Annotated in this window: 56 protein-coding genes and 4 tRNA genes (1 of these 60 running past the window's edge); 12 read left to right on the top strand and 48 right to left on the bottom strand. The window is 63.7% G+C overall.

The features are described from left to right. Positions 1-242: 242 nt before the first annotated feature. The 26 genes from ACUY2Y_RS09055 to ACUY2Y_RS09180 form a co-directional block, all read right to left on the bottom strand. Positions 243-1,238, bottom strand: a complete 996-nt coding sequence (locus tag ACUY2Y_RS09055; protein ID WP_448325879.1) for a hypothetical protein — start codon at positions 1,236-1,238, stop codon at positions 243-245. A gap of 50 nt (positions 1,239-1,288) precedes the next feature. Further along, the gene (locus ACUY2Y_RS09060) at positions 1,289-1,792 is read right to left on the bottom strand and encodes a hypothetical protein (protein ID WP_448325881.1); all 504 of its coding nucleotides are present in this window, start codon (positions 1,790-1,792) and stop codon (positions 1,289-1,291) included. 11 nt (positions 1,793-1,803) lie between these two features. Then, entirely contained in the window at positions 1,804-2,205 is a 402-nt protein-coding gene (locus ACUY2Y_RS09065; RefSeq protein ID WP_448325883.1) for a hypothetical protein, read from the bottom strand. A gap of 2 nt (positions 2,206-2,207) precedes the next feature. Then, positions 2,208-2,804 carry a hypothetical protein gene (locus tag ACUY2Y_RS09070; RefSeq protein WP_448325885.1) on the bottom strand — a complete coding sequence of 199 codons (597 nt, stop codon included), beginning with the start codon at positions 2,802-2,804 and terminating at the stop codon, positions 2,208-2,210. A gap of 324 nt (positions 2,805-3,128) precedes the next feature. After that, positions 3,129-4,268: a hypothetical protein gene (locus ACUY2Y_RS09075; RefSeq protein WP_448325886.1), complete on the bottom strand. Its 1,140-nt coding sequence runs from the start codon at positions 4,266-4,268 to the stop codon at positions 3,129-3,131. 145 nt (positions 4,269-4,413) lie between these two features. Continuing rightward, the gene (locus tag ACUY2Y_RS09080) at positions 4,414-4,707 is read right to left on the bottom strand and encodes a hypothetical protein (protein WP_448325888.1); all 294 of its coding nucleotides are present in this window, start codon (positions 4,705-4,707) and stop codon (positions 4,414-4,416) included. Positions 4,708-4,999: 292 nt separating this feature from the next. Next, positions 5,000-5,389: a 50S ribosomal protein L7/L12 gene (gene rplL / locus ACUY2Y_RS09085; RefSeq protein WP_210572970.1), complete on the bottom strand. Its 390-nt coding sequence runs from the start codon at positions 5,387-5,389 to the stop codon at positions 5,000-5,002. A 70-nt stretch (positions 5,390-5,459) separates the two neighbouring features. Further along, positions 5,460-5,981 carry a 50S ribosomal protein L10 gene (rplJ, locus tag ACUY2Y_RS09090; RefSeq protein ID WP_448325890.1) on the bottom strand — a complete coding sequence of 174 codons (522 nt, stop codon included), beginning with the start codon at positions 5,979-5,981 and terminating at the stop codon, positions 5,460-5,462. A 239-nt stretch (positions 5,982-6,220) separates the two neighbouring features. After that, on the bottom strand, positions 6,221-8,791 hold the full coding sequence (locus ACUY2Y_RS09095; protein ID WP_448325892.1) for a choice-of-anchor M domain-containing protein: 2,571 nt from the start codon (positions 8,789-8,791) through the stop codon (positions 6,221-6,223). Next, complete coding sequence (locus tag ACUY2Y_RS09100) at positions 8,775-9,677, bottom strand: anchored repeat-type ABC transporter permease subunit (protein WP_210572964.1); 903 nt, start codon at positions 9,675-9,677, stop codon at positions 8,775-8,777. The genes ACUY2Y_RS09095 and ACUY2Y_RS09100 overlap by 17 nt, the downstream gene beginning before the upstream one ends. Further along, a complete protein-coding gene (locus ACUY2Y_RS09105) occupies positions 9,670-10,485 on the bottom strand; it encodes an anchored repeat-type ABC transporter ATP-binding subunit (protein WP_448325895.1) in 816 nt (271 codons plus the stop codon). The genes ACUY2Y_RS09100 and ACUY2Y_RS09105 overlap by 8 nt, the downstream gene beginning before the upstream one ends. Next, complete coding sequence (locus ACUY2Y_RS09110) at positions 10,485-11,492, bottom strand: choice-of-anchor M domain-containing protein (RefSeq protein ID WP_448325897.1); 1,008 nt, start codon at positions 11,490-11,492, stop codon at positions 10,485-10,487. The genes ACUY2Y_RS09105 and ACUY2Y_RS09110 overlap by 1 nt, the downstream gene beginning before the upstream one ends. Continuing rightward, a complete protein-coding gene (locus ACUY2Y_RS09115) occupies positions 11,489-13,117 on the bottom strand; it encodes an anchored repeat ABC transporter, substrate-binding protein (RefSeq protein ID WP_448325899.1) in 1,629 nt (542 codons plus the stop codon). The genes ACUY2Y_RS09110 and ACUY2Y_RS09115 overlap by 4 nt, the downstream gene beginning before the upstream one ends. Beyond that, the gene (locus ACUY2Y_RS09120; protein WP_448325901.1) at positions 13,114-14,826 is read right to left on the bottom strand and encodes a TIGR03773 family transporter-associated surface protein; all 1,713 of its coding nucleotides are present in this window, start codon (positions 14,824-14,826) and stop codon (positions 13,114-13,116) included. The genes ACUY2Y_RS09115 and ACUY2Y_RS09120 overlap by 4 nt, the downstream gene beginning before the upstream one ends. Positions 14,827-15,251: 425 nt before the next feature. Beyond that, positions 15,252-15,473 (bottom strand): hypothetical protein, encoded by a 222-nt coding sequence (locus tag ACUY2Y_RS09125; protein ID WP_259900348.1) that lies wholly within the window; start codon positions 15,471-15,473, stop codon positions 15,252-15,254. Beyond that, the gene (locus tag ACUY2Y_RS09130) at positions 15,466-15,642 is read right to left on the bottom strand and encodes a colicin E3/pyocin S6 family cytotoxin (protein WP_296148797.1); all 177 of its coding nucleotides are present in this window, start codon (positions 15,640-15,642) and stop codon (positions 15,466-15,468) included. The genes ACUY2Y_RS09125 and ACUY2Y_RS09130 overlap by 8 nt, the downstream gene beginning before the upstream one ends. 32 nt (positions 15,643-15,674) lie before the next feature. Next, positions 15,675-16,385 (bottom strand): 50S ribosomal protein L1, encoded by a 711-nt coding sequence (gene rplA, locus ACUY2Y_RS09135; protein ID WP_448325904.1) that lies wholly within the window; start codon positions 16,383-16,385, stop codon positions 15,675-15,677. Between the two features lie 121 nt (positions 16,386-16,506). Continuing rightward, the gene (gene rplK / locus ACUY2Y_RS09140; RefSeq protein ID WP_210572950.1) at positions 16,507-16,935 is read right to left on the bottom strand and encodes a 50S ribosomal protein L11; all 429 of its coding nucleotides are present in this window, start codon (positions 16,933-16,935) and stop codon (positions 16,507-16,509) included. Between the two features lie 241 nt (positions 16,936-17,176). Beyond that, positions 17,177-18,148: a transcription termination/antitermination protein NusG gene (gene nusG / locus ACUY2Y_RS09145; protein ID WP_448325906.1), complete on the bottom strand. Its 972-nt coding sequence runs from the start codon at positions 18,146-18,148 to the stop codon at positions 17,177-17,179. A 164-nt stretch (positions 18,149-18,312) separates the two neighbouring features. Then, positions 18,313-18,636, bottom strand: coding sequence for a preprotein translocase subunit SecE (secE, locus tag ACUY2Y_RS09150; RefSeq protein WP_296148373.1), 324 nt, complete (start codon positions 18,634-18,636; stop codon positions 18,313-18,315). A gap of 23 nt (positions 18,637-18,659) precedes the next feature. Beyond that, positions 18,660-18,735: transfer RNA gene (locus ACUY2Y_RS09155), tRNA-Trp, on the bottom strand. 136 nt (positions 18,736-18,871) lie between these two features. Continuing rightward, positions 18,872-18,943, bottom strand: a tRNA-Met gene (locus ACUY2Y_RS09160). 66 nt (positions 18,944-19,009) lie between these two features. Continuing rightward, positions 19,010-19,082 (bottom strand) — tRNA-Thr (locus tag ACUY2Y_RS09165). 194 nt (positions 19,083-19,276) lie between these two features. After that, positions 19,277-20,881 (bottom strand): lamin tail domain-containing protein, encoded by a 1,605-nt coding sequence (locus tag ACUY2Y_RS09170; RefSeq protein WP_448325909.1) that lies wholly within the window; start codon positions 20,879-20,881, stop codon positions 19,277-19,279. A gap of 148 nt (positions 20,882-21,029) precedes the next feature. Beyond that, a tRNA-Tyr gene (locus tag ACUY2Y_RS09175) sits at positions 21,030-21,114 on the bottom strand. A 64-nt stretch (positions 21,115-21,178) separates the two neighbouring features. After that, the gene (locus ACUY2Y_RS09180; protein WP_448325911.1) at positions 21,179-22,195 is read right to left on the bottom strand and encodes a polyprenyl synthetase family protein; all 1,017 of its coding nucleotides are present in this window, start codon (positions 22,193-22,195) and stop codon (positions 21,179-21,181) included. Positions 22,196-22,275: 80 nt separating this feature from the next. Here ACUY2Y_RS09180 and ACUY2Y_RS09185 point away from each other — a divergent pair, with 80 nt between their 5' ends. Next, positions 22,276-23,517 carry a geranylgeranyl reductase family protein gene (locus ACUY2Y_RS09185; RefSeq protein ID WP_448325913.1) on the top strand — a complete coding sequence of 414 codons (1,242 nt, stop codon included), beginning with the start codon at positions 22,276-22,278 and terminating at the stop codon, positions 23,515-23,517. Here the strand turns inward: ACUY2Y_RS09185 and ACUY2Y_RS09190 are convergent. The 7 genes from ACUY2Y_RS09190 to ACUY2Y_RS09220 all read right to left on the bottom strand — a co-directional run bounded on the left by ACUY2Y_RS09190 (position 23,514) and on the right by ACUY2Y_RS09220 (position 30,943). Next, positions 23,514-24,200 (bottom strand): demethylmenaquinone methyltransferase, encoded by a 687-nt coding sequence (locus ACUY2Y_RS09190; protein WP_259900353.1) that lies wholly within the window; start codon positions 24,198-24,200, stop codon positions 23,514-23,516. The genes ACUY2Y_RS09185 and ACUY2Y_RS09190 overlap by 4 nt on opposite strands. A gap of 74 nt (positions 24,201-24,274) precedes the next feature. Further along, positions 24,275-25,423 (bottom strand): glycosyltransferase family 4 protein, encoded by a 1,149-nt coding sequence (locus ACUY2Y_RS09195; RefSeq protein WP_448325915.1) that lies wholly within the window; start codon positions 25,421-25,423, stop codon positions 24,275-24,277. Positions 25,424-25,450: 27 nt separating this feature from the next. Then, the gene (locus tag ACUY2Y_RS09200) at positions 25,451-25,921 is read right to left on the bottom strand and encodes a DUF3592 domain-containing protein (protein ID WP_296148358.1); all 471 of its coding nucleotides are present in this window, start codon (positions 25,919-25,921) and stop codon (positions 25,451-25,453) included. Between the two features lie 2 nt (positions 25,922-25,923). After that, on the bottom strand, positions 25,924-27,582 hold the full coding sequence (gene menD, locus ACUY2Y_RS09205; RefSeq protein WP_448325917.1) for a 2-succinyl-5-enolpyruvyl-6-hydroxy-3-cyclohexene-1-carboxylic-acid synthase: 1,659 nt from the start codon (positions 27,580-27,582) through the stop codon (positions 25,924-25,926). Then, positions 27,575-28,231, bottom strand: coding sequence for a hypothetical protein (locus tag ACUY2Y_RS09210; RefSeq protein ID WP_296148352.1), 657 nt, complete (start codon positions 28,229-28,231; stop codon positions 27,575-27,577). Before ACUY2Y_RS09210 ends, menD begins: the two co-directional genes overlap by 8 nt. A 36-nt stretch (positions 28,232-28,267) precedes the next feature. After that, on the bottom strand, positions 28,268-29,863 hold the full coding sequence (locus tag ACUY2Y_RS09215) for an SLC13 family permease (protein WP_448325920.1): 1,596 nt from the start codon (positions 29,861-29,863) through the stop codon (positions 28,268-28,270). Between the two features lie 120 nt (positions 29,864-29,983). Continuing rightward, on the bottom strand, positions 29,984-30,943 hold the full coding sequence (locus tag ACUY2Y_RS09220; RefSeq protein ID WP_448325922.1) for an o-succinylbenzoate synthase: 960 nt from the start codon (positions 30,941-30,943) through the stop codon (positions 29,984-29,986). A 16-nt stretch (positions 30,944-30,959) separates the two neighbouring features. On the opposite strand from ACUY2Y_RS09220, the gene ACUY2Y_RS09225 reads away from it, so the two are divergent. Then, complete coding sequence (locus ACUY2Y_RS09225; RefSeq protein WP_448325924.1) at positions 30,960-31,913, top strand: 1,4-dihydroxy-2-naphthoyl-CoA synthase; 954 nt, start codon at positions 30,960-30,962, stop codon at positions 31,911-31,913. 31 nt (positions 31,914-31,944) lie between these two features. On the opposite strand, the gene ACUY2Y_RS09230 is transcribed toward ACUY2Y_RS09225, so the two are convergent. The 4 genes from ACUY2Y_RS09230 to ACUY2Y_RS09245 are packed head-to-tail and all read right to left on the bottom strand — an operon-like array spanning position 31,945 to position 35,960. Further along, positions 31,945-33,387 (bottom strand): hypothetical protein, encoded by a 1,443-nt coding sequence (locus ACUY2Y_RS09230; protein ID WP_448325926.1) that lies wholly within the window; start codon positions 33,385-33,387, stop codon positions 31,945-31,947. Between the two features lie 5 nt (positions 33,388-33,392). Continuing rightward, complete coding sequence (locus ACUY2Y_RS09235; RefSeq protein ID WP_448325928.1) at positions 33,393-34,109, bottom strand: ATP-binding cassette domain-containing protein; 717 nt, start codon at positions 34,107-34,109, stop codon at positions 33,393-33,395. Between the two features lie 56 nt (positions 34,110-34,165). Next, on the bottom strand, positions 34,166-34,816 hold the full coding sequence (locus ACUY2Y_RS09240; RefSeq protein ID WP_448325930.1) for a response regulator: 651 nt from the start codon (positions 34,814-34,816) through the stop codon (positions 34,166-34,168). A gap of 1 nt (position 34,817) precedes the next feature. Beyond that, positions 34,818-35,960, bottom strand: a complete 1,143-nt coding sequence (locus tag ACUY2Y_RS09245) for a sensor histidine kinase (protein WP_448325932.1) — start codon at positions 35,958-35,960, stop codon at positions 34,818-34,820. Between the two features lie 490 nt (positions 35,961-36,450). Here ACUY2Y_RS09245 and menE point away from each other — a divergent pair, with 490 nt between their 5' ends. After that, complete coding sequence (gene menE / locus ACUY2Y_RS09250) at positions 36,451-37,587, top strand: o-succinylbenzoate--CoA ligase (RefSeq protein WP_448325934.1); 1,137 nt, start codon at positions 36,451-36,453, stop codon at positions 37,585-37,587. Between the two features lie 152 nt (positions 37,588-37,739). On the opposite strand, the gene ACUY2Y_RS09255 is transcribed toward menE, so the two are convergent. Next, entirely contained in the window at positions 37,740-38,618 is an 879-nt protein-coding gene (locus ACUY2Y_RS09255) for a glycosyltransferase (protein WP_448325936.1), read from the bottom strand. Between the two features lie 58 nt (positions 38,619-38,676). Here ACUY2Y_RS09255 and ACUY2Y_RS09260 point away from each other — a divergent pair, with 58 nt between their 5' ends. Both ACUY2Y_RS09260 and ACUY2Y_RS09265 read left to right on the top strand, forming a co-directional pair. Then, a complete protein-coding gene (locus tag ACUY2Y_RS09260; RefSeq protein WP_448325938.1) occupies positions 38,677-39,735 on the top strand; it encodes a 1,4-dihydroxy-2-naphthoate polyprenyltransferase in 1,059 nt (352 codons plus the stop codon). 42 nt (positions 39,736-39,777) lie between these two features. Continuing rightward, on the top strand, positions 39,778-40,719 hold the full coding sequence (locus ACUY2Y_RS09265) for an AEC family transporter (protein ID WP_448325940.1): 942 nt from the start codon (positions 39,778-39,780) through the stop codon (positions 40,717-40,719). A 37-nt stretch (positions 40,720-40,756) separates the two neighbouring features. Here ACUY2Y_RS09265 and ACUY2Y_RS09270 read toward each other — a convergent pair whose 3' ends face one another. Then, positions 40,757-41,095, bottom strand: coding sequence for a DUF4229 domain-containing protein (locus ACUY2Y_RS09270; protein ID WP_448325942.1), 339 nt, complete (start codon positions 41,093-41,095; stop codon positions 40,757-40,759). 55 nt (positions 41,096-41,150) lie between these two features. Here ACUY2Y_RS09270 and ACUY2Y_RS09275 point away from each other — a divergent pair, with 55 nt between their 5' ends. Continuing rightward, complete coding sequence (locus ACUY2Y_RS09275; RefSeq protein ID WP_448325944.1) at positions 41,151-41,462, top strand: hypothetical protein; 312 nt, start codon at positions 41,151-41,153, stop codon at positions 41,460-41,462. Here ACUY2Y_RS09275 and ACUY2Y_RS09280 read toward each other — a convergent pair whose 3' ends face one another. The 7 genes from ACUY2Y_RS09280 to hemL all read right to left on the bottom strand — a co-directional run bounded on the left by ACUY2Y_RS09280 (position 41,463) and on the right by hemL (position 48,073). Beyond that, positions 41,463-41,726, bottom strand: coding sequence for a helix-turn-helix domain-containing protein (locus tag ACUY2Y_RS09280; protein WP_210572891.1), 264 nt, complete (start codon positions 41,724-41,726; stop codon positions 41,463-41,465). It abuts the gene before it with no gap. Between the two features lie 101 nt (positions 41,727-41,827). Continuing rightward, complete coding sequence (ccsB, locus tag ACUY2Y_RS09285; protein WP_448325946.1) at positions 41,828-42,850, bottom strand: c-type cytochrome biogenesis protein CcsB; 1,023 nt, start codon at positions 42,848-42,850, stop codon at positions 41,828-41,830. Positions 42,851-42,941: 91 nt separating this feature from the next. Next, entirely contained in the window at positions 42,942-44,675 is a 1,734-nt protein-coding gene (locus ACUY2Y_RS09290; protein WP_448325948.1) for a cytochrome c biogenesis protein ResB, read from the bottom strand. A 33-nt stretch (positions 44,676-44,708) separates the two neighbouring features. Then, on the bottom strand, positions 44,709-45,491 hold the full coding sequence (locus tag ACUY2Y_RS09295) for a cytochrome c biogenesis CcdA family protein (protein WP_210572885.1): 783 nt from the start codon (positions 45,489-45,491) through the stop codon (positions 44,709-44,711). Further along, the gene (locus tag ACUY2Y_RS09300) at positions 45,492-46,103 is read right to left on the bottom strand and encodes a TlpA disulfide reductase family protein (RefSeq protein ID WP_448325950.1); all 612 of its coding nucleotides are present in this window, start codon (positions 46,101-46,103) and stop codon (positions 45,492-45,494) included. Beyond that, positions 46,103-46,705 carry a histidine phosphatase family protein gene (locus tag ACUY2Y_RS09305; protein ID WP_448325952.1) on the bottom strand — a complete coding sequence of 201 codons (603 nt, stop codon included), beginning with the start codon at positions 46,703-46,705 and terminating at the stop codon, positions 46,103-46,105. The genes ACUY2Y_RS09300 and ACUY2Y_RS09305 overlap by 1 nt, the downstream gene beginning before the upstream one ends. Positions 46,706-46,732: 27 nt before the next feature. Continuing rightward, positions 46,733-48,073 carry a glutamate-1-semialdehyde 2,1-aminomutase gene (hemL, locus tag ACUY2Y_RS09310; protein WP_448325954.1) on the bottom strand — a complete coding sequence of 447 codons (1,341 nt, stop codon included), beginning with the start codon at positions 48,071-48,073 and terminating at the stop codon, positions 46,733-46,735. Between the two features lie 118 nt (positions 48,074-48,191). On the opposite strand from hemL, the gene ACUY2Y_RS09315 reads away from it, so the two are divergent. The 6 genes from ACUY2Y_RS09315 to ACUY2Y_RS09340 are packed head-to-tail and all read left to right on the top strand — an operon-like array spanning position 48,192 to position 54,299. Next, positions 48,192-49,097 carry an aldose epimerase family protein gene (locus ACUY2Y_RS09315; protein WP_448325956.1) on the top strand — a complete coding sequence of 302 codons (906 nt, stop codon included), beginning with the start codon at positions 48,192-48,194 and terminating at the stop codon, positions 49,095-49,097. Positions 49,098-49,115: 18 nt separating this feature from the next. Continuing rightward, complete coding sequence (locus tag ACUY2Y_RS09320) at positions 49,116-50,759, top strand: sodium:solute symporter family protein (protein ID WP_448325958.1); 1,644 nt, start codon at positions 49,116-49,118, stop codon at positions 50,757-50,759. Between the two features lie 46 nt (positions 50,760-50,805). Beyond that, positions 50,806-51,120 carry a hypothetical protein gene (locus ACUY2Y_RS09325; protein ID WP_448325960.1) on the top strand — a complete coding sequence of 105 codons (315 nt, stop codon included), beginning with the start codon at positions 50,806-50,808 and terminating at the stop codon, positions 51,118-51,120. Next, on the top strand, positions 51,121-52,230 hold the full coding sequence (gene galT, locus ACUY2Y_RS09330; RefSeq protein WP_448325962.1) for a galactose-1-phosphate uridylyltransferase: 1,110 nt from the start codon (positions 51,121-51,123) through the stop codon (positions 52,228-52,230). Continuing rightward, a complete protein-coding gene (galK, locus tag ACUY2Y_RS09335) occupies positions 52,227-53,459 on the top strand; it encodes a galactokinase (RefSeq protein WP_448325964.1) in 1,233 nt (410 codons plus the stop codon). The genes galT and galK overlap by 4 nt, the downstream gene beginning before the upstream one ends. 33 nt (positions 53,460-53,492) lie before the next feature. Then, positions 53,493-54,299: a trimeric intracellular cation channel family protein gene (locus ACUY2Y_RS09340; protein WP_448325966.1), complete on the top strand. Its 807-nt coding sequence runs from the start codon at positions 53,493-53,495 to the stop codon at positions 54,297-54,299. Between the two features lie 11 nt (positions 54,300-54,310). On the opposite strand, the gene ACUY2Y_RS09345 is transcribed toward ACUY2Y_RS09340, so the two are convergent. After that, the gene (locus ACUY2Y_RS09345) at positions 54,311-55,102 is read right to left on the bottom strand and encodes a DedA family protein (protein WP_448325968.1); all 792 of its coding nucleotides are present in this window, start codon (positions 55,100-55,102) and stop codon (positions 54,311-54,313) included. Between the two features lie 35 nt (positions 55,103-55,137). Then, positions 55,138-56,297: the 3' portion of a protoporphyrinogen oxidase gene (locus ACUY2Y_RS09350; RefSeq protein WP_448325970.1), read on the bottom strand. Its footprint extends 238 nt past the window's final position; only the last 1,160 of its 1,398 coding nucleotides appear in the window; its start codon lies off the right edge, out of view; its stop codon occupies positions 55,138-55,140.

Raw genomic sequence — 56,297 nt, forward strand, 5'->3', positions numbered from 1 at the left:
GCTATATTGAAGGAGCGAAAGCCACCGGATGGAAACAAGCCATCAACCAACTAGCCGTGGCTTACCCTGACCGATTCGCGGACTACTTGTAAACCAAGCCCCCGCACACAAACAATCGGACACTCTCCGCACGACCTCAGCGTTTGCGGCTTTGATTTGGTTTTCCGGGTCTAACTTCACAAACACCGTCAATAGACACCCATGCCTTGTGTTTTCAGAGCACCAAACCGGCAGGATCCAGACTAATCGTCAAATTCGATGCCGACTGCCTCCGCTTTCTCAACCAACCCCGCCATTTCTGCCGGCGCCTCGGCAATCTCACCGAAAACAGTCTGAACCTTCTCGACGTGTTTGGGATCCCCGTAAAAACCGATCCCCTCCCCCTCCGGATCAAACTGCACACTGCCATCAATCTGGGCCGTCGACTTGAAGTACCCCGCCAACCCCTCAAGGAAGTACCCATTAGCCTCATGCCCCGTAGCAGCCACAGCCTTATCCAAATCAGAACCAACCACAACCTGGATATAGACCGAATGCTGGCCCTCCAACTCCCCAGCAGAAGCATCCAACTCAACACGACGCATCTTCAACCCCGACGCAGACTCAGATTCCTGAGCATCATGATCAATATTCTCATCCGGCGGACTCAACTCCGTCGGGATATCCACACCCAGGTGGTAGCAACGATACTGCTCAAGCCACAAATCCAAAAACCCAATCGAAAAAAGATCCCACGGGATCAGCTGGTAGGTACGCTCCTCATCAGTTGCAGCCCTAGTAGCCGATCCAGTTACCCATCTACGGATACGCCAGTTGGCCGTGTCAACGCTGTCAACATCAAGCGGGATCTCGTCTTTAAGTTCCGTCGGAACAAACCCAGGCAACCCCGGACGATACTCGTCCCCACCAACCGCGACTTTCGCAGGGTCAAAATCCCCCGGCACAGACTCGACCTTGCCCTCCCGGATAAACGGCCCGCCTTTACGGACCGCACTCTTAAGCAAAGGAAACGGCGGAACAATCCACTCCGACGACTGACCGACATCAGCCCCAAGCCCCAAAACAGCCAAATTCTCTGCAGTACGCGGAACCGCTACCAAACAAGCACCACCACTACGGTGCTTAGCCTCATACACGTGGACCTCCAGATCACCACCACGCGTCGGCATACGAAGCCGCGTATTATCCGACGGCCGAATAGCCTTCATCGACTCATCAAACAACATGAAATACGTCATCAAACCAACCCTCACTAGTCGACGAACGTGACTGAGCCCAGCCCCCCTAGCTATTCGGGCAACCACGGATCCACAGGATTGGTATTGGCCTTCCGCATCTTGTACGACAACGCTTTGACCATCTTCCGATCAGCCTCCGTCGTGGCCGTCCGGGCAATCGCATCCCAATGACGCTGATGACCCTTGGTAGCGAAAAGATACTGGAACAACCCCTTGATCTCCTCGCGCTCATACGGAGCCTCAACCGTCCGATGGTCACGGTCATAAAGCTCCAACATCCGGTCCAACAACTCCGGATCATGCCCCGTCAGCCGCTCCAGACAGCTGAACATGTGGAACCGCACAGCAAACCTCGGCTCCGCAAGATAACACTGAAAAAGAGTCTCGAAATACTGCCCGTGCCTCGCCCACAGATGCTCATCGACCACCCGGGCAAGCCCAGCAACAGCATCGACATCCTCACACCCCTGCTCAAGCTGCTCAGCAAGACGCGTGACAAACACGTCTAACTCATCGTCGCTGACAACGTCATAACGCGTAGGCAAATCAGACATCAAATACCCCTCTAGCTGAGATACACCGCGACAGCATCCCCACGCCGCGCCGCATCCATGTAGAAATCCGACAAAGCCTCAACCTCATCAGGATGAGTGAAATCATCCAGCGAAAGCTCGTCGAGCACCGCCGCTAAACTCGCCACCTGATCAGGAGTGTTGATCCGCATCCCATCAGTCACGTCCTCGCCGTCCCAATCCGCAGCACCGAAAACAATGCGGCTCGCCGTCGACTCATCCGTGAACTCTGCAAGCTCCTCAGCTACCTCACCAAAGAAAGTGTCGATGTCCACCACTGGACGACTCGCCGTCTCAAGCGCATCGACGATCGCGTCTCGGCGATCCCCAGCCGAGCCACCATCCAGGTCAGCAAATTCATCCTGGCTAAAAGAAATGTAGAACGGAATGACCACTATTACTTATCCTCCACTCTCGTCGGCGGGCCACTAACCACCCGCTGGGCATCATCCAACTCCGGCATCCACGCAACCACACCACGTCGATCCAACTTCGCCTGCGACTTCGACGTCAACATCGTGAGAAACTCAACATCCTTCTGAGTATCCACGCTTTGTGCAATCAGATCCCAATGCCGCTGCTTGCCCTTCTTAACCACCATGGTCTGGAAATATTCCTTGAGCGTCTCACCCGTCGACCCAATACTGCGATGATCAGTCATATACATCTCCAACATCCGGTCAAGCAGCTCACCCCGATTACCTGCCAAACGCTCTAACGAGAAAAACACCTGGCCCCGGAAATGATTCGTCGGCACCTCGTAATAACACTCCTCAAAAGCATCAAACAGATACCGATGCCGCGCTTTAAGAAACTCGTTGACCGCACGCACCATGTTGGTCGCCTGAGTAGGGGTGCACATTTTGCGACGGATAGCATCCCTCAACCCGTAGACATACTCCTCGAGCAAATCATCAGGCATCTCCCCATGCCGCGACGGCACCGGAGTATGCAACCCCATTGCCTCAGCCAACTCTGTCGCCAGATCACTCATCACTACTCCTTTGCAAGCCACCTCACCCCAGTCCTACAGCAATTGCTCTACTACAGGTTCTGCCAGTCAGCCTCACCAGCGACATCACCACCGGTTGCAAGCCAATGCTTCACTAACCGCGCGACCTCATCAACACTGGGAGTGAAGGTGAAAAACTGCTGCTTGTGTGCATCCCGACATTCCTCAGCTCAATCTCCATCCTCTTTTCATCGCAGGGCTGCCCCGACGCACTGAAACAATCCGAAGGAAACTGAGTCATGTCCTCCATCGTCTACGAAAATCCCGGGTAGCGCTTGATTGCCAGTGATTCCTAACCGACTCAGGTCATGCGAGGAACGCCTCCACCAGTTGGACCGCATCTTCGTAACCGCAGGAAAACTGCGCAGGCGGAGCGCTCTTGTTCAATGTCGCGCGGCGGTCTACCACGTAGGAACGGGTGAAGAAATCGTATTCGACAGTCAGTGCGTCGCCGCTCGCATCATCAAGAAGAAAAACAGCAGTATCAGAATCAGCGCCGGCAATGATGCTTTCGCGACGGATCAACCCCAACGCCCGAACGGCCGTCGTCGGCGATGCCCACGCAAGCCGATAAGTGATCTCAGATGTGAAACGCGGGTCCTCATCGCCAGCCAGATAGAACTCACCCGTCGTCAGATTGCAGACACCCAGACCATCACGCGCCGCAGCCTCAAGCAGTTCCTCCGGAACCGAATGGCTCCACGCAACCTCCACAGTCATGAGGCGGGAATTACGGACGCGCGGGGTAGACAAGCCGTCGATAAGCGCGCAAACCTCCGCATAATCTACGAGTCGCGGATCTGGAGCGCTATCCGCGCTCGACGCCTCGACAATGCTGAAAATCGTGTCGGTGCCGGCACAACCAGACGGAATGAAGACCGCAACAGTGCATGCGGGCACCGCTGACCCACGCTCCGAATGGAACCTAGCGGAGTCCTTCTCAACCTCCGCCGCAAGACTGTCCTCCCCCAACGAACGCAACGACGCGGCCAAATTCCGCGCATCTGTCTCACTGTGGTCGCTTCCGCAGCGCTCACCGGCAGAAATACACTGCGCAATCCACGGTGCAGACACACCATTGGTGAAGCCCGCTACGTCAGCTTGCAACTGTGCAAAACGCTCAGTGTCCGGCGCGCCGTCACGCTGCAGCCGGATAGCCGTAGTCAATGCATTCGAAGCCTTGCCAATCAACGCCGCGTTGAACAGCGACTGCGGCGCGCCCCGGTAGATCACCCCGTCATTGGATGCCGTGCGCAACGCCGGGTCGAGCACACTGACGTGCGCCACCACCGACTCACCTCCAGGATCGCCAAGAGAATGCGACGGCTCGAGCACCAACAGCGATGCCAGCGACGGCCCCTTGAGCAAGAACGATGTCTCGTTCTCACGCTCCCAGCCACTTGCCACTAGGAAGCAGGCCAGAGGCTCACAATCCGGCGTCTTCATCACTGCCTGTTACTGCTTCGCGCCCTGGGCGCCCATCGCCCAGACAACAGCCGTGGGTTTCCCGTACGTTGCAGTGACCTGCATTTCCCCGTTGTCAGTGATCAGGTGAAGGACCGTTACGTCATCGTCGATCTGCTCCCACCCCTCAACCGCAAAAACCCTCACTCTCAAGTTGGAGAGCCACCCGGTCCAACGGCTGGGCAAGCGGAACCCCGCACAACGTGGAATCCTCACTGACCCCAATCGACAATGCCGTGACAATATCGCCCGCGAACTCGCCGGAGACATTCGCCAACTCCCCGAACTCCTCGACGACACCGCCCCTGAAAGTCTTGCCCCACACCGCATCAGTCAGAAAGAAGTTCGAGACCTTCCCCTCGTAGTAGTCCTGCGTATGCCCCAACTCGAACCCCTCAGGCGGGCGCACAGTGAAATCCATCGCGTACCTCGGCATTGCTCAATTTCCAGATGGCCTTGTCTGCCAAATGCTAACCGCGACTCTGGTTTCGCCGCCACGAATCGGGACGCGAACGCACGCAGTGCCTGTCACTGCTTCGGCGGAAACGCAGCGTCCAGTAACTCCACGTCCGTCAAAGGATGCCGGAAGGGCGGAAGCATTTCCACGGAATGGCACCGGCTCTTCACGCGGGGTGGCGGCTTCCGGAGACGCGAAACACCCCCTCCGGTCGCGCGTGCGACCGGAGGGGGTGTCGTCGATAAGCGAAAAGTGCTTACTTGAGGGTGACGGTTGCGCCAGCCTCTTCGAGCTTGGCCTTAGCAGCCTCAGCGTCGTCCTTGTTAGCGCCCTCGAGGATGGCCTTCGGTGCGCCCTCAACCATCTCCTTAGCGTCCTTCAGGCCCAGGCCGGAGACGATCTCGCGGACAGCCTTAATGACGCCGATCTTCTTGTCGCCAGCAGCCTCGAGAACGACGTCGAACTCGTCCTTCTCCTCAGCAGCCGGAGCATCGCCAGCAGCGCCCGGAGCAGCTGCAACAGCAGCGACCGGAGCGGCAGCGGTCACGTCGAAGACCTCCTCGAATTCCTTCAGGAACTCGGAAAGTTCAATAAGGGTCATTTCCTTGAACTGCTCAATGAGCTCATCCTTGGAGAGCTTAGCCATGGTGGCTTCCTTTCTGTTGTGGCCTTATGCGGCCAGATGTTTGGTGTGCGTACTAGTGGTGGAAGTCGCCTTAAGCGGCTTCCTGCTTGTCCTGCAGTGCGGCAACGAGTCGTGCCGTCTTGGATGCCGGAGCCTGGAACAGGCCAGCAGCCTTCGCCAGAGAACCCTGGAATGCGCCGGCGAGCTTGGAAAGAGTGGTCTCGCGGTTGTCCATCTCTGCGACAGCATCCACCTGGGAGGCGTCGAGAGGGTTACCGTCCATGTAGCCGCCCTTGATAACGAACATCTCGTTATCCTTGGCGAACTTCTTCATGACCTTCGCAGCGTCGACCGTTGCATCGCCCTTGATGAAAGCGACAGCGGTCGGGCCGGTCAGAAGATCATCGAGACCCTCGATGCCGTGCTCGTTGGCAGCGATCTTAACGAGGGTGTTCTTGGCGACGTGCAGTTCAACGTCAAAACCGAGCTCACCGCGCAGCTCCTGCAGCTGACCCACGGTCAGGCCGCGGTACTCGGTGAGGAAGACAGAGCTAGCGCCCTCGAATTTCTCCTTCAAGGCAGCAAGCTCAGCCGTGTTCTTCGGGTTTGCCATGACACACGCCTCCTTCCCATTACTTCATGTCTTGTCCGCCCGGAGCAATGAAAATTGCCCCGTGCAGAAGCACGAGGCACAAGCGCTTAAAGCGCGAAGGAATGCCACGTTTCTCCTGCGTGGGCCGATCCCTGGGGGGATTCCTTCGACTCTTCCGGAGTGTCTCCGGTTAAGTGACCGACGGTCTTCGGTGAAACTTGAGCTCGGGATTTCTCCCGTTCAAACTTCGGTTGGTTACTTTAACGTGGCCCCTTGGATTTCTCCAAATCCTTGATCATGCGCCGAGCTGCGTCGAAGAGAACGATGCCGCCGATGAGCGCCATCACGCCGATTCCCAGGGCCAAACCGGACCAGAATCCGCCCGCGGTGAGCGAGGCGAGCGCCCCCGCCCCATCGACATTCGTCGGCTGCTCCTCCGGGGCACCCTCGCCGTCTTCGTCCATGTACTCAAGGTTGTCCCCGTCGATCGACGAGCGGATCGGCGACGATTCCTCGCCCGCCGGTTCAGCGTTATCCGTCGCGCCGTCTTCGCTCTCCGCGTTTTCTGCGCTGTCCTCGCTGCCTTCACTGCTTTCGTTGTCAGCGCTGGAGGTGCCTGCGCTCGCCGCCGCCGGCTGCGCGACGGTATTGCCCTGGGCAGAGCTACTGGTTCCTCCACCGCTTCCTCCGCTGGTTCCTCCCCCGCTGGCCGCGGTGAGGTCCGTCGATGCAGGCGTACCGCCGTCGGCATTGGTCATCGCGGGTGCGGGCACTCGGTTCAGCTCTGTCCTGCCGTCGATGCTGTTGCGCGTGTTGTCGCCGGCGGTGTTGTTGGCTGTGCCACCGGATTTCTTGGCCGGTTTTTTGCTGGTGCTTGTGTCGCGGGATACTTTCTTGGCTCTGTCTCCTTTGGCTTTGTCAGATTTAGCTTTGTCGGCTTTGTTTTTCTCGTTCTGCTCTTCGATGGCGCGCAAGCTCGCGTCGAGCTTCTTGCCGAATTTCTTCACTTCGTTTTCGACCATCCCGATGTCCTTGGTCGTCCACGGGTTCTTGCCGTTACTGCCGCCGGTGGAGTCGTCGGGATCGTCAGGGGTGGTGCCGGAGCCGTCAGAACCGCCGGGTTCTGCTGATCCGTCACACGCATCGGCGTCGCCGAGGTCGGAGTATCCGGCCTCCTTGGCCTTGCGTGCGTCGGCGATAGTCTCGTCGCCGACGAGGAAGGGCACGTCGATGGTCTCGTCGATGTCAGCGCCGTCCGCGGTCTTGCCCGTCACCCGGTACTGGACTGTGTAGTAGCCCGGCGCGTCAAAGCCGTAAGCCAAGTGGTCGTGGGCGTTCATCGGGTACGTCAGTTTCCGATCGCGGTTGCCGGAATCCAACTCGATCTTCAGGCCCGTCAAGGACTCGTGCCAGGCCAGCATGCGGCCGGGGCCAGTGAAGTCGTTGATGGACACCTCCACCGTGCTGCCCGCTTTCAAGACGCCCGGCGCGAGGTGCTCGGTAGAAAAGCCCGGCCACGGCAGGCCTTTTTTCTGCGACTGCGGCAGTGCCCACAGTGTTTCAGGCTTGCCGGGCAGCGCGTCGCGGATTGCCCCCTTCGGGTTCGCCTTCGCGGCGTCCGGAACTTCGAGGGCGAAGGATCCGCTAGGGCGCGACACTGTGTTGCTCGGCGTCGATCCGTCGCGAAGCGTGAATGACAACGGCTCCTCCCCGCCACCGGCGAGCGCGATGTCGAGGTGCCCCTCGGAGATGAAGGTGTCCGGCTTACCGGCGAGCGCCCGGGACGCATGGCATTTCTCGTCGCCCTCCGGCGAGGTGCCAGGGTTTCCGGGCGCAGGATCCTCGCCGCCTGCCGGGGGCTGCTCGGGTGCTGGCGGTGTGGTGCCTTCGCCGGCGGGCTTGGTGATGGGGCGGAGCTCCTTCGTGGTGTCCTTCGGTAAGCCGACTTCCTCATCGGAACCGACGAGCCAGTACTGGGTGACGGGCTCAGTCAGCTCTTGAGTCCCGTCTTCGAGTTCGGCGCGACCCTGCCAGGTGATGGCGTAGATGCCAGGCTTGGTGAACGTCCAGTTGAAGTGGCCGTGCGCGCCCACCTCATAGTCGATGGTGTGCTTGCTGTCGTCGGCACTGTTGAACACGTGCTCGACATCGCCTTCGCCGCCGGAACCGCCGAAGAAGATATTCATCTCCCCCGGGCCCGAGAATTCCTTGAGGTCGAAGTGCATCGTGTCGTCCGTGAAATTGTTCGGCACCTTGCCGTCGATCTCGTGGTTCGGGTCGAACGCACCCAGTCCTGACCAGATCGGGCGCCAATTATCGGTGAAGTCCACCGCCTGCGGGGCAGACCAGATCAGCGAGCCCGGCTCACCGAGGAAAGACAAATCCTTCGAATCCGGAACTGCGATGCGGCTCAGTTCCTTGCCGTCGGGGTCCGCATCAGGGGCGAGGCGGAAGCAGAGGTCGTCCATGGGCACGACGGCCTGGCCGTCGACAGCCATCACCGCGAGGTTCTGGTCCGCGTCGCGGGTGCCGTACAAGCCGTCGACGTGGGAGTGGTACGCCAACTTCCTGCCGGCGCAGGGGTGCTCGACCTCTTTGCCGTCCTGCGTGGTCATCGTCGTATCCGCTGGCAGATCCACGCCGAAACCGGCATCGCCCGGGACGTGACTGTCGCTCGCAGCGGCAGGCTTATCAGGTTTTCCTGCATCGTCGGCGTTATCAGCCGCAGACGCCGCGGGGGCCGCAAGTGCACCGCTGCCCACTGCGAGGAATCCGGCAGCAGCCACGGCGACCGCGCGACGGAGAGAAGAGGTATCAACGAGAAACTGCATCGACGTTCGTCCTTTCTTTCGGTGCGCGGTTGCGAATCCGTTCGGTGACAAGGCCTTGCTGCGGCGCGAACAGCCAGCTGAGAACGAAGATCACGGTCAGGCACAGCACGACGGTGGCGCCAGTCGGGGTGTCATACGCCCACGACAGCCACACGCCGAGCACGGAGCCGGTGATCCCGGCGCCGGCGGCGAGCGCCATCATCACGCCGAGCTTGTCGGTGTACATCCGGGCGATCGCAGCCGGGGTGACCAGTAGGGCGACGACGAGAATATTGCCGATCGTGCGCACCGAGATCACCACCGCCGTGGTCACGGCGAGGTACAGCAGCAGGTCCAGCGCAAGCACGGGCAGGTTCATGGAGCGGGCGGTCTCCCGGTCGAGGCTCACCGCAGTCAGCCACGGCCGCAGCCCGATGATCAGCGCCACCACGAGTGTTCCGGCAGCCAAGGAGACCCACATATCGCTCGTGGACACACCAGTCAGCGAGCCGAACAAGAAGGAGGTCAACGAGGCAGTGTAGCCCTCCACCCGAGAGATGATCACCAAGCCGAGCGCGAAAGCAGCGGCGAAGAAAATGCCGATCACGGTGTCTTCTTTCACCCTTTCGCGCTGTGAGAACACCGCGATCAAGACCGCAACCACCATGCCCGCGACAGCACCGCCGAGCAGCACTGAGGCCTGCAGAGCGAATGCCACCGCGAGGCCCGGGAACACGGCGTGCGCGACGGCATCGCCAATGAACGCCATGCCGCGCAGGACCACGTAGCATCCCACCACCGCGCACACCACCGAGGCGATCACCGCCACGATGAGGGCGCGCGGCAAGAAGCTCAGCTGCGGATTGGCTAGGTCCATCAGGAACTGCCAGAAACTGATCTCAGGCATGAGCGCCTCCCTGCGCAGCGTGGCGGCTGGGGGTCTCTTCCGCATCGAAATCGAGCCCGATTCCGGCGAGCCAACGCGAATCCTTATCCACGCCGAATGCTTCCGACCACGGCTCCGGGTCCGCCAGGCACGAAGGGCTACCGTCAGCGACGATGCCGCGGTTGAACAGCACGAGACGGTCGCAGGAGTACACAGCTTCGGCGATATTGTGCGTGGACATCACCACAGCGACTCCCCCGTCCACCAGTTCGCGGAACAGCGCAAGGAGCTGCTCGGTGGTGGGAATGTCGAGGCCGGTGAACGGTTCGTCGAGAAGCAAAAGCTTCGGCTCGCGGCTGAGTGCGCGGGCGACGAGCACGCGCTGGCGCTGCCCGCCGGAGAGTTTGCCCACGGGACGGTCGCGCAAATCCCACAGCCCGACTTGCTCGATAGCTTTCGCAGCCGCGATGTGGTCCGTGCGGCCAGCGGGACGCCACCACGGGCGGAGGCTCAGCCGCCCGCCAAGCACCATCGAATAGACGTCGATGGGGAAATCCCAGGCCACAGAGTGCCGTTGCGGGACATAGCCCACCGCACGGCGGGCTGCTTTGCCGGTGCGCTCCGCGATCTCGACGGCCCCGGTGCGGGCCGGGATCAGCCCGAGAAGGGCACGCAGCAGCGTCGTTTTTCCCGCACCGTTCGGGCCGAGCAGACCAACGAATTCGCCGGCGTGCACCGTCAGGTCAACGCCTTCGAACACCGTCAGCGTGCCGTAGTCGACGCTCACGCCGTGCGCCGTCACGACCGGATCTTGCAGGCAGTGCCGCATTAGGCATCCCTGCCGATCGATGCCGCCGCTTCATCCCGCTCCGCGCGCGCACGGCGCAGCCAGACAAAGCTCAACGCGCCCACGACGAGTGCCGCAACAGCGAGCCCGCCGAGCACCCACAGCACGGGAGAGATTGCGCCGTCTTGCTTATCGACGTCGCCCTGCTCCCCCTTGTCACCGCTGTTCTCCGCGTCGCTGCCGCCTTCGCCTTCTGCGGTGCGCCAGGGACCTGCGAATTCCGCTGCGGCTGCCTCCTGCACATCGGTGCCCTCACCAACTGCGAAGCGCACGACCTGCTCGGAGACGTGTTCTTTTCCGTCTTTGTCTTTGACCACCGCGCGGGCACCGACGAGGTGGACGCCCGGCTTGGTGAACACCCAGTTGGCGTGCGTGTGCGTGTTCAGCTCCACCCACATCGGCTGATTGCCCTTCAGGCGCGAATTCCACAGCTGCTGCGGCTCGCTGAATCCGCCAGACTGCAGGAACAGGGAGAAATCGCCTTCGCCTTCATGCCCACCGAATTCCAGGCTGACGCCGCGGTCGGTGGTGTCCACCACTTTCGGCGACTGAGTATTCCACCCCAGCCACGGCACACCGGGGACTTCATTTTGCGGGACCACCCACACCTCGTCTCCGGCCTTCGCGCCTGTGAAGTCGAAATCTTCGCCCTCCGGCAGCGTCTGCTTCGCCTCATCGGAGACCTCGAAAACCACGTCCTCAAGATGGCGCCACACCGGCGGCACCTGCGAATCATCGCGCACCATGAAGGTCATTTCCCCGTCCACGTACAGCGGGCCAAGGTCCGCGTGCCCGGCGGAGATCACCGCCTTCTCCCCCAGTGGCGCGATCTTTTCATCGTCCTGCACTGTCTGCTGCAGAGCTGGGTCATCGGCGGGGGCTTGGGAGAGGGCCAAGGGGGCGTCGATAAGCGATGCTCCGAAAAGTCCTGCTGCGAGGACGGACGCTGCGATACGAGTGCGGGTGCGGGTGTGGGTGCGAAAATTCATGAGTTGTTCCTTTCATTTGCGAGGCACGTGGAAAGCGATTGCGCATTGCTGCGCATGAAGTCGATATAGGTTTGCGCCGGGCCCTTCCTTGGCGGGTCGAGCGCGTCGCCGCGGATGGTGCACACCTGGATCCCCAAACGACCGGCGACCTCGGACAGCTCCGCCGGGCGGCTCTGCGCGACAGGCTCGAGGAAGACCGCCGGGACGTTGAGGTTCTCCAACGTGCGGGTCAACGCGATGACATCGCGCGGACTAGGTTCCACCGACGGGTTCGGGCTGACATACCCGGCGAGGGTGAGCCCATAGGCGTCCGCGAGGTACCCGTACCCGTCGTGCGTGGTGACCAAATTGCGGTTGCTCTGCGGGATCGTGCCGTAAGTGCGCTTCATCTCCGCGTGCAGATCATCCAGCTCGGCGAGGTAGTTCTCGGCGTTGGTGCTGTACTGCGCGCTGTGCTGCGGATCCGCGGCACCCAGCTCGTCGCGCACCACCTTGACCACCGCTTTCACGGCTTCGACGTCGTGCCAGAAATGCGGGTCGTATTCACCGTGGACATGCTTGCCCAGCACTGCCTGCGGGAGCAGGTACGTCTCGTCGCCGGGGTTGCCGAGGAAGCGGTACTCGCGCCCGGCGGGCACCTCCTGGAGCGTCGCGCTCGGCACCGCGATGACCGTGCGAGCCGGGTCGTATTCGTGGCGTGTGGACTGCGTGACACCCCGTTGGTCCTTCTTCGGCGCATCGCCGAGCAGCGCCAGCCGTCCAGTGCGTTCCGCACCGAACTCCGCGGTGATGTCCACGTGACCGTGCTCTAGCACCTCCGCGCCCGGCACCGCCGTGTGCGGATCCACGCCGACGGCAATGGTGAAGGTCTGCTCCTGCAGCGGCGTCGCCGGCTCCCCCACCGCATCACGTGCATCAGCGCCGATGGTGAGCTTGTAAATGCCCGGTTTACTGAACGCCCAACTGACATGCGTATGCGCATCCACCGGAAGGGTCGTGGCATCATCCGCGTCTGCGCCGTCCGCGGAATTGAATAGCAACTCCGGGGTCCCGAACGTGCCCACGATATAGGCGGCCGCGTCGCCTGGGCCTTCGAGCTTCTTCAGTGCAATATCAGCCACCGCGGTTTTCGGCACCGCTGGTGGGTTCTGCTCCGGCGCCCCGGCTGAATCCTGCTCTGGAGCCGCGACGCGCAAGCCGAGCCACGGCGCGTCCAAGCCGGCGTCCTCCACGAGCATGCGCGGCTGGAAGCCGTGACGCTGCGCCTGCTCAGCGACAGGAACGACACGCGCATTTTCCGGCACGGTGCTCTCGACGGTGCGCTGTAACTGCTGCGGCTCGAGCAACAGCCCGTTGGTGAACACCGCATCGGCGTACGCGATATCGCGCACGGCCCGCAGCCCCAACTCGTAGCTGTGCGCGTCTGCCCCCGCCGGGATCAGCCCCGTCACATCGGCGGCATCGCCGGCGACGTGGGAGACGATGTCCGCCAGGATCGAGGTCGTGGCCACGACCTTCGCCTTACCGTCGGCGTCCTCCGCCGCGGTCGACGGACCACTACACCCGGCGAGTGCCGCCACCAGTCCCAGCGCGGCTAGACCGCGCGCTGCGGCGTGTCTGCTCATCCAATCAACTTCCGGGAGATCCGGATCATGCCCGCACCGAAGACCAGCACACCGATGCCCAGAATGGCGAACGGCACAGTCATGATCGACATCCCGGTGTCCGCGAGACTGCCACCGGCAGTGCCTGACGCGGCAGCGCTACCCGAGCTTCCTCCAGCACCACCCGCGGCGCCACCGCCACCGGAAGAGCAGCTGCCCTTGGCGTCATAAATCGCGCCGAAGTCGAAGTGGCCGCTATCCGCATTGCCCTTTCCGCCGACGACGAATGTCAACGTGGCAGAACCGCTCACTGTCTCGCCGCTCTTCGTTTTCGCCGACTGCTTCACCGTCACCTTGTACGTGCCCTCTTTGCCGAAAACCCACGACGGGTGCACGTGCGTGTTGCCCGGGATAGTGTGGCTGCCTTGTGCCTTGCCGTTGCTGGCGCTGAACCATTGCTCGCCCACGACCTGGCCGAGCCCGCCCTGGGTGAATACCGTCATCGGTCCCGGACCCTCGAAGTCAGTGACCTCCCAGGTCACCTCGCCGGTGGTGTTTTGGATCAGCGACTCGTGCTGGGTATTCGCCCCCAGCCACGGCACACCAGCCTGCTGCACCGAGCCGATCATCCAGACATCCCCCGCCGGGACCGGTCCGATCTCCTGCGGCAACTGCGCCTTCGCCGCATCACCCAGGCCGAAAGTCAGCCCCGCCGGGTCTTTCCACGATGCCGGCGAGGTGCGGTCGTCTTTCACCCGCGGGACCAGAGCAGCGGTGCACTTCTCGCCGCCTTCTCCGTTGCTTCCACCGTTAGCGGCCTGCGCTGGCTGGGCGGCGGCTGCGTTGCTGTTGCCGCTGCCGCCAGCTGTGGTGCCCTTGTCCGTTTTCGATTTCGTGGTGGAAGAATCGGTCTTTCCGGTGCTTTTCGTCGTCGTCTTCTTCGTCGAAGAATCAGAACCACCGTCGCTCAATCCTGCGGCCGAGCGGTCCCTGCCGGTTGTGCCGGTATCGGAGTCGGAATCGTCTGCGGATCCATCGCCCTCGCTGACCTGCCAGGTGTAGGTCGCCTCGTTCGACTCCGCGCCGTCCGCGACAGCCTTCACCGTCATCGTGTACGTGCCCGGCTCGGTGAACAGCCAGTTGGTGTGGACGTGCGACGGTTCACTCTGCTCGATGACGCTGCCAGAACCCAGCGTCAATTCACCGTCAGCGAGAACGGACGCGACGTCCCCGAACCCCTTCTCTTGGAACAGGTACACCTCGCCCGGACCGTCGACCTCTTCAAACGTGATATCAACCGCATCGAATCCACCCGACTTCACATCGGTCGAGTCCCAACCCGGCCACAGTTTGTCGGATTCCTGCGTCTGCGGCAGCAGATAGCCACTCTCGCCGATCTCGGCGACATCAGCAGTCGCATCGGTCCGCGTGTTCTCCCCGACCTCGAGCAGCACATCCGCCGGATCGTGGGTCACGTGCTGGCCGGTGACATCCTCGCGGAGATCGAGCTTCAGGTCCCCGCCGTCAGCGGAGACGTGAAAGACGTCCACGTGCCCGCTATCCAGGGTCAGTTCCGCCGCGCGGGCGTATCCCGTGCCAGCTGCGAGCGCCAGAACTGCGCTCACCAGGATGGTGACAGCCTTGAACACGGCCACGCCTGCACGCTCCAGCACACCTTCGCTTTCGCCGTCGCGGGGAATTCGCCCCGCCGCTGTTTCAACGCGCGACACTCCGTGGCACCTCTCTTCATTTTTGCGCTAGATGATCGCGCGCTAGATTACGGCAAATAGGAATTATTTTCATCTAGTGTAGATACAATCACCCACATTTGGCGGTAACCGTTTTCAATAAGGCGCATGGTGCGGAGTTCTGACCGGAAAGTGAATCAGACCCTTGAACCCCTCACCGCCTAGAATTAAAACAGTCCAACTTTCGGGGGCTAGTTCATTCAGCATGACAGACAGTCATACCGGCGCTGCTCATCCTTGACAACAGACGAACTTTCTTCGTCTCAGTCTTCCCGTCAGCCTTCGACTTTCTGGTGGAGGCCGTGCCAGCCGGGCAGCTTACCGAGCGGACACGCTTTTCCGCTTAACGCAAAAGTGCTCGGCGTAACTGCAGGAGACATCGAGAAGTCACGAAACCTTGTTTCTTCTTACACGGTCTGCCGCTGCGACCGGCGGCGGTCGAGGATCTCCTGCAGGGCGGACCCGTCCCTCGCCCATCGGGCGTATTCCTCTGACGTGAAACCGAGGAAGGCATCGAGTGAAAGGTTCTCGCTTCCCGGTGCATCGTCGTGCCATGCATCAACCCAGTCGTCGACATCGTCCGGGCGCGCATCCCCGTCGAGGCACGCGTCCACATACGTCCTAAACATCGATCCTCCTCCCTTTCACCGCCGGGCCAATTAGTTCGCCTGAGATCACATCGAACACTCCGACGTGCTTTCCTTGCAGGTTATAGCCCTCAATGTGCCCATGCAATAGGCCCTGGCCGGGTATCAGGCACCAACGCAAAAGACCCCGCCGAAGCGGGGTCAGATGCACGAAGCGGCGAGGAGGCTAGTGCCTCACGCTATTTACGCCTCGGTGTAGTTCTTCTGCACGTTGGTGTCCACCGGGATGCCGGGGCCCTGGGTTGCAGAGACGGTGATCTTCTTCAGGTAGATGCCCTTGGCGGATGCCGGCTTGAGACGCAGCACCTCGTCCAGGAGAGCACCGTAGTTCTCGGCGAGCTGCTCCGGGGTGAAGGATGCCTTGCCGATCAGAGCGTGGAGGTTGGAAGCCTTGTCCACGCGGAAGGCGATCTTGCCGCCCTTGGACTCGGAGACAGCCTTGGTCACATCCGGGGTGACGGTGCCGGTCTTCGGGTTCGGCATCAGGCCACGCGGGCCGAGGACGCGAGCAACGCGGCCGACCTTAGCCATCTGGTCCGGGGTGGCGATAGCGACATCGAAGTCGATGTTGCCGGCGTTGATCTGCTCAATCAGCTCGTCGGAACCGACGATGTCGGCGCCAGCTTCCTGAGCCTTGGTGGCGTTCTCGCCCTCAGCGAAGACAGCGACGCGGACGGTCTTACCGGTGCCGTTCGGCAGGTTGACAGTGCCGCGGACCAGCTGGTCAGCCTTGCGCGGGTCGACGGACAGACGCATCGCGACGTCGATGGTTGCGTCGTACTTCTCGGATGCGGTTTCCTTAGCGAGCTTGACTGCCTCGAGCGGGGAGTACACGCTCTCGCGGTCAACCTTCGCCAGCTTCTCGTTGTAAGCCTTGGAGTGCTTCTTGGCCATGTTGATTTCCTTACTTGTCAGTCAATGACATGTCAGTAGTTGGAAGTGTGGTGCGGGTCAGACCAGACCCTCCCACTGGCTAGGTCCCGGGGCGGGACTAAGCCGAGGACATGAAGAAGGTTTACTTCTTCACGTCGATGCCCATGGAACGGGCGGTACCAGCGATGATCGCGGCGCCAGCCTCGATGTCGCGGGCGTTGAGGTCCTTCTTCTTGGTCTCAGCGATTTCCTTGCACTGCTCCCAGGTCACAGAACCGACCTTGTCAGTGTGCGGAACGCCGGAGCCCTTCTTCAGACCAGCAGCCTTGAGCAGCAGCTTCGCGGCCGGCGGGGACTTCAGGATGAAGTCGAAGGAGCGGTCCTCGTAGACCGTGATCTCCACCGGGACGATGTTGCCACGCATGGACTCGGTCGCAGCATTGTAAGCCTTGGTGAACTCGACGATGTTGACGCCGTGCGCACCGAGAGCCGGACCGACCGGCGGTGCCGGGTTAGCCATACCAGCCTCGATCTGCAGTTTGATCAGGCCAGTGACCTTCTTCTTAGCCATCGGATTACCTCTTTCCTAGGTACAGACTCCAGCCACGATGAATAACTGGGCCTTCCGGATGCCACCTCGACGCTTTTCGCTTATCGACGCAGCCACCGGGGACGAACGTGTTCACGCACCTGCTTGTGTGCAGGCACGACCGATAAGTGTATGCCACCACGCTCCCCTGGCCCAAATCGCGAAAAACCGGCCACGGGGGCCGGTTTTTCACAGGGTAAGCAGTGCTCAGAGTCGCGGCACGCTACATGATGCGCTCGATCTGGTCGGCGGTGAGCTCGACCGGGGTCTCGCGGCCGAAGATGGACACGAGCGCCTGAATCTTGCCGGTCTCCGGGTCGATCTCGTTGATCGTTGCGGAGACGCTGGCCAGCGCGCCGGAGAGAATGGTGACTGCCTCGCCGACCTCGAAGTCGTGCGCGACCTTCGGCTTCTCTTCCTGCTCCGGCATAGCGATGACGGTCTCGCCCTCGGCATTCGCCTCGGTCTTGGAAGCATCCTCGTCGACCTTCGGCTCCTTCGGCATGAGGAATTTAGCCACGTCGCGGTGCTTGACCGGGGTGGCGTTGCCCTCGTTGCCGACGAAGGAGGTCACGCCCGGGGTCTCGCGGACCACGGACCAAGCCGCGTCGTTGATGTCCATGCGGACGAGCACGTAGCCCGGAAGCAGCTTGCGCTTGACCAGCTTCTTCTTGCCGTCTTTCAGCTCGATGGCCTGCTCGATCGGGACGACCACGTCGTAGATGGAGTCCTCCACCTCAAGGGTCTGGATACGCATGTCCAGGTTGGTCTTCACCTTGTTCTCGTAGCCCGAGTAGGACTGGATGATGTACCACTGGCCCGGCAGCTTCTTCAGCTCACGGGTGTACTTGCGCAGGCGCGCCTTGTACTCAGCGTCAGCGGATTCCTCCGACTCACCGGACAGTGCTGCCTCCGGGTCGACGGCAGCCTCGGCGTCGGCGCCAGCTTCAGCGTCGGCGCCAGCTTCAGCGTCGGCTTCCTGGACCGGCTGCTCCGGGACATCGCCCTCGGCGACCATCTCCTGGCTCTGCTGCTCGGTGGTGTCCTCGGCGTTGCCGGCAGAGTCCGCGGACTCTGGTGCAGCCGTCTCGTCCGCCTCGGTCACTTCCGGGTCGGTGGATTCCTGCACGGCACCGCCCTCGGCGACCATTTCGGCCTCGTTGGCTTCCACGCTGTACTCGTTGTCGTCGGCCATTTCCGCTCCTTGCAGTTGGCACGCGCCGCGCGGTGACGTGGGCGCGATGGCTATGGTTTCAAGTCCTCAATTGGTGCCCAGCTTACTCAGCTAGGCGAAAAACTTATCCCGCCTTACCCAGTGTGCTGGGAGGCGGGACGTTTTCTCTACTGCGGAAGTATAGCTTAAGGGACGAGAACCTGTTCAACTACCCAGGCAGCGCCCTGGTCGACGCCCCAGACGAGGGCGGTCAAAACGATCAGGAAGCCGAAGACAATGAGGGTGTAATTGAGCATCTGCTGCCCGGTCGGCCAGACGACCTTGCGCATTTCGCTGACGACTTCACCCGGGAATGCGGCAGCGCCGTTGCCGGTCTTGTCCTGGTCCTCGGGAGCGGCCTTTTCAACGCGCTTCTCCTCGTAGGACTCAGAGGTGACAGAGCTCGCGCCGCTGCGCTGGCGCTTGCCGGTCGGCTTTGCGGTGTTCCGTCCAGGCTGATTATCAGTCACAGCTCTCCTCGAGTTGGTCTATATGGCAGGGGCGACAGGACTCGAACCTGCAACCTACGGTTTTGGAGACCGTTGCGCTACCAATTGCGCCACGCCCCTAGGTGCACTGTTTTCCGTTTCCGGCGACTCGATCACTCGGGCCACCCTCGGCTGACAGTACGCCAACCCTACCACGGCACCTGCACGGCCCCGGAGTGGGTGAGCACATCTCCCCGACCGAGACCGAGGTGATGAGTAGCGATGGAGAGAATTGAACTCTCGACACAGCGATTATGAGTCGCTTGCTCTACCACTGAGCTACACCGCCATGTGTCCGCTAGCTAGCGCACATGAAAAGAGTAAACCAATCATGTCCGTTGCCAGCAAACAACAGAGCCCCCTAGCAGAATCGAACTGCTGACCTTCTCCTTACCATGGAGACGCTCTGCCGACTGAGCTAAGGGGGCTTAAGCCTCTTAAGCGTTACCCGCTCGTTTGAAGCCTTTGAAAGATTAACCCGACGCATAATGAACATACAAATCGTCAGGTTAGAGCCTGTTTTTGGACGCTTTTATAGAGCTTTATGCGCGCCGCTGCAGCCCCACCTGCCCACACGTTCGCGCCGCGTCGGCAGTGCTGAGCGTGGGCAGGTGGTCAGGGCTTAGAACGGCAGCTTGAACTCTGCGCCGAGGTTGTCCTTTGCCCACTGAGCGATCGGACCAGCAGAGGCGATACCAGCGATGAAGGCCAGCAGGACGCCGAAGATTGCGCCGATGACGGTGCCGGCGCTGGAGCCGTCCTTAGCACCGTTGCTGGACTGGGCACTGCCCTGATCGCCAGCGCCGTTGGCATCGTCGGAGCCGTCGGTGCAGTCGACGGTCCTGACATCCTGCGCGCCGCGCATGGAGATGCCCTTACCGCCGTCGTCGGCCCACAGGAAGCGCGTGGTGGCCTCTGCCTTACCGCCGACGCACTCACCGGTGGAGGTGTAGGAGCCGAAGCCCTCGTTCGCCAGGTTGGCGAAGTGCGCCGGGCGAGCCTGGATCTCAGAAGCCGGGGCAAATTCAGAGCCATTGTGGGCAAGCAGGATGGACTGGCCGTCACACACTTCGTCGCAAAGCACGCGGAGCTGCTTGTCCTGCTGGCGGTAGTCGAGCGCCATGACGCCGGCGAACGGCGACTGGTATTCCTGCTTGAGCTCGTGCGTACCGTCTTCCTTCAGGTCGAGGAAGTAGACCTTGCCATTAGCCTCGACGCCGACTGCGAAGAGCTTCTGCTCCGGGATGTAGGAGATGGCTTCGAGGCCGGCGTTCGCCTCGATCTCGCCGACGATGTCCTTCAGGTTCCACTCCTTGGTGGCGGTGAGCTCCTCTGCGCCTTCCTTGACCTCGAAACGGAGGACGGACGGGCGGGAGACCTTCTTGTCGGCGTTATTGCGCTCGGTGGCCACGTAGATCGCGCCGTCCGGGCCGACGGTGACACCCTCGGCGTCCACAACTCCGTCCTTGTCGTCGGCGTACTTCAGCGTCCAGGTGCCGGCGAGCGTGTACTTCTTAGCGGCCTCGTCGTAGTCGAGGGCGTAGAGCTTGCCGGAGCCGTTGTTGACCACCCAGGCGCGGCCCTTGTCGTCAAAATCCACACCGGACATGTCGTCGCCAGTGAAATCGCCGCCGAGGTCGACGTCGTAGACGTTGTCGTACGGCCACGGCTCCTTTGCCTCCGGTGCAGCGGGCTCCTCGTCACCCGGCTGCTCGCCAGCGCCGGCCTCGTTCTTCGCACCGCGGGTCGACGCGCCGGTGGTAGCGAACTCGCCGGTCTTGTCCGGAACACGGCCCCAGGACGGCGCCGCGTGGCCTTCCCACGTGGTCTCTACAACGAGATTGCCCTCGGCATCGTAGACGCGGACAGAATCGCCCTTGCCCAGGCCGAAGCCCTCCGAACCGTCCGGAGTGTTGGTTGCGCCGTCCGTGTAGAAGGCGAAGTAGCCGCCGGACTCGACCTTGGTGCCCTCCGGGAACACGATCGGGGTGTGGTCGTCCTTGTTGTCCAGGACCTTCCAGCCGGAGATGTCCAGGTCCTGGTTGTTGTCCAGGTTAGCCAGCTCGACCCAGTCACCGACCGGGTCATCGTTGGAAACGACCTCGTTGATGACCAGGGAGGACTTATCAGCCGTCTCTGCGGCAGAAGCCGGGATAGCGGCAGCGGAGAGAACCAGGGATGCGGCAGCCGGCACAGCGAGTGCGGCGCGGAAGCGGGAACGAGACACGGAATGATCCTTCACATGTTGGGGACAGATGTACCCGTCCGAAATTATCCCCGCACATTGAACATCCACTGGCCTGAAAGTGACGTCCGCGTAACTGGAAAATGAAGAAGCGCGCACCGCGTGAATTCTCCGCAGTGCGCGCTGTATGTGGTGCCAGGTAGAAGATTCGAACTTCTGAAGGCAATGCCGGCGGATTTACAGTCCGCTCCCTTTGGCCGCTCGGGCAACCTGGCGTGCTTGGACTACTCTACAGCAGCGGGTCACGGAAACAACAAATCGGCAGTTGAGAACCGTTTTTCAGCCAACACGGTCGACGGTGTACCGGGCGATCTGGCGCATTGCCTCATTCGCCGGAATGCCGGGAAGATCACTCAGGCGGGTATCCACGATGGAGAGGTACCGGTGCACGTCGTCAAGCGCGCGCTTGCGGCCGTCCGTCTGTCCGATGAGCGTCAGCGCGCGCTCCACGTCGGCATCCTTAGTGAGCGGACCCGTGAGAAGGCCGCGGAGCTCTTCGCCCGCTTCCCCCTCATCCTTGAGGGCGTAGAGGACCGGGAGGGTGAACACACCCTCGCGCAGATCCGTACCCGGCGTCTTTCCCGACTGTTCGGAATCGGAGAAGATGTCGATGATGTCATCGACGATCTGGAAGACCATGCCGATCGCCTCGCCGACCTCCTTGATCGTGCGCACCGTTGCCTCGTCCGCGCCCGAGTGCGTGGCACCCAGGTACGCGGCGGATGCGATGAGCACGCCGGTCTTTTCTCGGATGACCTCGAGGTAATGCTCAACCGGATCGCCGCCACGGGCGCCGACGGTCTCGCGCATCTGGCCGGTGACCAAATCGCTGAACGTCTCCGCGAAATGGCGGACAGTGGCGGTGTCGATCTCACTCATCAACCGCGATGCCTCGGCAAGCAGGAAATCGCCAGAGAGAATCGCGACCGTGTTGGTCCAGCGCGAATTCGCCGACTCGACACCGCGGCGCTTGACGGCCTCGTCCATCACATCGTCGTGGTACAGCGTGGCCAGGTGGACCAGCTCCACGATCGCGGCACCACGAATCACATTTTCCGCCTGCGGGTTCGGCCCGAACTCGCTGGCCAGCACGGCCATCAACGGGCGGAAGCGCTTCCCGCCGGCTTTGGCCAGGTGGGTGACCTGCTCACTCAAGAAATCCTCTCCTGCAGAGAGGCGCTCGAACATGAGCTCTTCCACCTTGTTCAACCCTGCGGTGACGCGCTGCGCCAAGGCCTCATCGCCGAGGTCGAGCTGGGTGTCGACGGCGGGCGACGTGGGAGTGCCGTTGGTCATCTATCGTCCTTGCGGGGTCGTGCGGTTGTGCGTCCCCTTAACCGTAGTCCACACATAACTCGTCTGGCACAATATGTTCGGTGAAATCGTTTGAGTGCGTCGTCGTCGGCGCGGGACCCGCTGGTTCCGCCGCCGCAATCGCCGCTCGTCGCGCGGGCCTGTCGGTCGCTGTCGTCGACGCCGCGCCGCACGGCCGCGACAAGACATGCGGCGACGGGCTGACTCCCCGCGCGGTGCACGCACTGCAGGAACTCGGACTCGATTCCGCCCTGCCCGACTACCGCAATCATGGCCTCAAGCTGCACGGTTACGGCGGATCCGTGACCGCCCCCTGGCCCGACGGCGCGTACGGCACGGAAGGTTCCGCCTCGCCGCGCTCGCTTTTCGACGCCGCCTTGGCCGACCTCGCCGCCTCCTCCGGCGCCGAGATGTTCTACGACTGCCCCGCCACCGGCGCTGAATTCGGCGCAGACGGGTCGATCACCGGGGTGGTCACCCCGCAGGGCACGCTGGGCGCGACATGGGTGATCGTCGCCGACGGCGTGCGCTCCCCCTTCGGCAAGAAGCTCGGCCGGAGATGGCACCGCGGGGAGGTCTACGGCATCGCGGCGCGCTCGTACTGCGCGACCCCGTTCTCCGCTGAGCCGTGGATGCACTCCCACGTGGAACTGCGCGATGATTCCGGTGTGATCCAACCCGGCTACGGGTGGATCTTCCCACTCGGCGACGGCACGGTGAACCTCGGCTGCGGCGCCCTGTCCACCGATGCGCGCCCAGCAAAGGTGAACACGAAGAAGCTGCTCTCCCTCTACGCCTCCCAGCAGCGCGCAGAGTGGCAACTGGGCGAACCGCAGAACATCACCTCCGCCCTGCTGCCGATGGGCGGCGCGGTGTCCAATGTCGCGGGCCCGAACTGGATGCTCATCGGCGATGCCGCCGCCTGCGTCAACCCGCTCAACGGCGAGGGCATCGACTACGGACTGGAAACCGCCATCATGGCGGTGAATCTCATTACCGATTCCCATGGGAAGCGCCCCGACCTGACCTTGGCCTGGCCGCATGAACTGCGCCGAAACTACGGCGAGGCATTCGTGCTCGCCCGCACCCTCGCGCGCGTGCTCACCTACCCGCAATTCCTCCCCGCAGCAGGCCCGCTCGCACTACGAGGGCTCGGCGGCCGCTACCTCATGCCCGCCGCCGCACGCCTGATGGGAAATCTCGTCACCGATGCCGACCGCGACCTCGTCGCGCGCGTCTGGCGTCTCGCCGGTAAGGGGGTATCACGCGTGCGGGCAGACAGCCCGCTGTGGGATGCGACCTAGGCCTTGACCGCGCCGTGGAGCGCCACAATGCCCAGGGCGAGATTCTGCCAGCCACAGTCGCTCCACCCATTGGCGTTGATCGCGGCGGCTAAGTCTTCCTGGTCTGGCCAGGCGCGGATGGACTCCGCCAGGTACTCGTAGGCCTCCGCATTGGAAGAGAAGACCTTGCCCAACAGCGGGATCACGCGGGGTAAATACTCGCGGTAGAGCGTGGAAAATACCGGCACGACGGGGGTGGAGAATTCGTTGACCACTAAGCGCCCACCCGGTTTGGTCACGCGCGCCATTTCGCGCAAGCCGGCCTCGAAATCGTGCACGTTGCGCAGGCCGTAGGAAATGGTGACGGCATCGAACGTCTCGTCGGCGAATGGCAGGTGCATTGCATCGCCCACGACCTTGGGCACGTCGCGGTGCTTACCCGCCGCCAGCATGCCTTGGGAGAAATCGCACGCCACACACCACGCTCCGGATTTGGTCAGCTCCACCGTGGATACTGCCGTGCCAGCGGCGAGGTCGAGGACCTTCTCCCCCGGCTTCAAATCCAGGCGCTCGCGAGTGCGCTTGCGCCAGTAACGGTCCAGGCCACCTGTCATCACCGTGTTGGTGATGTCGTAGTTCTTTCCTACTTCATCGAACATCCCCGCGACATCCAGCGGGTTCTTCTCCAGGTTCGCCTTGGCCATAGCCAAAGAGTCTAGGCGACTGTCCCGCCGCTGCCCTACTGAGCCGGTCACCGGGCAGGGGTGTGGAGCAGGAATCAGCGCCTCAGCGGGCGGCGGCCCTTCTTCGGGTAGCCGTCGATGACCTCTTCGTAGTAGCCGAGGAGCTGGTCGCACAGCGCAGGCCATGTCTTGTCGGCCACAGAGGCGCGGGCGTTGACGCTCATCTCCTCCAGCGTGTCCGGCTCGAGAATCGCGGCGACGGAAGCAGGCAGGTCACGCTCAAAGGTCTCCACGTCCAGCAGATCACCGTTGTAGCCCGGCTCGATCAGATCGATGGGGCCACCGGCGCGCGGGCCGATCGTCGGGGTGCCGGAGGCCTGTGCCTCCTGGATGGTCTGACCGAAAGTCTCGAACTCACCGGTGTGCACAAACAGGTCCAGGCTGGCGTAAGCGGCGGCGAGCTTCTTGCCGCCCAGCTGACCCGTGAATACCGCAGAGGGCATCCGTTTACCCAGTTCACGCCGCAGTGGACCGTCACCGACGATGACCAGCTGGATATTCGGGTCGCCGTGCAAGGCGATGAGTCGCTCAACACCCTTCTCAGAGGCGAGGCGGCCGACGAAGCCGACGATCTTCTTCTTTCCCGTCGGGTCCCACTTCTTCCGCAGCTTTTGGGAGCGGCGGTCTGGGCGGAACAGTTCTGAGTCCACGCCGCGGCCCCAGCGGCGGATGTTCTTGATGCCGTGGGCCTCCAGCTCCCCGATCGTCACCGACGATGGTGCCAGCGTCATCTGCGTCATGTTGTGCAGGTTGCGCGCCCACACCCACGCCGCGGACTCGAGGAAGCCGACGTGGTAGCGGGCGGTGTAGCCGGCGACATCAGTCTGGAACAGAGCAATTGCCGGCAGATTGAGACGCTTCGCGGCCACGGCACCAGCACCGCCGAGCACGAAGGGGCTGGCCAGGTGGACGATATCCGGCTTGAATTCGCGCAACACGCGCGTGGTCGTCCCGTTCGGCACACCGATCGGCAGAGAGTCCACCAACGGCACCATCACGGTGGGAACGCGGACGACGGTAAAGCCCGCGTACTCGGCGACCTCTTCCTGGTTCGCGCGCGCTCCCGGCGCGATCACGATCGCTTCGTGGCCCGTGCGCTCGAGATGTTCCAGGACACGGAGGATCGAATTCGTCACTCCGTTGACGTTGGGCAGGAAAGACTCGGCGACAATCGCAACACGCATGTGGGCATTATTCATGCCGCGCGCTAATTAGTCCTTGCTTTCACGGGAACGCGAGGTGAATTTTCGCCCGTTGGTCCGGCCTTTCTTACCTAAGGCATTGGCACCCAGCCACGCGGCCACAGCGATCAAGGTGGACGCCGCACCGACGGACAGCGCCGGAATGATCGCGAGCGTCCAGCTGCGCCCCTCCACCTTGACGAGTTCGGGGTCGCGTTTCGCGTACGTCACCCACACTTGCTGCCCATCGCCGAGGCCGGAGGGGTACAGCAGGCCGCGTTGCGGCGAGTGGAATTGGCCCGTCTCATCCTGGTAGTCGACGGATGTGCGGGTCCAGCTCACGCCCGTGACGGTGGCGATGCCGCGGCCGGGGTCGCGGGAGATCGTGTAATCGTTGTACGCCGGTCCCGCGACCATGGCGATGCTGCCAAGCATCGCGCACATGTACAGCACGATGATGAGCTGGTGGAGGCGCCGCCGCGCGACCTTGACCCGGGCCATTTCTATTTCTTCAGCTGCTCGGACAGCGCCCGACGCGTCGCGCGCGTGGTCACGGCCTCAATCACAACGACGGGCTCAGGCTTATCGACGCCATCTAGCAGCGCCCCCGTCAATTCCTCGATACTTTCCGCCCTGCGGTAGGAAACGCCGTATCCGGCGGCAATCGACTCAATATCCGCGTCATGCGGCGTGCCGAAGGCCTGCTCGAAATTGTCGCGGACGGATTCCGCCCCGACCTCGAGGGTCTCGAAGATGCCGCCGCCGTTGTCGTTGGCCACAACGATGGTGAGGTTGCCCGGGCGCGGCTGGTCCGGACCGATGAGCAGCCCACCTGCGTCATGCAGGAAGGTCAGGTCACCCACTAGAGCGACAGTGCGCGGCGCGCGGATCTCGTCCGGGTGCAGCGACTGCGTCGCCAATGCCGCGCCCACAGCCTGGGAAATAGTGCCGTCAATGCCGGCGGCACCGCGTGCGGAGTAGGTGGACACGCCGTCGAAAGGCATGCCCACGAGGCTCGCGTCGCGCACTGGGTTCGAGGACCCGAGCACGAGCGTGTCGCCCACCGCCAGGGTGTCGCACACAGCGGCCGCGACATGCAGCCCGGTGAACCCGAATTCCTCGTCCCCCAGTGCCTTGCGGACGGTATCTGCTCCGACGTCGCCGGCGGCCTCGCAGATCTTCAGCCAGGTATCCGTCGGCTGACCCGACACCTTCACACGGCTGCCCACTTTGTCCGGGTTGCCCGTGACCGTCTCAGTACGGGTGATGCCGATGACTTCGATGGTGTTGTCCGCCAGCAGCGCCATGACATCACGGTGCAGCGTCGGGTGGCCCACCACAATGACCTGGTCCGGCTTCGTGGACGCGGCGAAATCACCGCCGTCGTGGCTGACCGCCACCTCATCCTGGGTGAAAAAGCGCGCCGCCAGCGGGTGGACCTGATGGAACGGCGTCGGTGCTGTCGGCTCCGCGATCGTGGGCACGTGCTCCAAACCGGGCACCTCCCACGCTTCGTCGCCAGCGATGACGAGCGTGTTCAGGGTCAGGTCAACCTCGACTTCGCCGTGATCGACTGCCCCGGCAGGTCCGGTGTCGGCAGCGCCGCGGCCTTCCGACGGGCGCAGGCGGCCAGGTCCGACCCGGCGCGGGGTACCCACCTGCTCCGGCAGGGCCTCCGGTACGAGCGGGGTATCGAAGGCGACGTTGATGTGCACCTGGTCGGCGTCGAAACTGAGTGCGTCGCCGACCTGCGTGACCTGCTGGGTGGCAGCGTAGCGGCCGAAAATGCCTTGCTGCCAGATCGTCTGCGAGGCACCCGTGCCCACGAGACGTTCCGGCCGATCCGCACTGACGATCGCGATCGGGGTATGGGACATGTACGCCTCAATGACTGCGGGGTAAGTGTTCGCCACCGCAGTTCCCGAGGTCATCACAACGCCGACGTGGCGGTGTTGGACCCGGGCAAGCCCCAGAGCGGTGAAGGCGGCAGATCGTTCGTCGATACGCACGTGCACCCTGATGTCGCGGCGGGCGAGCAATGCGTACGCGAGCGGCGAGTTGCGCGAACCGGGACTGAGCACGACATCCGTGACATGCTCGGCAAGCTTGTCCGCGACATACGCCGCGAGCTGCGTGGAATCCGACTGTGCGCTATTAGCCATTCAGCAACCCGTCGAGCTGGTTGAGCAGATCCTCCGCATCGTCGCGGTACTCCTCCGGAATATCGTCCGGGATCTCCGTGGGGAGATTCTCCGGCAGCGACGGAGCGCCCTCGCCGCCCGGCAACGGCAAGCCGTTCTCGTCGCCGCCTTCACCGTCTTCCTTGTTGTCGTCCTTCTCGCCGTCGCTGCCAAAGAGCTCGTCGAGCAGACCCGTCGGCGTCGTGGTGACCGTCTCCGTCTGAGTGATGGTCACCGGAGCCGGATCAGGCTTATTCGCCCGCGACTCCGCGCCACGCCACAGGAAGAACATGGCGATGGCTGCGAGACCGAGCAGCAGAGCGAGGACCGCCAAGACGATCGAGCCCGCGCCGCCACGAGACTTACCGGAATCGGATGATTCCGGCCGGTACGGCTCGTCATACGGCTCGAGGCCGCCGGAGCTGAAGCTGTCGCCGAATTTGGTTTCCGGGTGGCTCGGCGAAGTGGAATAGCGCGAATCCCCCTCCCCCGGCATGAATTGCCGCGGAGCGGACTGGCCGGTACTAGAGCTTGCGCTCTGGGAAGAGGATTGGGACGGGGACAGGTAACGGGAGCTCGCGTCAGAGACATCGTCACCGTGGCGCCCGAACTGTCGGGTCTCATTATCCATGGGGGACAGTTTAGTCCCCACACGCGACCTCGCCTATTAAGGAAGCGTCAGACCGAAGACCGGGACAGCGATGGCGTAGGTGGCCAGGGTGACCAGGACCAGGCCGATGACGTTGAGCCAAACACCGCCCTTGATCATCTCGCCCATGGTGACGTGGCCAGAACTGTAGGCGATCGCGTTCGGCGGGGTCGCCACCGGAAGCATGAAGGCGCAGGTCGCGGACAGTGCCACCGGGATGGTGAGCAGCAGGACGTTGATATCGCCCGCGGCGGTGAGGCCAATGCCCACTGCGACACCGCCCATGATCGGCAGGAATGTCGCGGCGGTCGCGGTATTGGAGGTCAGCTCCGTCAGCAGCAGGATCAGCGCGCCGACTGCGGCGATCAGCAGCACCGTCGGGAGGCCAGCGAGGCCCTTGGATGCCTCACCGATCCACAGTGACAGACCCGACTGGGAGAACATCGCGGACAGCGACAGGCCGCCACCGAAGAGCAGCAGGACGTCCCACGGGATGTCCTTCGCGGTCTCCCAATCGAGAATGCGCGTGCCGTTGGACTTCGCCGGAATGGTGAACATGAGCAGACCGGCGATGATGCCCACAGCTGCGTCGTCGTAACCGAACTCCCAGCCGTAGTAGTCGATGCCCAGCGGAACGAAGACCCAGCACAGTGCGGCGGCAACGAAGATGATCGCGGACAGGATCTGGCCTGTGGTCCACTCGCCGAGCTTGTTCATCTCATCACGGATGAGCTCCCTGCCGCCCGGAATCTGGTCGATCTCCGGCTTGAACACGTTGATGAGCACGATCCAAGCGATCAGAATGAACAGAACTGCGACCGGGACACCGACGAGCATCCACTTGCCGAAGCCGATCTCGATATCGTGCGATTCCTTCATGTAACCGGCCAGCAGCGCATTCGGCGGGGTACCGATCAGGGTACCCAGCGAACCAATGGACGCGGCGTAGGCGATAGCCAGCATGAGTGCCGTAGCGAATCTCTTCTGGTTGCCCATGCCGCCGACGTGGTCAGCAGTCAGGGTGAGCACGGAGACACCGATCGGAAGCATGACCACTGCCGTCGCGGTGTTGGAGACCCACATCGACAGGAAGCCGGTGGCCACCATGAAGCCGAGGATGATGCGGCGCGGGCTGGTGCCGATCAGCATGACCACCCACAGCGCCAAGCGGCGGTGCAGGTTCCAACGCTGGATGCCCAGCGCCATGAGGAAGCCGCCCATGAACAGGAAGATGGTCGACGACGCGTACGGCGCACTGACCGCCTTGAACTCGGCCACATTCGCCAGCGGGAACACCGCCAACGGAATGAGAGCCGTCGCGGCGAGCGGGATCGCCTCCGTCATCCACCAGACCGCCATCCACACGGCCACGGCTGCGACAACGCGCATGGTCTGCGCGCTGTACTCGATCTCAGGGTCGGCGCCGGAGGATTCACGGACGACATCAGCCGCACCGGACGGGAAGATGAAGTAGACGACAGCTGCGGCGATAATGCCGAGCACGAGGCCGATGAGCTGGCGACGCCACACACCCTCCTCAGGTGCGGCAGCGAGGTCACCGTCGGAAAGTTCCGTCGTGTCCTCGGTCACGGCGGTTGAATACCCTGTGGTCATGGTGGGCCCTCTTCCTGGGTAGGAACTACATGTTTTCTAGGTATAACCTAAGTCACACATACACCAAGAACGAAAAAATTACCCCCGAAATACCCCAATCCAACATTGGGAATGCCCGTTTCAGCCCCCCAGATACGGCAGGCACCGCTTCGCGCGCTCGAACCACCAGTCTTTCCGCTCCCCCGGCGCGGCCAATTCGGCGAGCCGGTCCGGATCCGGGACGACATCACTGATGCGCATGCGTCCGTCGGCGAAGTCGAAGGGCTCGGCAACGTCCTCGATGAAGAGCCGTTGCGTGGCCAGCCCCGCCGCCTGCGAGCCGGTCACTTTCGCCGCGACCAGCCCGGCGTGAATTCCCACCGCCGTGTCCAACGCCGAGGCCACCGTCAGCTTCAATCCGAGCTCCTCACTGATGGTCACCAGCCTGCGCACCCCGCCGAGCGGTGCCACCTTGGTCACCGCGACGTCGGCGGCGTCGAGTTCAGCGACGCGGTACGGGTCCGCCACCTTGCGGATCGATTCATCCGCCGCAATCGGCGTGCGCACGCGCCGGCGCACCTCCGCGAGTTCTTCCACCGTGGCGCACGGCTGCTCGATGTACTCCAACTCCCCCAGCGCCTCCGCCGCGCGGACTGCCTCATCGACGCTCCAGCCGCCGTTGGCGTCGACGCGCAGTACCGCGTCCGGCCGCGCGGCGCGGACGGCGTTGACGCGCGCTGTGTCGTCATCAAGCGTCTGCCCTTTTTCCGCGACCTTGATCTTGAATGTGCGTGCCGACGGGTACCGCTCAAGCACCCCCGGCACCTTCTCCGCGTCGACCGCCGGCACCGTGCCGTTGACTTCCACCCAGCCGTCGCCGACATCGAGGTCCCCGTAGCCCTCGTACGCCGCCTCGAGCCCAGCGGCGAGCCACGTCGCTGCCTCCGCATCGCCGTACTCCACAAACGGGGCGAACTCGCCCCAGCCCGCAGGGCCGTCGATAAGCAATGCCTCCCGCGTGGTGATTCCGCGGAACGACACCGCCATCGGCAGGGCGACAACGTGGGCGCGGTCGAGAATGTCGTCGATGGTTGGGCTCATGGGGCAAAGTGTAGGCATGAGTTACTCCACCGCCCAGCCCTTCGACGCGTCCCAGTGGCGCCCCGTCGACGGCTTCGACTTCACCGACATCACCTACCACCGCCACACGGGTGAGGGTCGCGCGAACGGGATTGTCCGCATCGCGTTCGACCGCCCGGAGGTGCGCAACGCGTTCCGCCCGCACACCGTCGACGAGCTCTACCGCTCGCTCGACCACGCGCGCCGCGACCCGTCGGTGGGCGTCGTTCTGCTCACCGGCAACGGCCCGTCGCCGAAGGACGGCGGCTGGGCGTTCTGCTCCGGCGGCGACCAGCGCATCCGCGGCCGCTCCGGCTACCAGTACGCGACCAGCCACGACGGCGATGTCGAAGCCGCCACCGCCGACCACGTCGACGAGGCCCGCGTCAAAGCCGAGGGCGGCCGACTGCACATTCTCGAAGTCCAGCGACTCATCCGCACCATGCCCAAGGTCGTCATCGCCGTCGTTAACGGTTGGGCTGCCGGCGGCGGGCACTCCCTCCACGTCGTGTGCGACATGACCATCGCCTCCCGCGAGGAAGCCCGCTTCAAGCAGACCGACGCCGATGTCGGCTCCTTCGACGGCGGCTACGGCTCCGCCTACCTGGCCAAACAGGTCGGCCAGAAATTCGCCCGCGAAATCTTCTTCCTCGGCCGCACCTACTCCGCTGAGGACATGCACCGCATGGGCGCTGTGAATATCGTCGCCGACCACGCCGAGCTCGAAAGCGAAGCAATCCAGGTCGCCCGCGAGATCAACGGCAAGTCCCCCACCGCCCAGCGCATGCTCAAATTCGCATTCAATTTGCTTGACGACGGCCTCATGGGCCAACAAGTCTTCGCCGGCGAAGCCACCCGCCTGGCGTACATGACCGACGAAGCCGTGGAAGGCCGCGACTCCTTCCTGGAGAAGCGACCCCCGAACTGGGACGAGTTCCCGTTTTATTACTAGGCCACTTCCTAAGAAGCCTTCCTAAAAAGCCCTAGCTACGTGCCGGAGACCCGCCCAACCGACGGAGCGCTATTACAGCGCTACCAGTGAAAATCACCGCGCCCGCGATGGCTGCTATAGCGAACCGGATGAAGGTAGTGGCGGTCTCCGGCCACGCTGTCGGCGCGATGATCCAGAGTGCGCTCTCAGCGAGAACATCGCCGCCGATGGTGACAGAAAAGATAGTGGCAAACAGCGTCAGCGCGAGTGCCCAGCCGACGCCCCAGCGAGCGGTGATGATGAGCGAGATAAAGGTCATTGCGCCACCGGTGAGGAGGATGAGGAGGAGGCGGCGGGCGGCGTCGCTAAGCGTGGCCCCGCTGGTGACAACCGCGACGAGCGCAACGAGGGTGACCACAAAGAGCAGCCAGCCGAGCAATGCCGTGCGCACGCGCGGGTGCTCAATTTGCATGAGCGACCATGCCGGGCGCAGCTGCGGCCAGATGAGCACTGGGAGAAGCCCCGCGCCAACGGGAAGAATGAGGTAGGTGAACAACGCCGTGCGCACAGACGGGTCATAACGCAACGCGAAGAGCATGACCAGCATGGATATGACGAAGCACACCACAACAGCCGGGTTCATTGCCACGCGGTGCAGGCCGCGTAGTGCGGCCAGCCGCGGTGCCCCCGCTGGGCGGCTCACCGCGGGTCGAGCGGCGCTGCCCATCACCGGCGCGGTCACCGCATGGACGGTCCGGCGGGGCAGGCGTAGAGGAGTCGTGCGCGGCGGCACCGCCACTGCGCACGCCATGCCCGCCGCGGCGAGCAGCACGCACAGGGCGAAGGCGGGCCACGGCGATTCGTTCAGCAGCGGTGAATCCGCCTCCAGCGGGGTTGCGTTGATGTGCAGGCCCATCGCCGGCATAACTAAACGCATTGACCAGGCGCCGGGGTTGCACCACCACCAGTCACGTTCCGACAAAAAGCCCAGGGCAAACTGCCACACGAGAGCACCGGCGAGTGCCACGAGTAGGCCCCCTCGGCGGCTTAACGCTGCCCCCAGACCGGCCGCGCCGAGCGAGCCGACCCACGTGAAAAGCCCGATCAGCAAAACGCGTGGTGCATGATCCAAGCCGAAGAGCGCAGCAAGCGCCCACGTCGCACCGAATTCGAGGAGGAAGAACAACCCGAGCGCAACCCACACCACGACAAGACGCGCCGCCCGAGTCGCCCGATCCGAGACTGGCCGCCACACGGTCCCACCGGAGCGCGTCTGCTTTTCACGCTGCTCTGTCAGCCCCGCGTAGAGAACAGCGATCGGCGCGAGCATGCCCGTGACCAACAGCGCGTGCCAGTTGAGCATGTCGGTGGCGTCGTCAATACTGCCCACCAGCGACATTCCCGACAGAATGACGCCCAGCAGCAGCCCGCCGGCGGCGAGCCACCATAGGACGGATCCTTTCGCGCGGATCCATTCAGCTCGTAATTCGCGCATCGTATTTAGCGCACCTCCCCCAACGCGGTGGTGCCGCGGGTGAGCTGGAAGAAGGACTCCTCCAGATTCGGGCCGAGTTCGCGCAGCTCGCCCGCGAAGCGGACAGTGCCGTCGGCGATCACGGTCGCATCGTCGGCCAGGTGCAGGACCTCGCCGAGCTGGTGCGAGCTGACCAGCACGGTGCGCCCGGCGCGGGCATAGTCCTTCAAGTACTCACGCAGGTGCGCGATCCCTTCCGGGTCGAGACCGTTCTGCGGTTCATCGAGCACCAGCACTGGCGGCTCACCGAGCAGTGCCTGCGCCAGCGCGAGACGCCCCTTCATGCCGGTGGAGAAATTCGACGCTTTCTTCTTGCCCGCGGCGCCCAGCCCGACGAGCTCAATCACCCGGTCCGCCTCCGAATCCGGCAGCCCGAGCAACGTGGTGTGGACCCGCACATTGTCGCGTGCACTGAGGTGGCCGTAGAACGCCGGATCATTGATGGAAGCGCCCACGAACCGCAGCTGAGAACGATCGAAGGGCTGTCCCATAAGGCTGACCCCTCCCGCATCGGGCTCAATCAGCCCGAGGAGCACGGACATCAACGTCGATTTGCCGGCCCCATTCGGACCGAGCAGCGCGTGTACGTGCCCAGGCACAGTCGTCAGCGACACGCGTTTCAACGCTTGATGGCCGCTGAAATTCACAGACACGTCGGAACAAGCAAGTTGCGAGGAATTCATGCGCTTTATTTTTCTGCGCGCCCCAAGCTGTGTGATCCCCCCGCGGGAGGAACTTCTTACCCCACGACACCCGCCCGCTGCGCCACGAGAACCAGCGCGACACGATCGCGGGCACCGAGTTTGGCCAGCAAGCTCTTCACGTGCGTTTTCACCGTGGATTCCGCGATGAACAGGTGTTGCGCGATCTCCGCATTCGTCGCCCCACCCGCGATTTCCGCGAGGACCTCCAGCTCCCGACCGGTGAGCAGAGACATCGCTTGCCGTTCAAAATCGCTCAGAGCATTTTGCTTATCGACGCCACCCCGCACCCATTCCAGCACCCTCCCCGTCACACCACTAGACAGGACAGACTCGCCCCGGGCGACGGTGCGGACGGCGTCGGCAAGCACCTCCGGTTCAGCGTCTTTGAGCAAGAATCCGTGGACTCCGGCCTCGATCGCTTCCTGCACGAGCGCGTCGTCGTCGAATGTGGTCAGCATGATCACCTTCGGGCCCAGCGGCATGATCTGCCGTGCCGCCGAAATCCCGTCGAGCACCGGCATCCGGATATCCAGCACCGCAACGTCGATATCGTGATTTTTCGCCTGCTCGATCGCTTCTGCACCGTTCGCGGCGGTGGCCACCACTTCAATATCCGGCTGTGTGTTCAGGATGGTGGAGAGGGCGGATAGGAGCATGGGTTGATCGTCGGCAAGCAAAATGCGCATTTCATACTCCCAGCGTTGCTGTGATGGTGACCGTGTTCTTCTCGCGCGTGATCTCGAGCGATCCGCCCGTCGCGCAGGCACGCTCCCGCATCCCGACGATGCCCGTGCCTGCTCCCGGATTGGGAGACGGCCGGCCCGTCGACGCGACGGTCAAGACGATCCCCTCCGACCCCTGCTCGACCGTGACTCGCGCGGCCGGATTCTCCTGGTGCTTGACCGCATTGGTGAGCGCTTCCGCGACAATCCTGTTGGCCGCCTGCGCCGTGACAGTGGGCATGCTCAAGTGCTCCGGCGCATCGAGCGCGACGTCCATCCCACTGGCGCGGAAACGCTCGATCACCGTTGGAAGCTCGTCCGCTGTGGCGGCTGGCGCGAGTCCCGGTCCCTCGTCGCGCAACCCCTTGACCAGCAGGCGGATGTCCGTAAGCGCGTCCCCCGCCGTGTCCCGGATGAGCTCGAGCGACTCTCGCTCGGTACCCGCAGCGAGCCCCGCGTTGGCCTGCACCTTGATCAGCGTCAGCGAGTGCCCCAGGACATCGTGGATGTCGCGCGCCGTGTTGAGCCGCTCCTCCTCGCGTGCCGCCGCCAGGCGCTCCTCCCGCATGCGCGCCTTGTTCTCCTTGGCTTCTTCGTCGGCCGCACCATTCGCCGATACGAGGTACGCCACCGCAATGACCGCCCAATGAAACGCAAGCATCAACGCCGCGTCGACCGGACGACGGTAGAACAGCACAAGCCGCTCGTCCCACGTCCACATGAACGGCGAGATGACACACCACGCGGCCGCCGCTGCTGTGAGGACGGCGGCGAATCTCATCCCTGGTTTGGCTTTCACGCTGCGGCCGACGTGCCGTCGCGCGGTGTAGACAGCCAGCGGCACAAGAACCACCCAGAACGTGTAACCGATATTCGTCGGCGCGATCAGCCACAGCACCGACCACGCCACATTCAGCCCCACCATCAGCGCCGACGCCACTGCTGGGCGCGACTGCCATTGCGACAACGCCGCCACGAACCCCCACGACAACAACATCTGCGCCCACTCCGCGGCCCCCGCATCCCCGGTGAACAGCAACGCTGTGTGCAGCAGCGCCAGCACCGCCCCCAAAAGGGTCACCACGAGCTCAGCGGATTTCACATGCACACGCTCGAGCCTATCCGGCCATTGACGGTGTGTTCCTCCTCCCACGGGAGGAGATTGAGATCCAGGAAACTAGAAACCCGAATCCATACCGGGGGCAACTTCTTCACGTATGAATCGTGCAAAACCAGGAGCGCTGAATTGAACATAGTGCTGAACGCAGCAGGCTGGTCTTCCCGACGCCTCTTGGCCCCGAGCAAAACTCGATACGCCCAATCAGGTGCGGTTCGGCAATCTGGAACGCTAAATCCCTTTTAAAATCTTCCAGTATTTTGTCGCGCCCATAGATCTCGCGCGCGACTTGGCCCGGGGTATACGGACTGATATTCAGCTCCCCTTTTTACGTTTGAGCCAATCGTAAACAAGCGTAAACACTAAAGCAGCAGGTAAACACTGCCATCTCGCTATTTTCACTCTAGAGCACTTTACGTTTGGGCCAATCGTAAACAAACGTAAATGTCGAACCGTCGAGCCGAAACGCACCCGCGCTAGGATGACGCGCGTGCCGAACATGCTCGAACTGCTCCCCGTGGACCCCGCCGACCCGCTGGCGATCATGCCGGATCTGGAGGCGGCGATCGCTGGGCAATGCGCGGTGCTGCCGGTGCCGAAGCACGACCGCCACCGCGCGGACACCCTGCGCACGACGATGCGTGCGGGCCAGTCAATCGATGATTCCGTCGCGGCAGTACTGGCGACCTCGGGTTCTACTGGCACACCGAAGGGCGCTGAACTCACGCCGTTCAACCTCGTGTCCAGCGCCGATGCCACCCACCAGTTCCTCGGTGGGCCAGGCCAGTGGTTGCTGGCGATGCCCGCACACCACATCGCAGGTTTTCAGGTCCTCGTTCGCAGCATGGTCGCGGGTGTCGAGCCAGCCTTCGTGGACTTGACCGGCGGATTCCGCGTCAGTGAATTCGCCGCGCGTGCCGACGAGCTCGCCGCCACCGGCGAACGCATGTACACCGCGCTTACCCCGATGCAGCTCAACAAGGCGATGAGCACCCTCGCGGGCATTGAGGCCTTGCGGCTTTTCAGCGCCGTCCTCGTCGGCGGCGGACGTATCAACCCCAAGATGCTCGACTCGGCAGCGAAACTGCGCATCAACGTGGTCACCACCTACGGCTCGTCTGAAACCGCCGGCGGCTGCGTCTACGACGGCACTCCCCTGGCCGGAGCGAAGGTGCGCGTGACCGGCGGGCGGATCTACCTCAGCGGGCCGATGATCGCCCGGGGCTACCGGAATATCCCCGACCACGAGGCCTTCGCGGAGCCCGGCTGGTACGCCACGTCCGATGCCGGTGAGCTGGTTGGCGGTGTTCTCCGCGTCACCGGCCGGCTCGACAACATCATTGAGACCGGCGGGCTGAAGCTCCAGCCCGAAGTCCTCGAGGAATTCATGCTCGGCCTCGACGGTGTTACCGGCGCCTGCGTCGTCGGCGTTCCCGACGACCGCTTCGGTCACCAGATCTGCGCCGCCTACTCCGGGTCCGCCGCTGTCAGCGACCTGATGGAAGCATTCGACGACCTCCCCCGCTGGCAGGTGCCGAAGGATGTGCGCCACCTTAGGGAGATGCCCGTTACCGGGCCGGGCAAGGTCGACCGGATCGCGGTGCGCGAGTTGTTCTAGTCAGACGCTCGGTGTTCATTGAAAAAATCGACAAGACATACTATTCAAAATCAACTTGAAGTCTCTCTACCTGCACTTATAAAACTATCGCGATAGCGCCGGTGTCGGTTTTTTCAGACGCATCACGAAGGCGGGATAAGAGCGGCGGACACTCAGTCCACCGGAACGGCAGCTTGGAGCTTATCGACGTCCTCGTCCGTGTACGTCGCCTCGATCTGCACATCGTTGCCGCCGCGCCAGTGGTTGTGGTGCACGAGGGCCTCGCGCTGGCTGGCCGGGATGACGGAGAACTCGCGCGGATGCGGGTAGACCTGCCGGACCAGGTGGCCGGAGCGCAGCGCGCAGTGGTTGAGCCACACGTCATCGGCGCGTGGGGCTTTGTCCTCGAAGCTGGTGCCCTGTTCCGCGACGTAGTCCACCATTGACGGCGGATAGGCGACACCGGAGACACCGGTGGCGAAGTGGCGCGGGGACGCTGCTGTGGAGCGGGTCGCGCGCCACTCCTTGTACGGGCGCATGCCGCTCTCGTCGAGGGTGATCGTGTGAGCTCGATAGGCGACCACGCAGTTCGGGTCAGCATCCGCTGCGTTAACGAGTTTCTCCGCGAACCAGCGCGGGTACATCATGTCGTCGTCGACAGTGATCACGCGGATGCCTGTGCCAGCGAACTCCTGAAACGTGCCGTAGTACTTCGTGTGCGGGCCGTAGTTGCCGTCGGAGCAGCGGATGATCAGTCCGCGGTCCCGCAGGCGGTGAAGGCCATTCGGCCAGGGGCCGTGGTAGTCGTCCTCGTCGAGCCAGAGGATGACCGGCAAGCGGCGGGTCCCCACCAACAGAGACGCGATGCAGTACACAGCGGTGGACAGACGTTTACCGTGCGTGGTCAGAGAAATGACCGTGTCGTGGCCGCCGGGCTCGTCGAGGGTGGGGAACGACAGGCGTCGTGCGCGGGTGGCCAAGAGCAGGCCTGGCTGGCGGGCGAGCGTTCCAGCCGTGTGCAAGACCTGGCGGACGGCGTAGTCGATCCACATGAAGCGTTACTTTAGTCGAGCTTCACCAAATCGATGTTTTGCGTGCATGATGGGTGTCATGACCGCGAGTGACGACACGACCCCGAATCCCGACGAATCCAGCGACAACGGCAGCACGCGCGTGGATCTCACAGGCACCGAAAACCCTAAGAGCGACACGCCTGGAGGCGCCACCGCGAAGGACTGGTGGGAGGCCGCCCGCCCGCACACGTGGTTCAACGCCGCCGCCCCCGTTATCGCCGGCACGGGCGCCGCCGCATTCGAATTCTGGTGCAGCCTGCCGCTGGCACTGCTCGCGCTGATCGTAGCCATGGGCATGATCATCGGTGTCAATTACGCCAACGACTATTCCGACGGCATCCGCGGAACTGACGACGACCGCACCGGCCCCACCCGCCTGACCGCCTCCGGCTTGGCGCGGCCGGAGCAGGTGAAACTAGCCGCGTTCATCTCCTTCGGTGTGGCTGCGATAGCCGGGGTGATCCTGGCAGCGGTGAGCGCTCCCTGGCTCATCTTCGTGGGCGCGGTGTGCATCCTCGCGGCGTGGTTCTACACCGGAGGGAAGAACCCGTACGGCTACCGGGGCTTTGGCGAGGTCTCCGTCTTCGTCTTCTTCGGCCTCGTCGCTGTCCTGGGCACGCAGTACACGCAATCGGGCACGATCACGTGGGTGGGCATCGGCTGTGCGGTCGGTGTCGGCGCGATCTCCGCGGCGATCAACCTCGCGAATAACATCCGCGATATCCCTACTGACACGGAAGCTGGGAAGCGCACGCTCGCAGTCATGCTTGGCGACGTCCGCGCGCGCCGTCTTTTCACCGTCTTGACCTTGACGCCTTTCGTGATCACGGTGTTCATCGGCGCTGCCTACGCCCCAACTCTGCTGGCGCTGGCAGCCCTACCGCTGGCGATCGGCTCGGTGCTGAAGGTCCAGCGCGGCGCGCAAGGAAAAGAACTGATCCCGGTTCTGGGGGCCAACGGTCGCGCGATGCTGATCTGGTCTGTGATTCTCGCCGGCGCGCTCATCGCCGGTTCCCCGTTCATGCAGCTGGGCCAGACAATCCCCTACTCTGATTTCGGTTGGACCATGCACATTCCCGACGACGCGCAATACTGATCTGAACTGCGGGGCCATGACCCCGCTGGGAGAAACTCGCACGTGTTAGACGTCATCACCGGCTTCGCCATCATCTTCGTGGTCATCAGCGCGGGCTATATCTTGGCCCACCGCGGTGTCATCGGGGACGGCGAGCAGCGCCTGATGTTCAACCGGGTCGCCTATTGGGTCGCGTCGCCGTCGCTTCTGTTCACCACGGTGGCGAAGTCGGACACCTCCACATTCCTCTCCCCCGTCGTTGTGGTGGTCTTCCTAGCCACGGCGGTGACGATGGCGGTGTTCTGGATTATTTCCACCGTTTTCTTCCGGGCGGATGTGCCGACACGGATGGCGGGGGCGGCGTCGGCAAGCTATTTCAACTCGGTGAATATCGGCCTGCCCATCGCGATCTACGTCATCGGCGACGCGACCTACGTGGCGCCGGTGCTGCTCATGCAGATGGTGATCGTCTCCCCCGTCGTCATCGCGGGCCTGGACGTGAACCCGAATTCGAGCAACTCGCGCGGGAAGAACGTGCTCACGGCAGTCAAGACCGGCATCACCGCACCTGTCGTGGTCGCACCGCTGGCAGGTCTGCTGATCTCCGCTGCGGGCTGGACGGTGCCGGCACCGGTGATGGAGCCGCTAGAGATTCTCGGTGGGGCATCCATCCCGATGATCCTAATGAGCTTCGGTGCGAGCCTACGCGGCGGCAGCGTGCTCGCTGAGGGGCCGGACCGCCCGGCCACAATCACCGCGTCGGCGCTCAAGCTCGTCTTCATGCCAGCTGCGGCGTGGGTGCTGGGCCTGCTGGCCGGGCTCGACGGCACGGCGCTCTACGCCGCGGTGATCCTGTCCGCGCTGCCGACGGCGCAGAACGTGTTCAACTACACGGCGAATTACCGAGTGGGCGAGACCGTCGCGCGCGACACCGTCTTCATCACCACATTCGCGTCCTTGCCCGCGATGATCGCCATCGCGCTGCTATTCGGCAAAGGAATCTAGCCCGCGACTGCGCGCGGACTAGATGGGAAAAGATTCTTTAGCGGTCCGCCAGCTCGTCGGTCACCCACTGCTTGCGGGCGCGGCGCTGCTCGTTCCAGGTCGCCATGGCCTCAGTGGCGGCGACGCGCTGCTTGGAGAAGATCAGCATGGACAGCGGGAAAGCCACGATCAGGGCGAGGAGGGCGGACATGACGAGGGGGATGGGTGCGTCGATAAGCAGGGCGATTGATTGAATGACCACCGTGAGAACGATGAAAAGCCCGAGACGCAGCGCGCCGTAGGTCAGCGCGGCGCGGTTCGCGCGCTTGCGCACGTCGGCGTCCAAGGCGGGCGCGCCGGTGTCCTGGCTGGCTGCGGGTGTTGCTGGGTCCGTCACGGTTGTTCAGCGTACCCGGGCCAGGTGGCGGGAAGCGAACCAGTATCGTGAAGGTATGGGACGCCTACTCCTTCTTGTGCTCATCATCGTCGCAGCCTGGCTGCTGTGGCGCGCGTTCGGACCGGGCAGCAACGAGCGCTACGGTTCGCTCCGCCCCAACAAGCAGCAGACCTCTGAAATCAAGGGGCCGGATGACGATGAAGAATTCCTCTGGAATATCGAGAAGAACCGCTTCAAGGAACGTCGCGCGAAGGAAGAAGCCGAGCGCAAAGCACGTGAAGAAGAGGAGCGCCGCCAGCGGCGTGAACGCAGGAACCGCCCGGACGAACCGGGCGGAGCAAGCGGGCCGACAAACCCGGAGAGCTAGCTACTCGGCTTTCGCCTCGGAGGTCTCCACCCATTCAATGGTGAGGCCGAGAGCGTTGGCGACGGCCGCGACCTTCTCCCACCGCACACCAGCACCGCCGTGCTCGATGGTGTGCAAGGTGGAGCGGGACACCCCAGCAGCGGTGGCGACTTCCTGCTGCAACCGGCCGGCCTCACGGCGGCGCTGCGCCAAGGCCTCGCCGAGCTTGATCAGCACGGGAATGTCGCTGGCGGGCTTGCCGAACTTCTTGCGGGGTGAAGGCACCTACAGTCTCCTTCTCACTGAACGTGGGGTGGTGAATAATTGTTACTACAACACAGTGAGATAGTCCAGTACCCCAAAAGTAGCGTTGAAACCGCTGGGAATTAGTTCAGACCGGCGTAGGAGTGCAGGCCGCTGGCGACCAGGTTGATGAAGAAGAGGTTGAACACGCCGGTGGCAAACGCGGCGACGTTGATCCAGGCGGCCTTCGCGTTCTTCCAGCCCGCGGTAGCGCGCGCGTGCAGGTACGCGGCGTAGAGGATCCAGGTGATCAGCGCGACGGTCTCCTTCGGGTCCCAGCCCCAGAAGCGGCCCCAGGCCACCTCTCCCCAGATCGCGCCGAGCATGATGCCGATGCCGAAGACCGGAAGAGTGACAATCGCGGTCTTGTACGCGTACGAGTCGAGTTTTTTCGCCGTGGGCAGTGGTTTCGCCACAGCGCCGAAGAAGCCCTTCTCCTTACCGCGCGGCTGCCAGATGCGCAGCAGGTACAGCAGCGAGAACATGCCGGAGATCAGGCCCAGCGACGCACCGATGGACACGGTGGACACGTGGAACGGGTACCAGAAGGACTGCAACGCCGGCACCAGCGGAGCGGCCTCCGCGTACAGCACCGTCGCGTCGAGGAAGATCAGCACGATCACGGGCGCGAGCAGCCACGGCCACATCGTGTGCCAGCGCTTCTTCTGGATGATCACAGCCGCGACCACCATCGCGACAGCCGTGAAGGTGAGCACGAACTCGTACATATTGCCGAACGGGAAACGGCTCACAGCCAGACCACGCGTCACGGTCGCGACCACATGGAACGCGATCGCGACCCAGATCAGGCCCTGCGCGGCACCCGCCATTTTGCGGGAGCGTTCGCGCGCGTTTTCCAAGTCGCCGGAAGTCACAGCTGGCTTATCGACGTCACCTAGCGTCTCCGCTCCCCCGTCGCCCACCGCGATGAGCTCGCGGTCCTTGGCCTCTGCTTTCGCCTCGGCCTTCTGCTCGCGGCGCAGATCAATCACTGCCTGCGAGCGCATGTAGTGAATGCAGGCGAGGACCAGCGCCACGATGTAGACAGCGAAGGCGGTCCGCAGCGACAGGTCCGACACTTGGGCCAGGGAGGTATTGACATGCATGAAGCTCACGCTACTCGACGTGGCCGAAACGACCAAGGAATAGCAGCGTAACGGACGCTTCCGGGGGTACAGCTGCCCGATCGGCCAGAAGTTAGTGCCACTCCTCTACGTCGTCTTCGTCATCGTCGTCGTACTGATCGTCAGCTTCATAGCTGTCGATGTCTTCGGATTCTTCGGAGTCTTCGTCTTTCTCGCCGCGGCCACGCAGGATCGCGTCGACCACATCATCGAATTCGCTGCCCCAGCCGGCACGGTCGGTGCGGGCGAGGCCGGCGAGCTCCACCCGGGTCGTCCCGTCACCAGCAGGCGTGAAGCGCACCCAGATGCGGCGGCGCTTGATCAGCAGGGAGCCCACCAGGGAGGCGAGCATCACCGTGGTGGCCACGAGTGCCCAGAACTGCGTCGGATCGCGGGAGATCTGGTAATTGGCGTATTCGGCGGCACCGTCGAAGCGGATGGTGACCACTTCGTCTTCGCCGTCCGGGGTCTTCTTGCCCGTGGGTACCTGCGCTTCCTCACCCGCGGCGAGCTGGATGCGGTCGGCGCGCTCGAGCTGTCCGTTGGCAATGAGGGTCTGGTCGAGCGCGAAGAAATTCTGCGGGCGGCCGGTATCCAGGCCGGCATCGCCGGCGTAGACGTCGAGGGAGACAGCCGGGTCGTCCATCGATGGGAAGGCGGACTGCAGCATATCGCCGTTCGGGCCCGTCCACTGGGCAGTCGGGGCGAACACGCCCTCGATGGCCAGCTGGTGCTGGCGGCGCTCGCCCAGATCCGGGTACATGCCGGCCGGCGGGTCGAAGCGCATCACGCCGTTGGACAGGAAGAAGGTCAGGTCCGTCGGACGGTACTGCACCATCTGGGTGCGGGTTTCCCCGTCGGGCCAGGTGACGGTGATCTGCGGGGCGAATCCGTGGCCCTGCAAGTACACGCGGTCGCCGCCGATGCGCAGCGGGTGATTCACCGCCAGGGTGTAGTCCTCCCAGGTCTCCGGGTCGGTAGCCATGTCCTCGCTCTCGGCATACGAGACGCGGGATCCGAAGGAATCGGCCTGGCCATTTTGCAGGTACTCCGCGGTGAAGTCCTGGGAGATGAAGCAGAAGGGGGTAAGGCCGGTGCCGTCGAAAAGCGGGCCGGCGCGGAAGGTGTCAAAGTTGGCGGGCGACGTATTGCAGAATTCGCGCGACTGCTCCACGGGCACCGCGTACTCGGATTCCGAGTTGGTCACCACGATGACCTGGCCTTCGTAGAAGACCATGCGGCCGTAAGCGAAGATCGCGATGAGCGCCACGATGGCGACGTGGAAAAGCAGGTTGGCCAGCTCGCGGGCGTAACCGCGCTCGGCGGACAGGGACAGTGCCCCGGCGCGGTCGTCTGTGGGCTCGTAGCGGGCGACGCGCCACTTGCGCAGGATGCGCTCGGCGCGCGCGGTGGCCTCGTCCACGGTCATGTCCACCTCGCCGGCGGCGTGGTGCGGCATGCGGTGCAGGTATTTCGGCGCGCGGGTCGGCTTCGCGTTATACGCCTTGTAGTGGTCGATCGAGCGCGGAATGATGCAGCCGATCAGGGAGATGATCAGCAGGGTGAGCAGGGCGACGAAGATGGGGGACGAGAAGACGTCGAAAAGCATGAGCTTGTCGTAGATCTTGCCCATGACCGGGTTGGCGTCTAGGTACTCGTTGACCTGGCTCTCGCTGATTTCACGCTGCGGAAGCAGAGCGCCCGGCACAGCGATGAGGGCGAGCAAAAACAGCAGCACCAGCGCTGTGCGCATGCTGGTCAACCAGTGCCAGAGTTTCTTCGCCCAGTTCGTCGCGGTGTTAAGCATGTCGTTTCCGAATCATTTTCAGGTCCACTACAACTACAGCAAGGTCGTGCCGTAGCCGTCCACCCATTGGCGGGTCCAACCGATGAAGCTGTTCCACGCCCCGGTGAGCAACAGCACGCCGACGGCGATCATGGCTACCCCGCCGATGATCTGGATAGTACGCGAGTGCTTGCGCAGGAAACCGATGGCCTCCACCGCATGCGCGGAACCGAGCGCCATGAGCAGGAACGGGATTCCAAGCCCGAGGCAGTACGCGACGACCAGGATGATGCCGCGCACGGCAGTGAACCCCTCGGTGCCCACCGACACGGAGATCACCGCGCCGAGCGTGGGCCCCAGGCACGGGGTCCAGCCAAGCGCGAAGACCCCGCCGAGCAGCGGCGCGCCGAGCCAGGTCGCCCATTTCTTCGGCTGCATGCGGGTGTCGCGCTGCAGCATGGGCACGGTGCCCATGAACACCAGTCCCATGAGGATGGTGATGACACCGCCGGCGCGCATGAGCGTCTCCTCGTTGAGCCTGATCAGGCTGATCGCCCCGAAGACCGTGACGGTGGCCAGCAGGAAGACCACGGTGAAGCCGAGAATGAACAGGCCTGCAGCGCCGACTACTGCCCATTTGCGCTTCCGACCCACGGCCAGCTCGCCGCGGTCCAGCGTCACCTCCCCGCCGACGATGCCGGTGAGATACGACATATAGCCGGGCACCAGCGGGATCACGCACGGCGAGGCGAAGGACACCAGGCCGGCGAGCGCCGCCGCGAGAATTCCCAGCAGCAGCGGGCCGGAGGCGGCGAGGTCAGCGAAAGTCTGTCCCATCTACGCCTCTGCCTCGGCTGCCAGGCGGTCGGTGACCTGAATGATGTCATCGGCGGAGATCTCGCGCAGGAACACCGCGGCCGGGCGGTGCTGCTTGTCCAGGATCACGGTCGTGGGGATCACCGAGGTGGGGATGCCGCCGAGCGCGCCCGCGGTGCGGAACGAGGGGTCGTAGATCGACGGGTAGGTCACGCCGTTATCGGTGACGAAGTCCCGGGCGATCTCACGCTGCGGGTCGCGCACGTTGATGCCCAAGACGGTTCCTGTCGGCGTGCCATCGTCACCAGTCTCAGCGAGATGCTGATGCACCTCTTCCAAGTCGTCGACCTCCGCGCGGCACGGCGCGCACCATTGCCCCCAGGCGTTGAGCACGACGATCTGGCCGTCGAAATCCGACAGGGAGATCTCTTTGTCGGGCTCCATCAGCGATTCACCGGAGAAATCCTCCAGCGGGGCACGCTCGTCCTCGTCATAGAAGATCTCCACCTGCCCGCCAGGCGAGTGGAACGAGAAGGTCTCGCTCGAATTCGTGGTCGCGCAGGCGGACAGCGACGACAACGCCACCGCCCCCGCAGCGAGCACAGACAGTGCTTTATATCTGGTCGAACGCATCAGATATCCCTCGCCGGTTCGTCGTAGGTCCAGCCGGTCAGCGTGCCGCCGTCAAAGGTGAGCGAGGTGACGCTGGCTAGGTCGCACGTGCGCGAGACGTGCGCCGGTTTCTTGCCGGCGGCCCAGCGCTGCACCATCACGATGGGCAGCTGGTGGGACACCAAAATCGCCTCGTGTCCTTCAGCGTGCCGGCGAGCGGTGGCAACAGCGCGCTGCATGCGCTCGAGGATCTCCGTGTACGGCTCACCCCAGCTCGGCTGTAGCGGGTTGGTCATGTGGCGCCAACGGATCGGATTCATCAGCTGCGACGGAAAGCCCTTGGTGCGCAGGCCCTCGAAGGTGTTGCCGGCCTCGATCAGGTCGGGGTCGGTCTGAATCTCCAGGCCGGTGACCTCGGCGATGGGTGCGGCGGTTTCTTGCACACGCTCCATCGGGGATGCCGCCAGGTAGGTCACGTCGCGGCCTTTGAAGGTCGTCGCGGTGCGCGCCGCCATGGAGCGCCCGCGGGAGCTCAGATGGAAGCCCGGCAACCGGCCGTACAAGATCTTGCCCGGGTTGTGGACTTCCCCGTGGCGCACGAGGTGCACGACGGTTTCCGCCATAGGTTCGCTCCTCTCCGCCGGAGTTGTTTATGCGTCCGGCGTGGCCGCGGCCGCTGCGGCTGCTGCGGGCTGCAGCGCCTGTTCGATCTTCTCAAAGTCTGCATCGGTCAAGGCCGTGGACACAAACCACGTCTCGAAGGCGCTGGGGGCGGCGTAAACGCCTTCGTCGAGAAGCGCGTGGAAGAACGGCGCGTACCGGAACGTGTCCGCCGCCTTCATGTCCGCGAAATCATTGCCCTGACCCTCAGCGAAACGCACGGAGAGCATCGTGGCCGCGCGCTGAATATTGTGCGCGACGCCCGCACGCTCGAGCGCATCGTGCAGCAAGGTGGCCAGGCGGTCGGCGTTGGCATTCAGCTGCGGGTAGATCTCCTCGGAGGCAATGCTTAACGACGCCTCACCTGCCGCCATCGCCACCGGATTCCCCGACAACGTGCCGGCCTGGTAGACGGGGCCGGTCGGGGCGAGCTTCTCCATGATCTCGGTGCGCCCGCCAAAGGCCGCCGCCGGAAGGCCGCCGGAGACGACCTTGCCGAAGGTGGTCAGATCGCCGGCGACGCCGTCGACGCCGAACCAGCCGCGGTAGGAGGTGCGGAAGCCGGTCATGACCTCGTCGATGATCAGCAGCGCGCCGTCGGCGTGCGCGATGTCCTTGAGCCCCTGGTTGAAGCCGTCGACCGGTGCGACGGTGCCCATATTGCCCGCGGCTGCCTCAGTGATGATCGCGGCGATCTCCCCCGGGTGCGCGGCGAATGCCTCGCGCACAGCATCCAGGTCGTTATAGGGCACGACGATCGTGTCGCCGGCCTGCGCGCCGGTCACGCCCGGGGTATCGGGCAGAGCGAATGTGGCCACACCGGATCCGGCGGACGCCAGCAGAGAATCGACGTGGCCGTGGTAGCAGCCCTCGAATTTCAGGATCTTCGACCGGCCCGTGTAGCCGCGGGCCAGACGCACCGCACTCATCGTGGCCTCCGTGCCGGAATTGACCATGCGCACCTGTTCCACACTGGTGCGGTCCACGATCAGCTCCGCCAGGCGGACCTCCGCCTCAGTCGGGGTGCCGAAGGACAAGCCGTCCTTCAGGGCTTTTTCCACCGCCTCCACGATCTGGGGGTGAGTGTTGCCGTGGATCATCGGGCCCCAGGAGCCGACGAGATCGACATAGGAGTTGCCGTCGACGTCGATAAGCGTCGAACCGTGCGCTTCTTTGATGAAACGCGTTTGCCCGCCCACGGAACCGAAGCCGCGCACCGGCGAATTCACGCCGCCGGGCGTGACCGTCTTCGCGCGCTCGAACAACTCTGCCGAGCGGGCGGTGTTCTGGGACGTGGCGGACGTTGGCTGGTTCGAATCGTGAGAAGTCATGCCGTCGATTCTAGGACAGACCCCCAAACATGCGACGCACCCCGAATGGAGCTGAGACCCACCCACAAACGGAAAGACGATTTCCGGTTCGGGGGTATACGGGCGGATAATTCCGCGTATGGATGTTGACCATTCGGTCCCTGAAATAACGCTTTGCCGCGGCGCGGTGAGGGCAACAGTCTCCGCATCGGGCGCTGCTGTGCGCGAACTGACGGTGGACTCGCGCCCGCTGCTGCGCACTTTTGCGCAGGGCACGCACCCGCCGCAAGCCGCGAATGTCGTGCTTGCGCCGTGGCCGAACCGCGTCGCCGACGCGACCTATGTCTTCGGCGGAACGCGGCGCGAACTCGCGGTGACGGAGCCGTCGCTGGGCCACGCCCTGCACGGCTTCACGCTGAAGCGACTTTTCGAAATCCATGCCCCGCAGACAGAAAATGCCCCCGAAACGGCACCGGACGAAGTGACATTACGCACAGTTCTCGGACCCGAGCCCGGCTGGCCGTGGCCGATCGAGCTCTCCGTGCACTACGCGCTTACCGATTCCGGTCTCGAGGCATCCATGACTGCGGTGAACCTCGCGGATGAACCGGCGCCGTGCGCGCTCGGCGTGCACACCTACCTGGATGCGCAAGGGGCGCCGCTCGACGAGTGCACCCTGCACCACACCATCGCCGAGCGTCAGCCGCTGAATGAGTACAACATCCCCGCCGGGGCGCGCGAGCCCTGGCCGCACAGTCCCATCCGGATGCGCGATATGTGGCTTGACGACGCCGGCTTCGACCCCGTCGCCGACCAGCCCCGCATCGCGCGGTTGGTGAACGCCTCCGGGACCGGCGTGGAGCTGGCCGCCACGGCGAATCTGCCGTGGACCCAGATCTTCACCTCCCCGGAACGCCATGTGGCCGTCGAACCGATGACCGCTCCCCCGAATGCCCTCGCCACCGGCGAGGGCCTGACCGTGCTCGACCCCGGCGCCCGCCTCACGGTGGGCTGGTCGGTGCGGGCCATCACTTCCGAAAACTAGAAAGAGAGTCCCCTGCACATGGATACAGCCTTGCGGCTCGATGCCTCCTGGGTCGACTACCTGCTCGTCGCAGTCTTCTTCGTCTTTGTCTTAGGCATTGGCTGGGCTGCGAAACGGGGAGTGTCGTCCTCCATCGACTTCTTCCTTTCCGGCCGCGGCCTGCCCGCGTGGATCACCGGCCTGGCCTTCATTTCCGCCAACTTGGGTGCGGTGGAGATCATCGGCATGTCCGCCAACGGTGTGGAATACGGCGTGCAGACCATGCACTATTTCTGGATCGGCGCCGTGCCCGCCATGATCTTCTTGGGCATTGTGATGATGCCGTTCTACTACGGCTCCAAGGTCCGCTCCGTGCCGGAGTTCATGCTCAAGCGCTTCGGCCCCGCGGCGCACCTCGTCAACGCGCTGTCCTTCGCGATCGCGCAGCTTCTCATCGCCGGTGTGAACCTGTTCCTTCTGGCCACTGTCGTTGAGGCACTACTGGGTTGGCCACTGTGGGCCACGCTCGTCGTCGCCGCCGTGATCGTTCTGGCGTACATCACGCTCGGCGGCCTGTCCGCGGCGATCTACAACGAGGTCCTGCAGTTCTTCGTCATCGTCGCCGCCCTGCTGCCGCTGACCATCATCGGCCTGCGCCACGTCGGCGGCTGGAACGGCCTGAAGGAGCAGATCAACGACCCGACGCACTTCTCCGCATGGCCGGGGCAGGGCTTGTCCGGCTTCGAGCATCCGGTGTGGTCCGTGGTGGGCATCGTCTTCGGTCTGGGCTTTGTGCTGTCCTTCGGTTACTGGACCACGAACTTCGTCGAGGTGCAGCGCGCTATGGCCTCCGATTCGCTCGCTTCGGCCCGCAAGACCCCGATCATCGGCGCGTTCCCGAAGATGTTCATCCCGTTCATCGTGGTCGTGCCCGGCATGATCGCTTCCGTCCTGGTGACCCCGATCATGGAGGGGGCCGCCAACCCGAATGACGCCGTGCTGTACCTCATGCGGGATCTGCTCCCGAACGGCCTGCTGGGTGTCGGCATCGCTGGCCTGCTCGCAGCGTTCATGGCGGGCATGGCTGCGAATATCTCGTCGTTCAACACCGTGTTCAGCTACGACCTGTGGCAGACCTACGTGGTCAAGGACAAAGAGGACGACTACTACCTGCGCGTCGGCCGCCTGGCCACCGTGGGTGCGACCGTGATCGCCGTGTTCACCGCGCTGCTGGCCGCGAATTTCGGCAATATCATGGACTACCTGCAGACGTTGTTCGGCTTCTTCAACGCCCCGCTGTTCGCCACGTTCATCCTCGGTATGTTCTGGAAGCGCATGACACCGCATGCTGGCTGGTCCGGCCTGGTCGCCGGCACCGCTGCAGCGATCTGCTTCTGGGCGCTGTCCCTTGGCGAGAACCCCGTGGTCACACTGCCGGGCCAGGGCACCGCATTCGTCGCTGCTTCGCTGGCATTCGTCGTGGATATCGCCGTCAGTGTCATTGTCTCGATGTTCACCGCGCCGAAGCCGGACAAGGAGCTCGTCGGTTTCGTTCGCAGCGTCACCCCGCAGGACCAGCTTGTCGACGCCTCCGAGGCTGCCCTCCCCTGGTTCCAGCGCACCGTCCCGCTGGGCATCATCGCCGGTGTCCTCGTCGTGGCCTTGAACCTGGTGTTCCTGTGACCTCCCGCGGCCGCAGATTCCCCATCAAGCAAAGGATTTGATTCGCATGACTACTTCGATTTCCCGCGGGCACGACTCCGCGAATACACCACAGCCCGACCAGCCGGAGGTGAATTCAGCCACCGACGCCTTTGATATCCGCAATGTCATCGGCGCACTGCTGGGCTTCTACGGCATCGTCCTGATCATCTGCTCTTTCTTTCTCGACCCGGGGGTGAATGCCGACACCGGCGCCGCGAAGAACGCGAGCGATAACCTGTGGGTGGGCATCGCGCTGGCCGTGTCCGCGGCGATCTTCTTCGTGTGGGCACGGTTCCGTCCGATCTCCTTCGACCCCGAGACTTTGGAAGCCACCGACTAAATGAGCAATCTCAAGATCACCCGCACGAGACTGTCCGACGGCCGCGAGCTCATCTATTTCGACGAGCCCGGCACCCCCGACCGCACCGCCGTCGATGAGCGCGGCTTGCCGCAGGTGGAAACCGAGTCGTGGCTGCGCCGCGACCCGTTGACGGGCGAATGGGCGATCTACGCCGCGCACCGCCAGAACCGCACATTCCTCCCGCCGGCGAATGAGGACCCGTTGGCGCCGACGCGCCCGGGCCAGAAGCCGAGCGAGATCCCGGAGGCGGATTACCAGGTGGCGGTGTTCGAGAACCGGTTTCCGTCGTTAAGCATGCGCCAAACGATCGCGGACGATTACGATCCGCGCGTCGACGGCGAGGACCTCTTCCAGCGCGCTCCGGCGCTCTCCCGCTGCGAGGTCGTGTGTTTCACGCCCGACGCGGACGGCTCGTTCACGGACCTTCCGCTCGAGCGCAAGCGCATGCTTATCGACGTCTGGGCCCACCGCACCGCCGAACTTTCCGCCATCGACGAGGTGAAGGCCGTCTTCCCCTTTGAAAACCGCGGGGAGGAAATCGGTGTGACACTGCACCACCCACACGGGCAGATCTACTCCTACCCCTTCGTGCCGCCACGCACCGCCGCGATCGCCCGGCACGCGCGTGAGCACCGCAAAGCGCACGGCACCGAGCTTTTCGACGACCTCCTCGCCGCCGAATTGCGCGCCGCCACCCGCGTGATCGACGATTCCGAGCACTTTTGCGTATTCACTCCCGCCGCCGCGAAATGGCCGCTGGAGGTCATGGTGATGGCGAAACGCGCCGTGCCGAATTTCGCCGAGCTCACCGAGGAAGAACGGGATGATCTGGCGGGAATCTGCCACAGGCTCTTCGCCGCCGTCGACCAGTTCTTCGAGGGCGTGGACCGCACGCCGTACATCGCTTCGTGGAACCAGGCGCCCGTCGATACGCCCGCCGACGGCCGCTTCCACCTGCAGCTGTTCTCGCTGATGCGTTCGCCGAACCGCATGAAGTACCTCGCCGGCAGCGAGTCCGGCATGGGTGCGTGGATCAACGACACCACCCCAGAGACCATCGCCGCCACCATCAAGGAGCACTACACATGATCGTTCCCGCCACCCGTTCGCCCGAAGAGCTCGCCGCCGCTGCCCGCGACTTCCTCGTCGAACAGGCCGGCCCCGATGCGGCGGAGGCCACCGGCACCTGGGTCGCCCCGGGCCGCGTGAATTTGATCGGCGACCATGTCGACTACGCCTTCGGCGTGTGCCTGCCGTTCGCCACCACGATGGCCACCGCAGTCGCCGCGCGCAAGCGTTCCGACGGTGTCCTGCATATGCTGTCGCAGGCACCGAACGGCGAGCTGCTCGATGCCTCTGTCACGCTTGCTGACCTCGACGCCGCCGCCAACGCCCCCGACGCCCAGCCCGGCATCGTGCCCGACTGGCGCGGGTACATCGCGGGCACGGTCCACGCTCTGGGCGCCGGCGGGATGGATATCGCGGTGGTCTCCGACGTCCCGCTCGGTTCGGGTCTGTCCAGCTCCGCGGCACTCGAGTGCGCCGTCGGCACCGCCGCCCGCGACCTGTATGAGCTGGGCACCAGCGACGAGGACCTCATCGCCGCGACGATGCGCGCGGAGAATTTCTACGTCGGCGCAAATACCGGCGGGCTGGACCAGAACGCAGTCGTGCGCGGCCGCGCGGGCTACGCACTGGCCCTCGACTTCCTCGACGGCACCCACGAGCAGGTGCCGTGCGCGCTCGAGGGCTACACGCTGCTTGTCTCCGACAGCCGCGTCGAACACTCCCACGCCACCGGCGAATACAGCTCCAGGCGCGGGCTTATCGACGCCGCCGCAGCCGCCCTCTCCTGCACCTTCCGTGAGGATGACGTGGTCGAGCGCGCCGTTTCCTGGGCCGCTGAGAACCCCGACGAGGCCCTCGGCAACGACCCCGAGGTGGTGCGCCGCCGTGTGCGCCACGTCCACTCCGAGACCGCCCGCACCATCGAGGCCGTCGCGGCGCTCAAAGCCGGCGATATCGAGCGTTTCGGCGAACTGATGAATGACAGCCACGTATCGCTTCGCGATGACTACGAGATCGTCCCCGCCGCCCTCGAGACCGCCGTCCGCGCTGCAGTTGGCGCCGGTGCCATCGGGTCCCGCATCACCGGCGGCGGCTTCGGCGGCTCCATCATCGCTCTGTGCCCGGATGACCGCACCGAAGCTGTCGCCGCCGCCATTGAAAAGGCCACCCACGCCGGCGGTTTCCCTGTGCCCACGATCTACGCCACGAGTGCCCAGGACGGTGCCCGGCACGTCCAGCTGCATCTGTAGCTAAGCCCCCGGCGGTCTTTTAGGATCGCCGGGGTGAATGACTTCGGCACTTTTTATTACATCCTCGAATACACCGGTGTCCTGCTCGCCGCCATGGTCGGCGGGTCAGTGGCCAAGAACATGAACTTCGATGTGGTCGGTTTCGGCTTCATCGCCCTGATCTCTTCCCTCGCCGGCGGCCTCATCCGCGACTGCTTGCTCAGCAACGGTCCGGCTGCCGCCCTCCAATCCCCCTGGTATCTCATCATCGCGGTCATCGGCGCCGCGATCGCCTTCTTCGTCCAAATTGAGGGCGCGCTGTGGGACCAGGTCCGCTTCTACCTCGACGTGGTCACTGTCGGTGTGTGGTCGGTGGTGGGCGCGACCCACGCGATCGTCAACGATCTGTCGTGGATCGCCGCACTCCTGCTCGCCGTGATCACCTCCACAGGCGGCGCGCTCGTCCGCGACGTGGTGCTGGGCAAGATCCCGGCACTTTTCACGTCGCAGAAGATGCTCGTCTTCCCTTCGCTGCTCGCCGGCGCGATGACGCTAGGCTTCACGCACTTCGGGGTCAAAGCGTGGATCGGCATGCTGATTTCTTCGGTGGCCGCCTCAGTGCTGTCCATGACCGTCTACTGGGTCAGCACCGCCCGCACCCACCAGCCGACACGTACCGAACGCTCCCTCGACCGCCGCATCGCCGCCGAGTTGAACATGTCCCCCGATGACTCGGTGACGAATATTGCAGACGCAATCGCCGGTGCCAAGGACGAAGACGTCCTGAACCTCATCCGCATCTATCTCCACGACGAGGTCCTCGAACGCGCCGGCACCTCCCCCACCGCCGCGAGCCGGTAGCACGGCGGTGGCTAGGCCTTCGACTCGTTCTTCGACTGGCGGCGGAAGATGCCGATGAAGACGAAGATCAGCAGGCCGATCGCGATCCAGTTGGCGACCTTCGCGTACTGCTCGAGCACGTAGACGACGGGGTCGCCGATCATCCAACCGAGCCAGAAGTACAGCAGCGTCCACGCGGTCTTGGACAAAAAGTCGAGGAGGAGCATCTTCTGCCACGGCATGCCCGTCGCGCCGGTGAGAACGAGCACGACGAACTTGATCGGCAGCGGAATGGGCAGGTAGGCGAGGAAGATGGCCAGCCAGCCGAGTTTGTGGAACCAGCGTTCAACCCGGTCGATATTCTTGCCCATGCGCGGGGAATTCTCCGCCTGCACCTCGAGCATGCCGCGGCCCCAGAGCTTGCCGGCCCACCAGTAAACCCAGTCGAATTTGATCGCCATGAGCGAGCCGATGAGCACGTACCAGATCCAGCCTGAGGCCTCCCCGATCGAGGCGAGCGCACCCGTGGACGCGGCGCCGATGCGGGAGCCGGTCAGCGCCAGCAGGATGGGCGGTTCCAGGCCCAGCAGCCACGCGCGCAGTGGGATCAGCGCCAAGCCGAAGATGCCGACGAAGCCGAACCAGCCCAGGCACCAGTAGTCCTCTTTGGTGGGCTTGGAATTCCACGGCATGCCGGGTTCTTCCCACCATTCGCGTTCCGCTTCGTTGGCGGCAGGCTCACCGCCGGTGGGCTGATTTGCAGGCTGATCAGCTGGTTCGTGTCCCGGTATCGGCTGGTGTTCTTCGTTGCTGGTCGACGACATGGTTCATTAACCTACCGCGTCGATGCCGCGAAGTGTCAGCGCGCCAGCGCCTGCGCCACCTTGCGTGCATGCGCGATCACCGCGGGCACGCCGACGCCACCGGCCCAGGCACCGGTGGCGGAGATTCCGTCGACATCAGCAAGCTGCTTCTCGACGTCCGCCACCACCTGCACATGCCTCTCATCGAAGCGTGGGAGACCACCGAACCAGCGCTGGACGTAGATCTCCTCCAGTCCTGCTTCGCGGCCGCCGAAACCGGTGATGGTGGCGAGGTCATCGAGTGCCCAGTCGACGAGGTCGTCCTCGTCGGCGCGGATGGCGATATCGTCGCCGAAGCGGCCGAAGCTCGCCCGGACGAGCGCGCCGCCGCGCTCTGCAAGGTGCGGCCACTTGCGCGACGAGAAGGTGAACGCCTTGGTTTTCACGTCCCCGGCACCGGTGGCGACGAGGACCCCGGAATTCTCCGGAAGGCCCTCGTCGGTGGCAAAGCGCATGCCCACCACGACCGAATTAGCCAGCTTCACTCCAGACAGCGTCGTGGATGCCTCCGGTGCGATCTGCTTGAGCAAGAGAGCTGCCGTCGGTGCCGGGACCGCGAGGATCACGTGGTCGTAGACGGTGTCCTGGCCGCCTTTGAGGCGGAAGCCAGTTTCGACCCGCTCGATCGCGGAGATGAACGCGTCGATGTAGATATCCGCACCGGATTTCTCCGCCAGGGTCTCGTAGACCTCCTGATAGCCGTCGCGGAAGGCGTTGAACACGGCACCGTGGCCGGTGGGCAGCTCCTTGCGCTTTTTGGCCTGCTGTTCTTCCAAGTTCTGCACCGCGGTGGACAGGTGGACGGTGCGGTCTGGCGATTCGGCGGCGAGGCGGTCGAATTCAGCGGCCAGCTGCGGGATCGTCGCACGCACGCCAAGGTCGTCGGCTGTGCAGGAATACACTCCGCCGAGTAGCGCAGACACGATATTGTCCACCACCTCGTCGCCGTAGCGCTCACGCACTAGCGCGCCGACATTCAGGTCGCCTTCCGCGGGCCAGGTGAAGCCGGGGTGGGAGGATTCTTCGTCGATAAGCTTCGCTGTTTCGTCGGACACGAGATGCGCGACGCTCTCCGAGCTCCCCGGGATGCCCATGATTCCGCCGGTGGGCAGCTGGCGCGCTTGCCCATCGACCCACACGAGCGAACGCAGGCCGG

This window comes from Corynebacterium sp. 20-84 (genome assembly GCF_053479455.1).

Bases quoted from the DNA above. Each gene is read 5' to 3' on its own strand.
- ACUY2Y_RS09055 (WP_448325879.1), bottom strand. From the start codon at position 1,238: ATGACGTATTTCATGTTGTTTGATGAGTCGATGAAGGCTATTCGGCCG.
- ACUY2Y_RS09060 (WP_448325881.1), bottom strand. From the start codon at position 1,792: ATGTCTGATTTGCCTACGCGTTATGACGTTGTCAGCGACGATGAGTTA.
- ACUY2Y_RS09070 (WP_448325885.1), bottom strand. From the start codon at position 2,804: ATGAGTGATCTGGCGACAGAGTTGGCTGAGGCAATGGGGTTGCATACT.
- ACUY2Y_RS09075 (WP_448325886.1), bottom strand. From the start codon at position 4,268: ATGAAGACGCCGGATTGTGAGCCTCTGGCCTGCTTCCTAGTGGCAAGT.
- ACUY2Y_RS09080 (WP_448325888.1), bottom strand. From the start codon at position 4,707: ATGGATTTCACTGTGCGCCCGCCTGAGGGGTTCGAGTTGGGGCATACG.
- rplL (WP_210572970.1), bottom strand. From the start codon at position 5,389: ATGGCTAAGCTCTCCAAGGATGAGCTCATTGAGCAGTTCAAGGAAATG.
- rplJ (WP_448325890.1), bottom strand. From the start codon at position 5,981: ATGGCAAACCCGAAGAACACGGCTGAGCTTGCTGCCTTGAAGGAGAAA.
- ACUY2Y_RS09095 (WP_448325892.1), bottom strand. From the start codon at position 8,791: ATGCAGTTTCTCGTTGATACCTCTTCTCTCCGTCGCGCGGTCGCCGTG.
- ACUY2Y_RS09100 (WP_210572964.1), bottom strand. From the start codon at position 9,677: ATGCCTGAGATCAGTTTCTGGCAGTTCCTGATGGACCTAGCCAATCCG.
- ACUY2Y_RS09105 (WP_448325895.1), bottom strand. From the start codon at position 10,485: ATGCGGCACTGCCTGCAAGATCCGGTCGTGACGGCGCACGGCGTGAGC.
- ACUY2Y_RS09110 (WP_448325897.1), bottom strand. From the start codon at position 11,492: ATGAATTTTCGCACCCACACCCGCACCCGCACTCGTATCGCAGCGTCC.
- ACUY2Y_RS09115 (WP_448325899.1), bottom strand. From the start codon at position 13,117: ATGAGCAGACACGCCGCAGCGCGCGGTCTAGCCGCGCTGGGACTGGTG.
- ACUY2Y_RS09125 (WP_259900348.1), bottom strand. From the start codon at position 15,473: ATGTTTAGGACGTATGTGGACGCGTGCCTCGACGGGGATGCGCGCCCG.
- rplA (WP_448325904.1), bottom strand. From the start codon at position 16,385: ATGGCCAAGAAGCACTCCAAGGCTTACAACGAGAAGCTGGCGAAGGTT.
- rplK (WP_210572950.1), bottom strand. From the start codon at position 16,935: ATGGCTAAGAAGAAGGTCACTGGCCTGATCAAACTGCAGATCGAGGCT.
- nusG (WP_448325906.1), bottom strand. From the start codon at position 18,148: ATGGCCGACGACAACGAGTACAGCGTGGAAGCCAACGAGGCCGAAATG.
- ACUY2Y_RS09180 (WP_448325911.1), bottom strand. From the start codon at position 22,195: ATGACCAACGGCACTCCCACGTCGCCCGCCGTCGACACCCAGCTCGAC.
- ACUY2Y_RS09190 (WP_259900353.1), bottom strand. From the start codon at position 24,200: ATGGCCAAGGCGAACCTGGAGAAGAACCCGCTGGATGTCGCGGGGATG.
- ACUY2Y_RS09195 (WP_448325915.1), bottom strand. From the start codon at position 25,423: ATGCGTGTTGCGATTGTCGCCGAGTCTTTCCTGCCCAACGTCAACGGA.
- ACUY2Y_RS09200 (WP_296148358.1), bottom strand. From the start codon at position 25,921: ATGGCCCGGGTCAAGGTCGCGCGGCGGCGCCTCCACCAGCTCATCATC.
- menD (WP_448325917.1), bottom strand. From the start codon at position 27,582: ATGGCTAATAGCGCACAGTCGGATTCCACGCAGCTCGCGGCGTATGTC.
- ACUY2Y_RS09210 (WP_296148352.1), bottom strand. From the start codon at position 28,231: ATGGATAATGAGACCCGACAGTTCGGGCGCCACGGTGACGATGTCTCT.
- ACUY2Y_RS09215 (WP_448325920.1), bottom strand. From the start codon at position 29,863: ATGACCACAGGGTATTCAACCGCCGTGACCGAGGACACGACGGAACTT.
- ACUY2Y_RS09220 (WP_448325922.1), bottom strand. From the start codon at position 30,943: ATGAGCCCAACCATCGACGACATTCTCGACCGCGCCCACGTTGTCGCC.
- ACUY2Y_RS09225 (WP_448325924.1), top strand. From the start codon at position 30,960: ATGAGTTACTCCACCGCCCAGCCCTTCGACGCGTCCCAGTGGCGCCCC.
- ACUY2Y_RS09230 (WP_448325926.1), bottom strand. From the start codon at position 33,387: ATGCGCGAATTACGAGCTGAATGGATCCGCGCGAAAGGATCCGTCCTA.
- ACUY2Y_RS09235 (WP_448325928.1), bottom strand. From the start codon at position 34,109: ATGAATTCCTCGCAACTTGCTTGTTCCGACGTGTCTGTGAATTTCAGC.
- ACUY2Y_RS09240 (WP_448325930.1), bottom strand. From the start codon at position 34,816: ATGCGCATTTTGCTTGCCGACGATCAACCCATGCTCCTATCCGCCCTC.
- menE (WP_448325934.1), top strand. From the start codon at position 36,451: ATGACGCGCGTGCCGAACATGCTCGAACTGCTCCCCGTGGACCCCGCC.
- ACUY2Y_RS09255 (WP_448325936.1), bottom strand. From the start codon at position 38,618: ATGTGGATCGACTACGCCGTCCGCCAGGTCTTGCACACGGCTGGAACG.
- ACUY2Y_RS09260 (WP_448325938.1), top strand. From the start codon at position 38,677: ATGACCGCGAGTGACGACACGACCCCGAATCCCGACGAATCCAGCGAC.
- ACUY2Y_RS09275 (WP_448325944.1), top strand. From the start codon at position 41,151: ATGGGACGCCTACTCCTTCTTGTGCTCATCATCGTCGCAGCCTGGCTG.
- ccsB (WP_448325946.1), bottom strand. From the start codon at position 42,850: ATGCATGTCAATACCTCCCTGGCCCAAGTGTCGGACCTGTCGCTGCGG.
- ACUY2Y_RS09290 (WP_448325948.1), bottom strand. From the start codon at position 44,675: ATGCTTAACACCGCGACGAACTGGGCGAAGAAACTCTGGCACTGGTTG.
- ACUY2Y_RS09295 (WP_210572885.1), bottom strand. From the start codon at position 45,491: ATGGGACAGACTTTCGCTGACCTCGCCGCCTCCGGCCCGCTGCTGCTG.
- ACUY2Y_RS09300 (WP_448325950.1), bottom strand. From the start codon at position 46,103: ATGCGTTCGACCAGATATAAAGCACTGTCTGTGCTCGCTGCGGGGGCG.
- ACUY2Y_RS09305 (WP_448325952.1), bottom strand. From the start codon at position 46,705: ATGGCGGAAACCGTCGTGCACCTCGTGCGCCACGGGGAAGTCCACAAC.
- hemL (WP_448325954.1), bottom strand. From the start codon at position 48,073: ATGACTTCTCACGATTCGAACCAGCCAACGTCCGCCACGTCCCAGAAC.
- ACUY2Y_RS09315 (WP_448325956.1), top strand. From the start codon at position 48,192: ATGGATGTTGACCATTCGGTCCCTGAAATAACGCTTTGCCGCGGCGCG.
- ACUY2Y_RS09320 (WP_448325958.1), top strand. From the start codon at position 49,116: ATGGATACAGCCTTGCGGCTCGATGCCTCCTGGGTCGACTACCTGCTC.
- ACUY2Y_RS09325 (WP_448325960.1), top strand. From the start codon at position 50,806: ATGACTACTTCGATTTCCCGCGGGCACGACTCCGCGAATACACCACAG.
- galT (WP_448325962.1), top strand. From the start codon at position 51,121: ATGAGCAATCTCAAGATCACCCGCACGAGACTGTCCGACGGCCGCGAG.
- galK (WP_448325964.1), top strand. From the start codon at position 52,227: ATGATCGTTCCCGCCACCCGTTCGCCCGAAGAGCTCGCCGCCGCTGCC.
- ACUY2Y_RS09345 (WP_448325968.1), bottom strand. From the start codon at position 55,102: ATGTCGTCGACCAGCAACGAAGAACACCAGCCGATACCGGGACACGAA.